Raw genomic sequence first — 57,671 nt, forward strand, 5'->3', positions numbered from 1 at the left:
CGCAGTGCCGCACCGTTCCCGGCCGACAACGCCGCCGCGCAGGCGGCCGACGTGTCGAACCTGACCTGGCTGGCCAAGACCCTCTACACCGAGTTCCTGCTGCCGTTCGAGTTCGCTGCGGTGATCCTGACCGTGGCCGTGGTGGCTGCCGTGATGCTGACCCTGCGCAAGCGCACCGGCATCAAGCACCAGAACGCGGGCGAACAGTCGCGGGTGAAGGCGGGCGATCGTCTGCGCATGGTCAAAATGGCGGTTGAAAAGCCGGTACAGGTTGCGCCGAAGCTCGACGCAGCCGACGGACAGGAGGCGAAGTCTTGATTACCTTGGGCCACCTGCTTGGACTGGGCGCGGTGCTGTTCTGCATCTCCCTGGCCGGCATCTTCCTCAACCGCAAGAACGTCATCGTGTTGCTGATGTCGATCGAGCTAATGCTGCTGTCGGTCAACGTCAACTTCATTGCGTTCTCGCGCGAGCTTGGCGACCCTGCCGGTCAGCTGTTCGTGTTCTTCATCCTGACCGTTGCCGCTGCGGAGGCTGCGATCGGCCTTGCGATCCTGGTGACTCTGTTCCGCACGCGCCGCACGATCAATGTGGCCGAAGTCGATACGTTGAAGGGCTGACCTGTAGATGGAAATCACTCTCTCCAAGAGTCTGTTGATTGCGGTGGTGCTTGCACCGCTGGTCGGCAGCATCATCGCCGGCCTGTTCGGTCGCCAGGTAGGGCGCAAGGGCGCGCAATACGTCACCATCCTGGGCGTGGCGGTCAGCTGCGTGCTGTCGTGCCTGACGCTGTATCAACTGGTGGAGCAGGGCGCCAGCCCGTTCAACCAGAACCTGTACACCTTCTTCGATGTCGGTAACTACTCGGCGCACGTCGGCTTCATGGTCGATCGCCTGACCGCGATGATGATGGTGGTGGTGACCTTCGTGTCGCTGCTGGTGCACATCTACACCATCGGCTACATGGAAGAAGACCCGGGTTACCAGCGCTTCTTCAGCTACATCTCGTTGTTCACCTTCTCCATGCTCACGCTGGTGATGAGCAACAACTTCCTGCAGCTGTTCTTCGGCTGGGAAGCGGTGGGCCTGGTGTCCTATCTGTTGATCGGTTTCTGGTTCAAGCGCCCGACTGCCGTGTTCGCCAACATGAAGGCGTTCCTGGTCAATCGCGTCGGCGACTTCGGCTTCATTCTCGGTATCGCCGGCGTGCTGCTGTGGTTTGGCTCGCTGGATTACTCCACCGTGTTCGCCAACGCGACCACCATGGCCGGCGCCAAGGTGCAGCTGTTCGCAGGCCACGAATGGAGCGTGATGACGCTGATCTGCATCTGCCTGTTCATCGGTGCGATGGGCAAGTCGGCGCAGGTGCCGCTGCACGTGTGGCTGCCGGACTCGATGGAAGGCCCGACGCCGATTTCGGCACTGATCCATGCCGCCACGATGGTCACCGCCGGCATCTTCATGGTCGCGCGCATGTCGCCGCTGTTCGAGCTGTCGGAAACCGCGTTGAACTTCATCCTGTTCATCGGTGCGACCACGGCCTTCTTCACCGGCCTGATCGGCATTGTGCAGAACGACATCAAGCGCGTGGTTGCGTACTCCACGCTGTCGCAGCTGGGCTACATGACGGTGGCGCTGGGCGTGTCGGCCTATTCGGCCGCCGTGTTCCACCTGATGACGCATGCCTTCTTCAAGGCGCTGCTGTTCCTGGCGGCCGGCTCGGTCATCATCGGCATGCACCACGAGCAGGACATGCGCAAGATGGGCGGCCTGCGCAAGTACATGAAGGTGACCTACTGGACCAGCGTGATCGGTACGCTGGCACTGGTCGGTACGCCGTTCTTCTCCGGCTTCTACTCCAAGGACACCATCATCGAGGCAGCCGCACACCATGCCCACGAGTCGCATAGCTGGATCGCGACGTACGGGTACTGGGCAGTGCTCGGTGGCGTACTGGTGACCAGCTTCTACAGCTTCCGCCTGCTGTTCCTGACCTTCCATGGCAAGGAGCGCTTCCGCGATGCCCATGCGCACGACGTCCATGGCCACCACGACAGCGCGCATACCGATGCAGAGGCGCAGGTCCACGCGCACGACAGTCATGCGCACGACGCACATGCACACGATACGCACGGTCACGACGATCACGGTCATGGTCACCATGGTGCCCACGAGCCGCACGAATCCAAGTGGGTGGTGACGTTGCCGTTGATCCTGCTGGCGATCCCGTCGGTGGCGATCGGTTTCTTCACCATCGGCCCGATGCTGTTCGGCACCGATTGGCAGGGCCACCACGCCGCGCATGCGATCAAGGGGCAGGCAGTGTCGTTCTTCACCGGCATCGTCGATTTCTACGATCCGGCACGCGACACCGTCGGCGCACTGGCCGAAGAGTTCCACGGCCCGGTCGCCTTCGCGCTGCATGGCATGATGGCGGCGCCGTTCTTCCTGACGGTCGCCGGTCTGCTGCTGGCTGCGCTGTTCTATCTGTGGAAGCCGGAACTGGCTACCAAGTCGCGCAAGGCGTTCGCGCCGGTGGTGTGGCTGCTGGAAAACAAGTACGGCTTCGACAAGCTCTGGATCAATGGCTTCGCCGGTGGCGGCGTGGTCCTTGGCAAGGCGTCACGTGCCATCGATACCCATGTGGTCGACGGTGTCGTCGTCAATGGTTCTGCCCGACTGATCGACCTGGCTGCAAATCTGCTGCGTCGCACGCAATCCGGTTTCCTCTATCACTACGCCTTCGCAATGATCATCGGTTTGATCGCCTTGTTGGCGGTACTGATGCATTTCTGGCGTTGACCTGTACGGAATAAGAAAACGTGTCGAACTGGCCTTTACTGTCTATCCTGATCTGGCTGCCGATTATCGGTGGCGCCTTGATCCTTGCGTTGCGCAACGCCGAGACCGCCCGCTGGGCATCGTTGGCGGTGGCGGTGGCGACCTTTGTGCTGAGTCTGCCGCTGCTGGGCTACGATACGGCCAATGACGCCATGCAGTTCATCGAACTGCATGCCTGGATTCCGGCCTACAACATCGGCTACAACCTGGGCGTGGACGGTATCGCGGTCGCGTTGATCGTGCTGACCACGCTGGTGACGGTGCTGGCCCTGATCGGCGCCTGGCGCTCGATCGACAAGCGCGTCAATCAGTACGTCGCCGCCTTCCTGATCCTGGAAGGCGTCACGGTCGGCATCTTCGCTGCGACCGATGCGATGCTGTTCTATGTCTTCTTCGAAGCCATGCTGATCCCGATGTTCCTGATTATCGGCGTCTGGGGCGGTCCGCGGCGTATTTACGCGGCGATGAAGTTCTTCCTGTACACCTTCCTCGGCTCGGTGCTGATGCTGGTGGGCCTGGTCTACCTGTATCTGAAGGGTGGCAGCTTCCAGCTGGCCGACCTGTACGCGCTGCAGCTGACCGCCAAGGAGCAGACCTGGATCTTCTTCGCCTTCCTGATCGCATTTGCGGTCAAGGTGCCGATGTTCCCGGTGCACACCTGGCTGCCGGATGCGCACGTCGAAGCGCCGACTGCCGGTTCGGTGATCCTGGCTGCGATCGCGCTGAAGATCGGCGGCTACGGCTTCCTGCGCTTCAACCTGCCGATCGTGCCGGATGCAAGCCATGAGTTCGCCTGGCTGGTGATCGCGCTGTCGCTGATCGCGGTGGTCTACGTCGGCTTGGTGGCCCTGGTGCAGGACGACATGAAGAAGCTGGTGGCGTATTCGTCCATCGCGCACATGGGCTTTGTCACCCTCGGCACCTTTATCGCCTTCACCCTGGTCCGTGAGTACGGCAGCACCGACGCCGCCCGCCTGGGCCTGCAGGGTGCGATGGTGCAGATGATTTCGCACGGCTTCGTGTCCGGTGCGATGTTCTCCTGCATCGGCGTGCTGTACGACCGCATGCATACCCGCCGCATCGCCGATTACGGCGGCGTGGTCAACGTGATGCCGTGGTTCGCGACGTTCTCAATGCTGTTCTTCATGGCCAATGCCGGCCTGCCGGGCACCAGTGGCTTCGTCGGCGAGTTCATGGTGATCCTGGCCAGCTTCCAGAAGCATCCGCTGGTTGCCTTCGCTGCCGCCACCACGCTGGTGATCACCGCCGCTTACACGCTGTGGCTCTACAAGCGCGTGTTCTTCGGCGAAGTGGCCAACGCCCATGTGGCCGAGCTGAAGGACATCAATGGCCGTGAGGCGTTCGTGCTGGGGGTGTTCGCCGTTGGCGTGCTGGCCCTGGGCCTGTATCCGAAGCCGCTGACCGATCTGATGGAACCATCGATCGCCAAGCTGGCTACCCAGATTGCCGCGTCCAAGCTGTAACAGCTTGCCGTACGTTTTGATTTCCAGGATTTGATGATGACCACGCCAACGCTCGCGCCGTTGACCACCGCTGACCTGGCTCCGCTTGTTCCGGAGCTGGTGCTGATCGGCGGCGCCTTTGCACTGCTGATGCTCGACCTGTTCGTGAGCCAGCGGAACAAGGTCTGGACCCACCTGTTCTCCGTCGCCGTGCTCGCGGTGGTGTTCGCGCTATTGGCGACCGGTACGGGCGGGCAGGGCGAGATCTTCCACGGCATGTTCGTGCGCGACACCGCGGCCGACGTGATGAAGACGGTGATCGTGCTGGTCAGTGGCCTGAGCCTGGTCTACGGCTGGACCTACCTGCGCGAACGTAATCTCTATCAGGGCGAGATCCCGGTGCTGGTGTTGTTCGCCACCGCTGGCATGATGCTGCTGACCTCGGCCGGCAGCCTGTTGATGGTGTACCTGGGCCTGGAACTGCTCGCGCTGTGCTCGTACGCATTGGTCGCCTCCAATCGCGACAACGGCCTGGCCACCGAAGCGGCGATGAAGTACTTCGTGCTCGGTTCGCTGGCTTCTGGTTTGCTGCTGTACGGCATGTCGCTGGTCTACGGCGCTACCGGGACGCTGAGCCTGAGCGGCATTCACGACGCGATCGACGGCTCCAACGAGCGCACGCTGCTGCTGACCGGCACCATCTTCATGATCGCCGGCGTGGCATTCAAGCTGGGTGCAGCCCCGTTCCACATGTGGTTGCCCGACGTGTACCAGGGCGCGCCGGCGCCGATCGCCTTGTTCATCAGCTCTGCGCCCAAGCTCGCCGCTTTCGGCATGGCGTATCGCCTGCTCGAGGTCGGCATGGGCCCGCTCTCGCCGCAGTGGCATCTGTTGATCGGTGGCCTGTCGGCAGTATCGCTGGTGATCGGCAACCTGATGGCGATTGCGCAGAGCAATCTCAAGCGCATGCTGGCGTACTCGACCGTGTCGCACATCGGCTTCCTGTTGATGGGCGTGGCCGGCGGCGGAGAGCAGGGCTATGCCGCGGCGATGTTCTACGCGGTGAGCTACACCATCATGTCGACTGCCGCGTTCGGCGCCATCATCGCGCTGTCGCGCAATGGCTTCGAAGCCGAGAACATCGACGACTTCAAGGGACTCAACGCACGCAATCCGTGGATGGCCGGGCTGGTGCTCTGCATCATGGCCTCGCTTGCGGGTATCCCGCCGTTCCTGGGTTTCTGGACCAAGCTGGCGGTGCTCGGCGCCGCGGTGAAGGGCGACATGCTGTGGCTGGCCCTGGTCGGCGTGCTCTGCGCGGTGATTGGCGCGTTCTACTATCTGCGCGTCATCAAGGTCATGTACTTCGATGAGCCGGTGGGCGAGCCGTTGCCGGCCAACAACGATCGTGTGCTGGGTACCGTGCTCGGTGTCAACGCGCTTGCGTTGCTTGCGCTGGGCCTGGCTTGGAGCCCGATCATGGTGTGGTGCCAGCGTGCATTTGCAGGCCTAGCCTGAGTCACGCGTCCTTGCATGACCTCGCGGCGCGTGTGCTACGCGCGCCGTCGAGGGAGGACTGAAATAAAGTCGTGATTGCTGTTTCGTTTTTGTTGCAATGCGGTTATCATTTGCCGCGACGTTGAAGCCCCCCAGGGTTTTCAATCGATGAAAAACTAGGGCTTGCAATTGCCGCTCAAGTTCTTCATAATTCCGCTTCTGCTGCGGGGTGGAGCAGTCTGGCAGCTCGTCGGGCTCATAACCCGAAGGTCGCAGGTTCAAATCCTGCCCCCGCTACCAAGTTTTGAAGTACTGCTTTAACGCAATGCCTTAGGGCAGTACTTCAGCTTCTTGGATCGCAAAGACGCATGTTCCCGTCTTTGCGCCGACCCTGAGAGGTCGGGCTTTTTTCACACAAGGGGCCCATCGGGCCCCTTGTTTTTTCCGGAACCGGAAAGTTTGCTGCCGGTTGCCGGGGTTCTACTGGCAATCATCTGATCAGGGCAGTCTGTGAGCGAAAAAGCGACCGAAATCGCGAATCTGCTGAGTCCAACGGTTGAATCCTTGGGCTTGGAACTGCTGGGTGTGGAATATCTTCCCGCTCCAGGTGGCGCCACATTGCGCCTGTACATCGATGTGCCGCTGGCCGAACAGCCCGAGCGCGTGATCAATGTCGACGACTGCGAGCGCGTGAGCCGCGAAGTCTCGGCCCAGCTCGACGTCGAGGACCCCATCACCGGCAACTACACGCTCGAGGTGTCCTCGCCGGGTGTGGACCGCCCGTTGTTCACGCTGGAGCAGTTCGGCCGTCACGTTGGCGAGTCCGCCAAGATCGTGTTGAAGCTGGCGCAGGATGGCCGGCGCCGCTTCCAGGGCCAGATCGCGCGGATCGACTCCGAGGCCGATACGGTGGTGTTCGCCATCGATGGCAAGGATGTGCTGGTCGGCTTCGACAACATCGACAAGGCGCGCATCCTGCCGGATTGGGTCGCCCTGGGCCTGGCCCCGCAAAAACCGAACAAGCCCGGCCCGAAAAAACCCGGGCACGAGAAGAAGAAACCATCCAACGAGTCGGCGGCTGGCAAGCCGCGCGCGGAGTGACGAAATGAGCAAGGAACTTTTGCTGGTAGTGGATGCGGTGGCCAACGAAAAGGGCGTGCCGCGCGAAGTGATCTTCGATGCGATCGAGGCCGCGCTGGCTTCCGCAGCGAAGAAGCGCTATCCCGACCAGGACGTGCTGACGCGCGTGACCATCGACCACAAGGACGGTAACTACGAAACCTATCGTCGTTGGGAAGTGGTTGCCGACGATGTCGTGATGGAATCCCCGGATCGCCAGGTGCGTCTGATGGATGCCGTCGACGAAGCCGACGGCGTGGATGTGGGCGACTACATCGAAGAACAGATCGAAAACCCGGACTTCGGCCGTATCGCGGCGCAGGCTGCCAAGCAGGTGATCGTGCAGCGTGTGCGCGAAGCCGAGCGTCAGCAGGTGGTCGATGCCTGGAAGGATCGCGTCGGCGAGTTGATCACCGGTGTGGTCAAGCGCGCCGAGCGCGGCAACATCTTTGTCGACCTGGGCGGCAATGCAGAAGCCTTCATTCCCAAGGACAAGGGCATCCCGCGCGACGTGCTGCGCCCGGGCGACCGCGTGCGCGGTTATCTGGCCGAAGTGCGTTCCGAACCCCGTGGCCCGCAGCTGTTCATCAGCCGCGCCGCGCCGGAATTCATGATCGAGCTGTTCAAGCTCGAAGTGCCGGAGGTGGGCCAGGGCCTGGTCGAGATCAAGGCCTGCGCACGCGATCCGGGCGACCGCGCCAAGATCGCAGTGATCGCGCACGACACCCGCACCGATCCGATCGGCGCGTGCATCGGCATGCGTGGGTCGCGCGTGCAGGCGGTGTCCAACGAGCTCAATGGCGAGCGCGTGGATATCGTGCTGTGGAACGAGAACCCGGCCAACTTCGTCATCAATGCGATGGCGCCGGCCGAAGTGCAGTCGATCATCGTCGATGAAGACAAGCACTCGATGGATCTGGCCGTGGCGGAAGACCGCCTGGCCCAGGCGATCGGCAAGGGCGGCCAGAACGTGCGTCTGGCCAGCCGCCTGACCGGTTGGCAGCTCAACGTGATGACCGCCGACCAGGTGGCCGCCAAGTCCGAAGCCGAGCAGACCTCCGCGCGCCAGTTGTTCATGGATCGCCTGGAGGTGGACGAGGAAATCGCAGCGATCCTGGTGACCGAGGGCTTCAACACGGTCGAAGAAATCGCCTACGTGCCGGTCGGCGAGTTGTTGGCGGTGGAAGGCTTCGACGAAGACATCGTCGAAGAGCTGCGCGCCCGTGCCCGCGATGCGTTGCTCAACGCCGCGCTGGCAGAAGAAGAAGGCCTGGAAGGAACTCAGCCCACCGAGGACCTGCTGGCGCTGGAGGGGATGGACGAGGAAACGGCCTTTGCTCTGGCCGAGCACGGCGTGCGCACCAGCGAGGACTTGTCCGACCTGGCAGCGGACGAGATCGTCGACTTCGGCATCGAGGGTCTGACCCAGGAGCGCGCCGCGGCGCTGATCCTGGCGGCCCGCGCCGAGGAGATCGCCCGTTTGGAGCGCGGCGAATGAGCCGGCAATGAACCGCGCCCTGACCCCATCAGGGCTTAGAATCAGCGTTTCCCTTGCTCTGGGCGAGGGGGCGCCAACCAGATCATAGGATCCGAATGTCGCAGCAAACCACCATCCGCAAGCTTGCCGAACTGGTCAATACGCCGGTCGATAAACTGCTGGTTCAACTGGCCGAGGCCGGAATGAAGTTCAGCGGTCCCGACCAGGTCGTGACCAGCACCGAGAAGATGAAACTGCTTGGCTTCCTGCGTCGCACGCATGGCAAGGCCGAGACGCCTGCCGAAGCGGCGAGCGAAGCAGCCAAGAAGATCACGCTCAACCGGCGCAAGCTGCAGGAAGTCACGGTCAGCGCCGGCCGCACCAAGACCACGGTCAACGTGGAAGTGCGGCAGAAGCGCACCTACGTGAAGTCCGAAAACGAAGGCAGCGGCCGTCCTGCGCCGATGACGCCGGACGAAGAGCGCGCCGACATTCTGGCCAAGCTCGCCGCCTCGCGTCAGCGCAATCTCGACGAGCAGCAGGCGCTGGCCGAAAGCGACCGCGTGCGCGACGAAGCGATCCAGCGCAAGCGCGAAGAGGAACAGGCTGCGCGCGACCGCGCCGAAGCCGAGCGCAAGGCTGCCGAGGAAGCCGCTGCGGCTGCCAGTGCGCCGGCGCCGGTGGCTGCCGCAGCCGCACCGTCTGCAGCCTCTGCCGCACGCACGCCGTCGTCGCCGTCTGCGCCGCGTCCGGCCCGTCCGGCTGGCGCACCGCCGGCATCGCGTCCGGCCACGCCGGCGCGTCCGGACGACCGTTCCAATGCGGCCAAGCACAAGACGCGCGGTTCGCACGTCATGGTGGCGGGTGTCGAAGACGACGATGCGACCAAGCGTTTTGCCGGGCAGTTGCATCTGTCCGCGGCCGATCGTGCGCGCCGTTCCAACGTGCGCGGCAAGCCGACCGGTCGTCCGGGTTCGTCGTCCTCGCGTCGTGGCAACGACAACGGCCGTGGCGGCAACCAGGGCAATAGCGGTCCGCACGGGTTCGAGCGTCCGACCGCGCCGGTGGTACGCGAAGTGGCGATCGGCGAAACCATCACCGTGGCCGACCTGGCGCAGAAGCTTGCGCTCAAGGGCGGCGATGTAGTCAAGGCGCTGTTCAAGATGGGCGTCATGGCGACCATCACCCAAAGCATCGACCATGACACCGCCGCGCTGGTGACCGAGGAACTCGGCCACAAGGCCGTGCGTGCCGACAATGCCGACTTCGAGGATGCGCTGCTGGCGCATGCCGAGGATGCGCAGGGCGATGCTACGTCGCGTCCGCCGGTGGTGACCATCATGGGTCACGTCGATCACGGCAAGACCTCGCTGCTGGATTACATCCGTCGCACCAAGATCGCCTCGGGCGAAGCCGGTGGCATCACCCAGCATATCGGTGCGTACCACGTCGAAACCGGCCGTGGCGTCATCAGTTTCCTGGATACGCCCGGCCATGCCGCGTTTACCTCGATGCGTGCCCGTGGCGCCAAGATCACCGACATCGTCGTGCTGGTCGTGGCGGCCGATGACGGTGTGATGCCGCAGACCAAGGAAGCGGTGGCGCACGCCAAGGCGGCAGGCGTGCCGTTGATCGTGGCGGTGAACAAGATCGACAAGGCCGGCGCGGATCCGCTGCGGGTCAAGAACGAATTGCTGGCTGAAAACGTGGTGGCCGAAGAGTTCGGTGGCGATACCCAGTTCATCGAAGTGTCGGCCAAGGTCGGTACCGGTGTGGACACGCTGCTGGACGCGATCTCGCTGCAGGCCGAGGTGCTGGAGCTGAAGGCAGTGGCCGAGGGCCGCGCCAGCGGTACCGTGATCGAATCCTCGCTGGACAAGGGCCGCGGCCCGGTGGCCACGGTGCTGGTGCAGCAGGGCGCGCTGAAGCGTGGCGACTACCTGGTGTGCGGCATCCAGTACGGCCGCGTGCGTGCGCTGTTCGACGAGACCGGCCACCAGCCGGCCTCGGCCGGCCCGTCGATTCCGGTACAGGTGCTCGGGCTGTCCGGCGTGCCGGAAGCCGGCGACGACTTCGTGGTCGTCGACGACGAGCGTCTGGCCAAGGACGTGGCGCAGCAGCGCGAAACCAAGCGTCGCGAGTCGCGTCTGGTGGCCTCGGCCAGCAACCGCATGGAAGACATCCTGGCCCAGATGGGCAAGGGCGAAGGCCAGCAGGTGCTGAACCTGGTGATCAAGGCCGACGTGCAGGGCTCGGTGGAAGCGCTCAAGCAGTCGCTGGTGGCGTTGTCCAACGACGACATTCGCATCAACGTGATCCACTCCGGTGTGGGCGGCATCACCGAATCCGATGCCAATTCGGCAGCGGCCTCCAAGGCCACGGTGATCGGCTTCAACGTGCGTGCCGATGCCTCGGCCCGCAAGATCGTCGAGTCCAACGGCATCGATCTGCGTTACTTCTCGATCATCTATGACGTGATCGACCAGGTGAAGCAGGTGGCGTCGGGTCTGCTCGGCGTGGAAATCCGCGAAGAGATCATCGGTATCGCGCAGGTCCGCGACGTGTTCCGCAGCTCCAAGTTCGGCGCGGTTGCAGGCTGCATGATCATCGAAGGCGTGGTGAAGCGCAGCAAGCCGATCCGCGTGCTCCGCGACAGCGTCGTGGTGTTCGAGGGCGAGCTGGAATCGCTGCGTCGCTTCAAGGAAAACGTCGAGGAAGTGCGCAACGGTACCGAGTGCGGTATCGGCGTGAAGGCCTACAACGACGTCAAGGCCGGCGACCAGATCGAGTGCTTCGAGCGTATCGAAGTCGCCCGTACGCTATAACGGCTGCCGGGGCCTGCGGGCCCCGGACTCCGTCAGGCGGAGTTGCAAGGCAAGTTCTGCAAGGCGAGGGCGGCATGGCCGCCCGCGTCCGTTTTTGGCTTCGGTGCCAACTGGCCCTCCGAATCAACCAGGTCCATGACCATGCCAACCAAATCATTCCATCGCACCGACCGCGTTTCGGCGCAGGTGCGTCGCGACCTCGGCACGATCGTGCACGCGGCCGTGCGCGACCACGGCCTGCCGTCGGTCAGCGTTTCCGACGTCGAAATCAGCCGCGACCTGGCACATGCCAAGGTGTTCGTTACCGCGCTGCAGCAGGAACGTTCGGCCGAAGCCGTCAAGGGGCTCAAGGAAATCGCAGGTCAGTTGCGCACGCAGCTGGCGCGCGCGATGAAGCTGCGCCACGTGCCCGAGCTGCATTTCCATTACGACGATTCGGTCGACCGCGGCGAGCGCATCGACAACCTGCTGCGTGACCTGGACGATGTCGGCCCCGAGGCCGCGTCCAGCGACGAGGACGCCGAGCAGCGCTGAGCGCTGCCGGCCGGCCGCCTGTCGATCAGCGGCCCTGATTTCAACGGGCGCGCACAGTGCCCGATTCGAGCACCGATCTGTTGAAACCCCGTATCGTCTATCGCCCGTTGCACGGCATCCTGTTGCTCGACAAGCCGGCTGGAGTCAGCTCCAACACGGCCTTGCAGTCCGCGCGCCGCTTGTTGCGTGCCGAAAAGGGCGGCCACACCGGCAGCCTGGACCCGCTGGCCACCGGCTTGCTGCCGCTGTGTCTGGGCGAGGCCACCAAGATTGCCGGCCTGCTGCTCGGTGCGGCCAAGGCCTACGACGCCGAGATCGTGCTAGGTGTCACCACCGATACCGACGATGCCGATGGCCAGATGTTGCGCGAGCGTGCGGTGCCGGCACTGGGCGAAGACGCGCTGCGTGCAGCGCTGATGCCCTTCATCGGCCGTATCCGCCAACAAGCGCCGATCTATTCCGCGCTCAAGCAGGGCGGCGAGCCGCTGTATGCCAAGGCGCGCCGGGGCGAAGTGATCGCCGCGCCGGTGCGCGAGGTCGATGTGCATGCGATCGAGGTACTCGGTTATGCAGCGCCGCGGCTGCAGTTGCGCGTGACCTGCGGCTCGGGCACCTACATCCGCAGCCTGGCGCGCGATCTGGGCGAGGTGCTTGGCTGCGGTGCGCATATCGCCTCGCTGCGCCGGCTCTGGGTCGAGCCGTTTCGCGCGCCGCAGATGATCACGCTGGAGGCGTTGTCGGCAGTCCTGGAGGCGGGCACCGACGCGCAGGCGCTGTTGTTGCCGATCGAGGCCGGACTGGCCGATTTTGCGCGGATCGTGCTCGATGCGACACATGCGGCACGTTTTCGCATGGGCCAGCGCCTGCGCGATGCTGCATTTCCGACCGGCCAGGTGGCCGTGTTCGGACCAGACGGAATCCCCTCAGGGCTAGGCCTGGTGGACGCGGAGGGGCGTTTGTCGCCGCAGCGTCTATTCAATGGACTGAACGACGCCGTAGCTTGTTAAGTTTTGGTCAACTTGTTCCCGGGCCCGCACGACGTTACAATTTTGCGGCCCCGATCGGGGCACCTCCAGCGCCAAGCGCGCTCATCCCTAGCAAACGGCGAGTCCGGCGGTGCGTCATGCACGTTCCTGCCGACCACGCATCTATCGAGTAAACATCATGTCCGTCGACACCCAGAAAGTTATTGAAGACAACAAGCGCAGCGCACAGGACACCGGTTCGCCGGAAGTGCAGGTCGCCCTGCTGACCGCGCGCATCGAGCTGCTGACCGGCCACTTCAAGACCCACAAGAAGGATCACCACAGCCGTCGTGGCTTGCTGCAGATGGTCAACCGCCGTCGCAGCCTGCTCGACTACCTGAAGAAGAAGGACAACGAGCGTTACAAGTCCTTGATCGAGAAGCTCGGCCTGCGCCGCTAATCGAGTCACACCGCCGCGGCGCAGCGATGCGCCGCGGCTTTGTTTTGGTCATTCGCATCACGTTATCTGCAGCATGTGGTTCATGGGCCGGAGCCTCCCGGCCGCCCGTTCTCGGCATGGGTCGACGACGGTCCAACGAAGACAGCAACACCTAAGGGAAAAACCTCCGTGGCAAAAATCACCAAAACCTTCCAGTACGGCAAGCACACCGTCACCCTGGAGACGGGCGAAATCGCTCGCCAGGCAGGCGGCGCCGTCATCGTCAAGTTCGACGACACCGTACTGCTGGTCACCGCCGTCGCCGCCAAGAGCGCGCGCGAAGGACAGGACTTCTTTCCTCTGACGGTTGATTACCAGGAGAAGTTCTACGCCGGCGGCCGCATCCCGGGCGGCTTCTTCAAGCGCGAAGGACGTGCGACCGAGAAGGAAACGTTGATCTCGCGCCTGATCGATCGCCCGATCCGTCCGCTGTTCCCCGAGGACTACAAGAACGAAGTGCAGATCATCGCCACCGTGATGTCGATGAACCCGGACATCGACGGCGATATCGCCGCGCTGATCGGCGCATCGGCCGCGCTGTCGCTGGCCGGCACTCCGTTCAACGGCCCGATCGCTGCGGCGAAGGTCGGTTACAAGAATGGCGAATACATCCTCAACCCGACCGTGACCGAGCTGAAGGATTCGCAGCTGGAGCTGGTCGTGGCCGGTACCGCCAATGCGGTGCTGATGGTCGAGTCCGAAGCCGAGCTGCTGTCGGAAGAAGTGATGCTGGGCGCGGTGACGTTCGGCCATCGCGAGATGCAGAAGGTCATCAATATCATCAACGAGCTGACCGTCGAAGCCGGCACCAAGCCGTCCGACTGGGTGGCTCCGGCCAAGAACGACGGCATGATCGCCGCGCTGAAGGAAGCAGTGGGCGAGCAGCTCGCTTCGGCCTTCCAGGTGCGCGACAAGCTGCAGCGCCGCGATGCGATTTCGGCGATCAAGAAGGACGTGCTGGGTGCGCTGGCACCGCGCGCCACGATCGAAGGCTGGGCTGCCGGTGATCTGTCCAAGGAATTCGGCGAACTGGAATACCAGACCATGCGCGGCTCGGTGCTGAGCACCAAGGTGCGCATCGACGGCCGTGCACTGGATACCGTGCGTCCGATCAGCGCAAAGGCCGGCGTGCTGCCGCGTACCCATGGCTCGGCGCTGTTCACCCGCGGCGAGACCCAGGCCATCGTGATCACCACGCTCGGCACCGCACGCGACGGTCAGGTCATCGACGCTGTCTCGGGCGAGTACAAAGAGAACTTCCTGTTCCATTACAACTTCCCTCCGTACTCGGTGGGCGAGTGCGGTCGCTTCGGTGCGCCGAAGCGTCGCGAGATCGGCCATGGCCGTCTGGCCAAGCGCGGCGTGCTGGCGGTGATGCCGAGCCTGGAAGAGTTCCCGTACACCATCCGCGTGGTCTCGGAAATCACCGAGTCCAACGGTTCGTCTTCGATGGCATCGGTCTGCGGCAGCTCGCTGGCGCTGATGGACGCCGGTGTGCCGATCGAGGCGCCGGTCGCCGGTATCGCGATGGGTCTGGTCAAGGAAGGCAACGACTTCGTCGTGCTGTCGGACATCCTGGGCGATGAAGATCACCTGGGCGACATGGACTTCAAGGTGGCCGGTACTGCCGAAGGCGTGTCCGCGCTGCAGATGGACATCAAGATCGAAGGCATCACCGAAGAGATCATGAAGCAGGCATTGCAGCAGGCCAAGGCCGGCCGTCTGCACATCCTCGGCGAGATGGCGCATGCCCTGACCACCCCGCGTCTGGAGCTGAGCGATTACGCGCCGCGTCTGCTGACCATCAAGATCCACCCGGACAAGATCCGCGAAGTGATAGGCAAGGGTGGTTCGACCATCCAGGCCATCACCAAGGAAACCGGTACCCAGATCGACATCCAGGACGACGGCACGATCATCATCGCCTCGGTCAACGCCATTGCTGCGCAAGCTGCGAAGTCGCGCATCGAGCAGATCACCTCGGACGTGGAGCCGGGCCGCATCTACGAAGGCAAGGTCGCCAAGATCATGGACTTCGGTGCGTTCGTCACCATCCTGCCGGGCAAGGACGGCCTGGTGCACGTCTCGCAGATCTCCAGCGAGCGCGTGGAAAAGGTCGGCGACAAGCTGAAGGAAGGCGATCTGGTCCGCGTCAAGGTGCTGGAAGTGGACAAGCAGGGCCGTATCCGTCTGTCGATCAAGGCAGTGGAAGAAGGCGAAGGCCTGCCGGCGTCTGCCGAGTAACTGTCACTGTTTGACGTGTCACGAAAAAGCGGGCTTCGGCCCGCTTTTTCGTTGGCTGTCCGGCAATGGCGCGTGACTTGATCCTTCTCCGGACGTATGAGGGTAAGGGCGAAGCGTCCTACGGTTGAACCAAGGCTGGGGCTTCGCCTTCGTACCCTCACCCCAACCCCTCTCCCGACGTGAGAGGGGCTTTGAGCCCTGCTTACCTGGGCTGTTGTTTCGGCTCGGGCTGTGCTTCCGGACGCGGCGGCACCACGCGTGGGAAACCCGGCGGCATCGTCTGGTGCGTGGGCAAGGTGGTTGGCGAAGGCAACTGCTCGACCGGCGGTGGTGCGGTCAATACCGCATCCGGACGCAGCTTCAACAGGGCCGCCCAGTCGCGTCGATTGAAATCGCAGAGTTCTTCGTGTGCCGGCGTGCACTCGCTGGCGATGCCCAAGCCGTCCTCGCTCTGGTCCTGGCTGCCGTCGGACTGCGGTGTCGGCAACTCCATGCGGCCGGCGCGGTCCAGCGGCATCTTGCGCATCATCACCGTATTGAACACATTGCCGCCGATCAGATACAGGGTGCGATCGCCACCGACGTTGGCAGCCACCACCACATCGCAATGCGATTGCCACGGCATCGGCGCGCTGCCGCCAAGCCCGGCCTTGAGGCCGGCGTAGCCGAGCGCAGCGCTACGCCCGCGCAGCAGGCACAGCAGATCGCCGGGGGCGGGCTTTTCCACCGCCGGGTCGGTGAACTGGTACGGGCCGCTGGCGCCATCGTTGTAGGCGCTGCGGATGTAATCCAGATGGCGTGCAGAGCGATGGAAACCGCTCAGGCCGGCCTGCGTCATCACCCAGGAGATGAAGGCGGCCGACCACGGGTTGTCGACCAGGAACGCACGACAATCGCTGGCGGTGTAGCGCGTGCCATCCAGTGCCGCGCAGCTCGATGCGCCGGGGCGGCCGCCCATCGATGCCAGCGTGCCGCTGTCGCGCCAGTAACCGGCCACGCGTTGCCAGGCGACCACGCCGTGGTCGGCCAGATAGCCCGATTCGGCTTCGGTCACGCCCAGACTAGCCAGACGGCCCTTGGCATCGATAAACGGGTGCTGCCACAGGCGATGCTCGTTGCAGGCGCTGCGCACGATGGCGATTGCCGCAGGGCTGGTGCCGAAGCGCGGGGGCACATCGCAGACTTCCGCGGCGGCCGCGGTGCCGCCCCATGCCGCCAACACCAGATAGAGCCACGGCCAAGGTTTTCCAGTCATCGCAGATCCTGCACAGAACAATCGCAGCAGGCTGACAGAGCCGGCTGCGGGCAAGCGTGAAATCAGCGCGGCGGCGGGCCCAGTTTGAGCGACAGATCGACCGCGTGCACGTGCTTGGTGAGCCCGCCGATGGAGATGCAATCCACGCCATCGGCCGCAATGGCGGCAATGCCGACCAGATCCACGCTGCCGGAGACTTCCAGCGGAATGCGTTGTTCTCGCGGCAGGGTGGCAACGATGCGCACCGCGTCGCGACGCATTGCCGGGTCGAAATCGTCGATCAGGATGCGCGTGCAGCCGACCTGCAAGGCTTCGCGCAACTGCTCCAGCGTTTCCACCTCGACCACCAGCGGCAACTGCGGTTGCTGCGCACGTGCGGCATGCACGGCGGCGCTCAGCGACCCGGCGGTGCGGATATGGTTTTCCTTGAGCATCACCGTGTCGAACAGGCCGATGCGGTGATTGTCGCCACCGCCGCAGCGCACGGCGTACTTCTGCGCGGCGCGCAGGCCCGGCAGCGTCTTGCGCGTATCCAGAATGCGCGTGCCGGTGCCGGCCACGGCAGCGACGTATGCAGCGGTGGCGGTCGCGGTGGCCGACAGCGTCTGCAGGAAGTTGAGCGAGGTGCGCTCGGCGCTGACCAGGCTGCGGCTGCGGCCATGCAGCAGCGCCAACACCGTGCCTGCGGCGACGTGCTGGCCTTCGTGCACCTGCCAGTCGATCCGCACCCGCGGATCGAGCGCGCGGTGCGTGGCGTCGAACCAGGGACGCCCGGCGATCACAGCGTCCTGCTTGCACAGCAGATACGCGCTGTCGGCCCGATCGGGCAACAGCGCTGCGGTCACATCGCCGGTGCCGATGTCCTCGGCCAGCGCGCGCGCCACATCGGCGTCCACCAGTGCGGCCGGTGGTGCCTCCGGCACGGTGGTGCGCAGGGGAGAATTCACTTTTCGGGGAAGTCGGCGATCTGCGCAGTGCCGATGGCTTCTTCGGCCAGCAGCACCGGAATGCCGTCGTCGACGCGGAAGATCTGCTTGCGGTCGCGGGTGATCAGCGCCTCGCGCAGTGGCTGTGCCTGCGCGGTGCCGTCGGCACGCTGCAGGGTTCCGCCGGCGATGGCGGTGTTGAGTGCTTCCAGGCCCTTGCCGTCGAGCAGCGAGAGCGGCTGGCGGGTGTCGGGCGAGCACAGCAGGTCGAGCAGTTTGCGATCCATCGAAGTCTTGTCTTGCGTGGAAGATGGCTAGAATACGTCTTTACCGCAGGGCAGGGCCATGACCTCCAACCACTCCGCGCCGCTGGTCGGCATCGTGATGGGTTCCCGTTCCGATTGGGAAACCATGCAACACGCAGCTCAGAAGCTAGACGCGCTGGGCGTGCCTTACGAAGTCAAGGTGGTCTCGGCGCACCGCACACCGGATGTGTTGTTCAGCTATGCCGAGCAGGCTGGCGAGCGCGGTCTGCGCGCGATCATCGCCGGTGCCGGTGGTGCAGCGCATCTGCCGGGCATGCTGGCGGCCAAGACGGCGGTGCCGGTGCTCGGTGTGCCGGTACAGTCCAAGGCGCTCAGCGGCATGGATTCGCTGCTGTCGATCGTGCAGATGCCGGCCGGCATTCCGGTGGCGACGTTTGCGATCGGCAATGCCGGCGCGGCGAATGCGGCCTTGTTCGCCGCAGCGATGCTGGCACCGGAGCAGGCGCAGATCGGTCAGGCACTGGAGCAGTTCCGCGCCAGGCAGACCGACGATGTCATGGCCAGCGACGACCCGCGCCAATGACCACGGTCGGCATTCTGGGTGGCGGCCAGCTGGCGCGCATGCTGGTATTGGCCGGCGCGCCGTTGGGCCTGCGCTTTGCGGTGTTCGACCCGGCCGCCGATGCCTGCGCAGGGCAGGTGGCGCCGCTGCAGGTCGGCGCCTTCGACGACACTGCCGCGCTTGCCGCATTCGCCGCACAGGTGGATGTGATCACCTTCGATTTCGAGAACGTGCCGGCCGCCGGCGCGCAGCAGTTGGCCGCGCAGGTGCCGGTGTTCCCCAGCGCTGCCGCATTGGCGGTGGCGCAGGACCGGCTCAGCGAAAAAACCCTGTTCCGCGAGCTCGGCATTCCGGTGCCCGAATTCGCCGCCATCGACGACCGTGCAGAACTCGACGCCGCATTGGCCCGTATCGGCACGCCGTGCGTGCTCAAGACGCGTCGCTTCGGCTACGACGGCAAGGGCCAGTTCCGCATCAAGGCGCTTGCCGATGCCGATGCCGCGTGGGACGCGCTCGGCGCGCAGGCGGAGAAGGTCGGGCTGATCGTGGAGGCCTTCGTGCCGTTCGAGCGCGAGGTCAGCGTGGTGGCAGTGCGTGGGCGCGACGGCGAATTGCGCGCCTGGCCGCTGACCGAGAACTGGCATGTGGACGGCGTGCTCTCGGCCAGTCTTGCGCCAGCGCGTGTGGATGCCGGGTTGCAGGCTGCGGCACAGGCGCATGCGCGCGCGATCGCCGAGCGCCTGGACTACGTGGGCGTCTTCGCGCTGGAACTGTTCGTGCGCGATGGCCAGCTGCTCGCCAACGAGATGGCGCCGCGCGTGCACAACTCCGGGCACTGGACCATCGAAGGTGCCGAAACCTCGCAGTTCGAAAATCATGTGCGCGCGGTGCTGGGTTTGCCGCTCGGCAGCACCGCGATGCGCGGGCATGCCTGCATGCTCAACTGGCTGGGCGCGATGCCGGATGCTGCCGCATTTTTGGCGGTGCCCGGTGGGCATTGGCACGACTACGGCAAGCAGGCGCGCGAGGGCCGCAAGGTCGGCCACGCCACGCTGCGCGCCGAGACGCCGCAGGCGCTTGCACAGACATTGAGCGAAGCAGGCACCGCGTTGCAGCGTGATGCGCAGGTGGAACCGGTGCTCGCGCGTTTGAGCGAAGGGTAATTCGCAGAACCATCGGTGGCGCTGCCGTGGCCTGGTTGATGTGCATTCGTGGCGAAGATGGACAGCAGTGCGCGGTGCCTCCAAATGCGCCGTTGCAACGGATCACCTGATCGTTGACCCGTTGCAACGGCGCGGGCCACTAGCCCAACCGGCTGGCCACGAACTCCCAGTTGATCAACTTCCAGAACGCCTCCAGATACTGCGCGCGGTCCTGCCGGTAATCCAGGTAATAGGCGTGCTCCCACAGGTCGCAGGCGAGCAGCGGGGTGTCCGGCCCGGTGAGCGGCGTGGACGCATTCGGCGTGGCGACGACCGCCAGTGCGCCATCCGGACGCTGCACCAGCCACACCCAGCCCGAGCCGAAGGTGCCCACGGCGACGCGGTTGAATTCCTGCTTGAAATGCACGAAGTCGCCGAACGATTTGGCGATGCGGTCGGCCAGCCGGCCCAGTGGCTCGCCGCCGCCGCGTGGGCGCAGGCACTGCCAATAGAAATTGTGGTTCCACACCTGCGCGGCCAGATGGAACAGCGTGCCTTGCGCCTGCGCGATGATGTCTTCCAGCGTCAGCTCGGCGAACTCGCTGCCTTCGATGCGCGCATTGAGCCGATCGACCTCGTTGCGGTGACAGATGCCGTGGTGCGCCTCCAATGTGGCGGCGGAAAGATGCGGCTCCAGGGCAGCGCGGGAGTAGGGCAATGCAAGGTGTTCGATCGGCATGATGGCAAGGGCAGCGAAGGGAGTGCGGCGACAGGTCGCGCTGAAGGCTTACAATGCGCGCCTTTGCGGAAGTCTATCCGACCCGGCGGTCGGGCCTGCCGCTCCCAGTCAGGAGAGTCCAATGCCGGTGATGGAACGGATCCAGGCCGAAGTCGAACAACACCCGATCGTGCTGTTCATGAAAGGTACCCCGCAATTTCCGATGTGCGGGTTTTCCAGCCGCGCGGTGCAGGCGTTGGTCGCTGCCGGCGCCGACCAGCTGCGCACGGTCAACGTGCTCGAAGAGCCTGAAGTGCGCGCCAATCTGCCACGCTATTCCAACTGGCCGACCTTCCCGCAATTGTTCATCCACGGCGAGCTGATCGGCGGTTGCGACATCACGCTGGAACTGTTCGAAGCCGGCGAGCTCAAGCGCATCGTCAGTGAGGCCTATCAGCCGTGAGTCTGGCGCAGGCCCGGCCCGATGCGGCGGCGCTTGCCGGCCGCGTGGTGCTGATCACCGGTGCAGCCGGCGGCCTGGGGAGCGCTGCGGCGCAGGCGTGTGCATGCGCCGGTGCGACCGTGGTATTGCTCGGTCGCAAGCTGCGCCCGCTGGAGCGCATCTATGACGCAGTTGCCAAGCTGGGGCCGGAGCCGTCGCTGTATCCGCTGGATCTGGCCGGCGCCACGCCGGACGACTACGCCGCGCTGGCGCAGCGGCTGCAGGCCGAGCTCGCCGGCCTGCACGGCCTGCTGCACTGCGCTGCCGATTTCGCCGGCTTGACCCCGGCCGAACTCGCGGCGCCTGCCGATTTTGCACGCAACCTCCACATCAACCTCACTGCGCGCGCCTGGTTGACCCAGGCCTGCCTGCCGCTGCTGCGGCGGCAAGTCGATGCGGCGGTGGTCTTCGTCGTCGATGACCCCGCACGCGTTGGCCAGGCGTATTGGGGTGCCTATGGCGCTGCCCAGCATGCGCAGCGTGGCCTGCTCGCCAGCCTGCATCACGAAACCGCCGCCGGCCCGGTCCGCATCAGCGGACTGCAGCCCGGCCCGATGCGCACCGCCTTGCGCGCACGCGCCTTCACCCATCAGGAAGACAGCGACGCGATGGACCCCGCGCGCTATGCGTCCGCCTGCGTCACCTTGTTGTCCACAGCCGGTGGCACGCACCGCGGTGCGATCTGGAGCCCTTCTGCATGACCATTCTGTCGGCGGCGCTGCTGCTGTTCCTGATCCTCGACCCGTTGGGCAACATCCCGGTGTTTCTCAGCGTGCTCAAGCCGCTGCCGCCGAAGCGGCAGCGCTTCGTGCTCGCGCGCGAGCTGTTGATCGCCCTGTTCGTGCTGATGGCGTTCCTGTGGGGCGGCAAGTACGCGCTGGAGCTGATGCATCTGCGCCAGGAGTCAGTGGCGATCGCCGGCGGCATCGTGCTGTTTCTCATCGGTATCCGCATGATCTTCCCGCGCCCGGAAGGCCTGATGGGCGAGATCCCCGACGGTGAGCCCTTCATCGTGCCGCTGGCGATCCCGCTGGTGGCCGGCCCGTCCGGCATGGCCGCAGTGATGCTGATGGGCAGCAACGAACCCACCCGGCTATGGGATTGGAGCCTTGCGCTGATGATCGCCTGGATCGGTGCATCCACCATCCTGGCCTCGGCCCCGCTGTTGTACAAACTGCTCGGTCATCGCGCACTGACCGCGATCGAGCGCCTGATGGGCATGTTGCTGGTGGCCATTTCGGTGCAGATGTTCCTGGATGGCCTGGGGACTTACTTCAAGCTGCCAGTGTCGATCTGAATCCAGTCGGTGATAAGCGGGCAGGGCGCGTGGGGACGATCTGCGAATGCGCCGGGGGGCGTGCTGACCCGCAATGGTGCAAGCGGTTGGCGGCGCCAGGTGGCCGTAGCGGGAGATGGCTTCCGACAGCCATCGCTGTGTTTCAAGCCAGACGCTGCCGGTTGCAGACAAGCTAGTTCGAGAGCGCGACACCTGTCGCAAATGCCACGCAACTTTGCGCAAGCTGGCGTTTAGGCCTTCACATGCGAAGTTCATGTTGCACTGCGCGAACTTTGTCACGTCGCCGTCACAATCAGGCCTTAGCGTGTTAATCTGTTGTTAACCGTTGCGGCAGCAACCAGCCGCGCGGCAAGGGACCCCAGATCATCGGCAGCCCACCCCCGGGAACGGTTGGGCTGACTGCGCCTTTTTGTCACTGCCCAACCTGTATCGAGGCTACCGAAATGACCCACCCCCGCTGTCTCCGCATGTCCAAGTTGACGCTTGGCCTTGTTGCCGCACTCGCCGCCGCCCCCGTGTTCGCTCAGAGCACCTCTGCCGGCGTCGCTGGCGTGGTCACCAGCAGTGCCGGTCAACCGGTACCGAATGCCGAAGTGACGATCACCCACGTCGAGTCGGGCACAGTCAGCCGCGCCACCACCGATGCCAGCGGACGCTACAACGCGCGCGGCCTGCGCGTGGGTGGGCCGTACACGATCACCATTACCGCTTCCGGCGCGGGCAACACCACGCGTGAAGGCGTGTACCTGAACCTGGACAAGGTCAATCAGGTCGATGCAGCCTTGGGCGGCGATCTGGCAACGCTGGGGACCGTGCAGGCGATCGCAGGCAACTACGGCTCGGCGATCTTCAGCGCCAACAAGATGGGCACCGGCACCAACGTGACCCGCGAAGAAATCGAGTCGCTGCCGTCGATCAACCGCAACCTGCAGGACTATGTGCGTCTGGATCCGCGTGTCGCGCAGACCGACAAGGCGCGCAACGAAATCTCCATCGCCGGCCAGAACCCGCGCTACAACGCGATCCGCGTTGACGGCATCAGCACCAACGACGCCTTCGGCCTGGAATCCAACAGCCTGCCGACCCCGCGCCAGCCGTTCTCGATGGACGTCATCGACGAAATTTCGGTGGACGTTGCCAACTACGATGTGGCCATCACCGGTGGCACCGGCGGTGTCATCAATGCCGTGACCAAGTCCGGTACAAACGAATTTCATGGTTCAGTTTATGGAACCTATCGCGAAAACGACTGGTCCGGCAAAAACCAGAATGGTATCCGCCCACAGCTGTTTGACAATGAAGCCACCTATGGCCTGACCCTGGGCGGTCCGGTCGTCAAGGACAAGCTGTTCTTCTTCGCTAACTACGAAAAATACAAGGGCAAAGGCGTATTCACCGGAGCATCCGGATACGGTCCGACCGGCTCGGGCGCCAGTAATATCGTCAGCGTGAGCCAGGCACAGGTTGACGAGATCGTCGATATCTCGCGCAATGTCTACGGTTTCGATCCCGGAACGCTGGCGCTGCCGGCACTTGATTCTGAGTCGGAAGAGAAGGGCATCAAGATCGACTGGAACATCAGCGACAAGCACCGCGCCTCGTTTCGTTACGGCAAGTCCGAGCAGGAAACCGCCAACCTCAATGGCTTCAGCGCGACCGCCTTGTCACTGAATTCGTACCATTACACCCGCAATTTCGAGCTCGAAACCTACACAGCTCAATTGTTCAGTGACTGGACTGAGAAGTTCTCTACCGAAGCAAAGGTTTCCTACCGCGATTATTCCGCGGTGCGTGACGCTGCCTCGCAATTGCCGGCTGTCGGTGTCCGGATCGGCAACAACTTCGTCAACTTCGGTACCGAGCAGAGTACACAGGCCAATGCACTGCGTACTGAGACGTGGAATGCGTTCTTTGCTGCCAATCTATATCTGGATGATCACACCCTGAAGTTTGGTGGCGACTACGAAGACAACGACATCTTCAACTTGTTTGCTCAGCGTGTCTTTGGTTCGTACAACTTCAACTCGATTGCCGACTACCGCAACAATCGGCCGGCCAGCTACCGTTATTCTCAATCCACTAGCGGAAACATCGACGATATCGCCGCGCAGTGGGGCATGAAGAATGTCGGCCTGTTCTTGCAGGATACGTGGGCTGTCAACAGCAACCTGACCTTGACCTTCGGTGTGCGTTACGACGAGCCAATGGTGAAGAACAAGCCGCAATACAACGCAGCCGCCTCGACGACGTTCGGCGTGCGTAATGATGAAACCATCGATGGCAATGGCCTGCTGCAGCCGCGTTTCGGTTTCAATTACACCTTCGATGCAGACCGTCCCACGCAGTTGCGTGGTGGTGTGGGCCTGTTCCAAGGTGCGGCGGCGTCGGTGTGGTTGTCCAATCCCTACTCGAATACCGGTCTGGCTTACACCGATTACAATTTCTCAAGCGTAAATCTGGTCAACAGCAACGGTATCGCGTTTACGCCGGACATCAACAACCAGCCGCGTGGCAACGGGACATTGAACGGTGCCACTCAGTCCGTCGACTTCGTCGATAAGGATCTGGGTCAACCTGCTGTGTGGAAAGCGAACCTCGCGTTCGACACCGAGTTGCCTTGGTACGGGGTAGTGGCCTCGGTCGAGGGCGTCGTTACGAAGGTCAAGGAAGCCATTTACTACCAACAGCTGAATCTGAGCCAGACAGGGCCGACTGCGGTTGGTCAGGACGGTCGTCAGATCTATTGGAATCAGGCTGGCTTGAATCCTGCCAATTGGAACATCAACGGTACTCAGCCTACGGGTATTTCGGTCGATCCGCGTGGCAATCGTTATCGCAGCTACAACGATGCGATCATTGCTCGCTCTACTAGCAAGGGTGGCAGCCAGAGCCTGACCGTTGGATTGAATAAGCCGTTCAACGATAGCGATTGGTCCTGGAGCCTGGCCTATACCTTTGCCAATGCCGACGAAGTGAGCGGCCTGACAAGCTCCACCTCCGGTTCGCAGCTGGGCAATACTGCGGTGTTCCAGGCCAACGAAGAGGTCAATGCGACCTCTGCCTATGAGATCCGCAACAGCTTTCTGGGAACGTTGCAATGGAAGCACAACTTCTTCGGCGACTTTGCCACCAAGGTCGGCTTGATCTACCAGGGCCGTAGTGGTCGTCCATACAGCTATACGTTTGATAATGATGCAAACGGCGACAGCCGCTTGAACGACCTGCTGTACATCCCGACAGGTCCAGGTGATGTTCGCTTTGGTTCGGCGGCGGAAGAGGCTGCGTTTTGGAACTTCGTCAACAACGATGAATATCTGTCGTCGCATAAGGGGCAGGTTGCACAGCGCAATGCAGTGCGCAACTCGTGGGTCAACCAGTTCGACCTGCACATCGAGCAGGAGTTGCCTGGCTTCTTAGAAGGCAACAAAGCGCAGATCTGGCTTGACGTGATGAACGTCGGTAACTTGCTGAATAAGAAGTGGGGCCGTGTGGACGAGTACGCGTTCCCGAGTATGCGTGGCGTGGTCGAGTACGGCGGCATCGATGCGGCTACCGGCAAATACGTTTACCGCTTCAATACGCCCGATCCGTCAACCATCTACGACGACAAGGGCATCTCCCGCTGGGCGCTGCAGCTGGGCTTCCGCTACCAGTTCTAAAGCTGGTCGGCGTGTCGGAGCTTGCAAAAACGGCCGGGGTCTCCCGGCCGTTTTCTTTTGAGCGGGTGAGTACGCTAAAGTTCTGAGATACGACAGGAGCAAGCTATGGAACTCAGCAGTACGGCAGCACGGGCGCTGCCGGTGGTGGATGCGCGGATCTACCCGCGCGGTGGCCTGGATGTGTTGTCCAAGGCAGAAGTTGCGCGTCTGCGCGATGCCTCCAGTGGCGGCATGCACGAGTTGTTGCGCCGCTGCGCGCTGGCCGTGCTGACCAGCGGCAGCGCGTCGGACGACCCGCGCGCCGCGCGCGACCTGTATCCGGATTTCGATATCCAGGTGAACCAGCAGGATCGCGGCATCCGCATCGATCTGAGCAACGCACCGGCAATGGCCTTCGTCGATGGCGAGATCATCCGGGGTGTGGCCGAGCTGCTGTTCGCCGTGGTGCGCGACCTGGCCTACATGGCGATCGAGCTCGAAGCCCAGCGCGGGGATCTGGATACCAGCGAAGGCATCACCAATGCAGTGTTCGGGCAACTGCGCAATGCGCGTATCCTGCAGCCGTCGGACCCGAACCTGGTCGTATGCTGGGGCGGCCATTCCATCTCGCGCGACGAATACCTCTATACCAAGCAGGTGGGCTACGAGCTGGGACTGCGCGGCCTGGACATCTGCACCGGCTGCGGCCCGGGCGCCATGAAGGGCCCGATGAAGGGAGCCACCATTGCACACGCCAAGCAGCGCAAGCATCACACGCGCTACATCGGTGTGACAGAGCCGGGCATCATTGCCGCCGAGTCGCCGAACCCGATCGTCAACCACCTGGTGATCATGCCGGATATCGAAAAGCGCCTGGAGGCCTTCGTCCGTATCGGTCACGGCATCCTTGTGTTTCCGGGCGGCGTCGGCACGGCAGAAGAAATCCTCTACCTGCTCGGCATCCTGCTGCGCGAGGAGAACGCCGACCTGCCGTTCCCGCTGATCCTGACCGGCCCGACCATTGCCGCGCCGTATTTCGAGCAGATCGACCGCTTCATCCGGCTCACCCTAGGCGAAGCTGTCGCTTCCCGCTACGAGATCATCGTCGGCGACCCGGTCGCCGTGGCGCGTCGCATGGCCGAAGGCATCCACGCGGTACGTGCGCACCGCAAGGATCACAAGGACTCGTACTACTTCAACTGGTCCGTGCACATCCCGCTCGAGTACCAGCAGCCGTTCGAACCCAGCCACGAGGCCATGGCCGCCCTGGACCTGCACCACGGCCGCCCAGCTCCCGCGCTGGCCGCCGATCTGCGCCGCGCCTTTTCCGGCATCGTCGCCGGCAACGTCAAGGAAGACGGCATGCGCCGCATCGAGGAATTCGGCCCTTTCGAGATCCACGGCGACCCAGATATCATGCAGGCCCTGGACGAGCTGTTGCGCGGCTTTGTCGAGCAGCGCCGGATGAAGATCTCGGGGGATTACCGGCCCTGTTATCGGGTGGTGACTTAGTCGCCTAGGACGGTACCGGCAAGGGGCGGCATGACGCTTGTCGGTCCAGTCAGTCCGCCTGTCGGTCCAGTGCTTGTCCGGTGGTGCGTCAAGGTTCATGCTCTCCAGCAACAACGCTGGGGAGCGTCTTGATGTCCGTCGTCCGTATGCGCGGATTCACATTGATCGAACTCATGGTGACTGTTGCGGTGCTAGCCATCACCGCAGCGATCGCGTATCCGAGTTTCCAAGGCGTATTACGCTCAAATCGGGTGGCCGCGTCGAATAACGAAATGATGGCATTGCTCACGCTTTCCAGAAGCGAAGCCATCCGGAACGGCCAAGGCAGCGGCATCTGTGGCAGTGCGAACGGAACGGCCTGCAACGGGAGCTGGAGTGCAGGGGTGATGGCCTGGAGCGACGCAAACGGAAACGGGAGTTATGACTCAGGCGAAACCGTGCTCCGTTACTCGCTGGGAAATCCAAGGCTGGTCGTTCAGGGGCCAACGACAGGGACGGTCATCGCGTTCGATGCGCGGGGACGACGCCGTGCTGCTGCCGATCAACAGGTCACGTTGCAACCCGATCAGTGTGGCGGGCAACCGTTGAAGCGCTCTTTAACAGTCAATGCGTCCGGGCAGATCCGCAGCAAAAAAGAGGCGTGCACATGAACCGAGACCGTTCTTTTCATCGCCGTTCTACAGCAGGCTTCACCCTAATCGAAGTGCTGATTGCCATTCTTGTGCTTGCAGTTGGCTTGCTTGGATTCGCGCTGCTGCAGACCATGAATGTGCGATTCGTCCAAAGCGCTAACTATCGCACACAAGCAACCAATCTGGCCTACGACCTCATCGATCAGATGCGATCCAATCGTTATCAGGTCGGCCAATACACCGCCGCCACATTCGCTGCTGGGGCCGTGACGGCGACTGGCGCGTGTGAATATCCGACAGGCGAAACCGTATCGGTAAGCCAGAACATAACAAGATGGCAATGTCAGGTAGCCAAGGCACTCGGAGATAAGGCTGCTGCTACAGTTACCTATGTTAATGGGGTCGCCACTGTGGCGATCAGTTGGGGCGATCAGCGCTGGGACAAGGAAAACCCTGAGGCAGTGACCAGCTTTGCGTTACGCACGGAGATCTAAGGGAATGAAATTGCGTTCGCGAATGTCTGGCCTTTCATTGATCGAGCTAATGATTGCGTTAGTGATCGGGTTAGTTCTTTTATTAGGGGTAATCCAAGTATTTTCAGCTTCACGCACGGCCGCCCAACTATCCGAAGGTGCTTCGCGAGCGCAAGAGAATGGACGTTTTGCGCTTGACTATCTGGCTCGAGACATTCGCATGGCGGGCCACTTTGGGTGCGTCAACGATCAAGCGCAATTCGTCAAGGGGGAAGGAGATCCCAGGGTCAATCTTTCTGCGACAACAGGAAGCGGGAGTCCTCTGGATTTCTCGGTATCAATTCAAGGCTATGAAGCACCGGGAACGGCTCCGAAAGATCAAATAACGATCGGTGGCAGTGCGAATTCGATAGTTGGCCTGCCAGCGTCCATTCAGAACTTAAACCCCGCGCCGAGGCCGGGCAGCGACATCATTGTATTGCGTTATCTTTCTGCCGAAGGCGTACCTGCGACAGGGATCGCTGCAGCTGGGTCCAACAGCACCTTGACGATGAATGCAACACGTTGGGCACGCCTGACCGACGATGGAGTGGCGGCTCCCACCCTGTTTGGAATTGCGGATTGCGCCCACGCGGATGTATTTGCTGGTACCACAACTGCAGGGTCCGTAACTGCCAGTGGTGTCAATCTTTCCGGGCGTTATGTTGTGCAGCCCACCGGTCAGACGATGGTTTATCGCGCCGAGTCCTTGGTGTATTACGTTGCCAACAGTCCCGATACCGGAGAGCCCGCGCTAAGGCGCGCTCGCGCGGGTAGCAACGGTGTATATGTCAGCGAGGAGTTGGTTGAAGGAATAGAAAGCCTACAATTCCTGTATGGATTGGATACGACGCCGGCGATCGCGACCCAAACTCCGCCTGTCGGTAATATTACCGAGCAACGTGTGGCTAGTGGAGTTGCTACCGGAGCCGATTCGGTGGCCGCCAACCAGTGGCGTCGCGTTGGGCAAGTGCAGGTCGGTATCCTTGCTCGCAGTCCGACGGCAGCAGCTGCAGGTACTCAAGTTGAGGCGAATCGACTGGGCGTGCTAGGTGTCACGATCGTTCCGCCGACAAACAACGATGGACGTTATCGTGCCAGTTACGAGTTGTCCATTGCCCTCCGCAATCGCCTTTTCGGTAACTGATAATGCAGATAAAACGTCTCGCTCGAAATCGTGCGATTAACTATTCGGCAATGACTCGTCAGCGCGGTGCAGTCTTATATGTGGCGCTGATCATATTGGTGCTGCTTGCGCTGATCGGCATTGCAGGAATCCAGGTTTCTGGAATGCAAGAGAAAATGGCAGCCAATTATCGCGCTGTAAACCTTGCTTTCGAGGAGGCCGAGGGCATCGTCAGAAATGCCGAGAATTCAGTTGAAAATATTTCCAATCGAACAACTGCGCCAGCCGGTACCACGAGTTCAGTTGCTGCCGGAGATATCAATCGTGTCTGCGACGACGGTTTTGACCCGATACAGTGGGCGCAGGCACAGACCTCGGCTCGCGCGGTCAATGTCCGCCAGATCGATCAATGTATTCAGGGAGAGGCAAACATCGGCATGGGGCAGCCTGTAGATCCCGCATCTCCTGTTTTCCAGATTACCGGCGTCGCTGCTGACGACGTGAGCAACGCCAGCTCCGAAGCAGCCGTAGACACTATCTTCAAGCTTTGAAGAGAAGCATATGAAATCTCATAGAACGAAAGTAATTCTTGCTTCTGCAGCCGCCGGTGCCGTTGGCCTGGGGTGCTTTATCTATGCGTTGATCGCCGCGCAGGGCCAGGGCGTTCTGGCCCAGGCGCCAATGAATAATCAAGTGCAGACGCCGCCCGCGTTCATCATGGCTGTTGACGATTCGGGGTCGATGACCTTTCAAACCCAGTTTCCAGGGCAGGATGGCCAAGGCTGCTGGAGTACTGCGCAATATACGTTTTTCTCAAGCCCTGGGGTACTCAATACGGAAGATACAAGAAGCGTTGGATGTGGTTACAACCACGTGCTTCCTGGTGTCCGTATCGACGAGAATCGACTAGGTGTTCCTCCGTTGGATAGCCTGGGCTTCGCGCGCTCGGCTGCCTACAATCCAACATATTATGATCCGACGGTCAAATACGAGCCATGGATCAATAATGACGGCACATCATTTCCTCAAGCCGATCCGATGAATACCCGTATTAATCCGCTGCAATCCGCAACCATCGCGTTGGCATCGAATTACATGGGTGAGGATTTCAATAGTAGTTTTCGAATTCAGAACAGAATGGTGTTACCCCGAGGTACAAGTTACAGGCAGCGTTTCAGGGATAATAACAATAATCTCTATTTCGGAGCTGAGACAACGGCGACAACTGATGTCACTTGGAATGGTGGTTCGCAGACGCTGCTGATAAGGTTTTGGCCTGCAACCTTTTTCGTTCCTTACACGGGTAATAATGATGCTCGGCCAGTCCTTCCCGGCTCTGCCTCCGCGTATGACTCAGTGCCGCGTGAGCGTGTACGAGATGTATGCGGAACGGGCTGTGATATGTGGAAGTACACGATCGGTACCACTAATACCGTTGCCTTGCAAAACTTCGCAAATTGGTTTTCTTTCTACGGTAATCGCAATAGGGCAATTATCGCGGGTATGACCAGGTCGTTGGCTGACGTCAATAATATGCGGGTAGGATTCTTTCGCATCAATCAGTACGCCAGCTATGACGCCATTACGGACCGGTTGCCGATGCGAAATATGGCAACGGCAAGCGAGAAAACCGCGCTTTACAATTCGATCCTTGCATTGCCTGCAAGCGGCGGTACGCCAAATCGCCAGGCAGTAAATGCTGCGGGAGTCCAATTCCAGCGTACAGACGGCGCCGCTCCGGTCCAGCTGGCTTGCCAGAAGAACGCCGTGATGCTTTTTACGGATGGTTATAGTAATCAGAATGGGCCGCAGGTCAGTAACGCAGCTGGCGATGGCGGAATGGGAGTTCCATTTAGCGACAGCTATGACAACACCATGGGTGACATCGCTGCCAGATATTACAACAACATCGATGGCGGATCTCCCATTCGTCCTGACTTGGCCTCTGGGCTGGTGCCCGTTCCAAGTTCCTGCAACACCGCGAATGCCAACGTAAGATTGGACTGTCAGAAGAATCTGCACGTAAATTTTTACGGTATCACACTGGGTGCGCGGGGGAACTTATTTGACCCGGATGTGGTGCGGGATGCTTATACCACTCCAGCGATTTACCAGAATTGGCCGCCGCGTGAAAATGACGAAAGAAGCACTGTTGATGACATCTGGCACGCTGCAACCAACACTCGCGGTCAGTACATCAACGCAAAAACTCCGGCTGAAATTACGGCTGCGATGCGGAGAGTTCTCTCTTCGGTGACATCCGGTTCGTCTCCTTCGGGGACGCTTGCACAGAGCGGTGCGCGCATCGGCGCTGGCTCGTTCTCAGTAGTGCCCAACTACGAAATCGCCAATGAGGGCACAGATTGGTTTGGCCGTCTTACCGGCTATACCGTTTCTATCAATCCAACGACTCGGGTCGCAGTGACCACCGCAGCATGGGAGGCAAGTTCACGAATGCCGTCTGCCGCGGCGCGCAATGTCTTGGTCAGCAAGGCAGGATCAGTTAGCGCCTTCAATGCGACTAATGTTTCTCTTGCGGATCTTTGCAACAAATCGACGTCGCTGTATCCAGGGATGTCGCTGTGCGCTGAGTCGGACCTTTTCGCGCTGGGGGCGACCGCAGCTACCGCTACCGCGTACTTGCGTGGGGATGCGTCTGGGGAAGTCCGCAGCGGTGGTCGCTTGCGCGAACGAACCACTGTGCTTGGCGATATCGTCAATTCGACGCCTGTCATCAGCTCTCCATTGGACGACTATGGTTATCGTAGTCTGTCGGGAGTGCCGGGAAGCACTTACGGCGCTTACTTGGATTCAAAGAAAGCAAATAGAAATTATATGGTTTATGTTGGAGCCAACGATGGCATGTTGCATGGCTTCGATGGAGGAATGAATGCAAGCGGTGTGATGAATTCCAATGGGGGCACGGAGCGATTTGCTTACATTCCTTCAACGGCGATCGGTCATATGGGTAACTTGCTGCTTCCCTACGATCCACTTGATCAAAGCGATCAGGAATTTAATCATCGTTACTATGTTGATGGTCCGCTGACCGTATCGGATGCTTACTATGGTGGATCCTGGAAGACAGCTCTTGTAGGGACTGCGGGTGCGGGTGGACGCAGCGTTTTTGCAATGGACGTTACGACGCCGACAAGTATTTCGACCAGCAGTCGCCTTTGGGAGATCAGCGATCTCGATAGCACACTCTCTGCGGCAGTTCGTAATAATATAGGCTATGTGCTTGGCAAGCCTGTTATCGTTCCAGTTGCTAACGCATCTGGCGTTGTGACATGGAAAGCGATTTTTGGAAATGGCTATAACAGCGCCAGTGGAAAGGCCGTTCTCTTTGTTGTTGATATCAAGGCAGGCGCACCCGCTATTACTATGATCGAAGCGACGGAGAGCGGTGGGGGGGTCGCCGGAAGCAACGGTCTTGGCAACATCGTTGTTGTTGATCGCTGGGGCGGTGCCAACCAAGCTGATCGGGTTCGTGATGGATACGCGGACACTGTTTACGCAGCCGATCAAAAAGGGGCCGTTTGGAAGTTTGATCTTCGTGGCACGGTGACATCTGTTTCCGTGCCGCTTTTCACAAGCCGCACTTCAACCGAGAACGGCTCTACCTATCGTCAGCCGATTACCGGTGGACTCGTTGCTACTGCTGGTGATAACGGCGGTGTCATGCTTTTCTTTGGAACTGGAAGCTTCTCATTTGTAAATGATCCGTTTGATACTGCTATCCAGTCGTTGTATGGCGTCAATGACGTTTCCTCTGGAGCAATTACGAGTGCGTTGACGCGCACCAACCTGCAGGCTAATACAATCTCCAGTTCTGGCGGCACGCGGAGTCTGGTGTTGGGAGCGAGCCCAGCAGGGGGGCGTGGCTGGTATGTCGACTTGCCGGCCGGGGAGCGTATGGTCGGAAATCCGAGCGTCGCGTCGGGCATTGTTTTCATCCCGACCTATGTCCCCAATCCGAACAGCGTGGGCTGTGCTGCTCAGGGGAGCAATTGGCTGTTTGGGCTGAACACTAAGACTGGTGGAGCCGCACTCGACGTGGCTCGCCGTAGCTCGCCGACAGGGTCGTCGTTCGCGTCGGGGACTGCAGCGACGTCGCTGACAACTCAGGGAACTACGCCGGTGAAGGATGTGGGTGTATCCGCCGTTCCACGACTGACGCCGGCAGAGTCTGGTGGAGCGCTGCCGCCAGGTGGAAGTTCCTGCTGGATGGTGGTAAGCGTTGCCGGTGCCGAACCGATGTATGTTCCCTATCCATGTGGGCGCCAATCCTGGAGGCAGGTGCAATGAGATATTTGGTCAGAGTATCGAGTGCATGCAATGGGTTTGCTCCACGGTTGGCTTCGCGAGGCTTCACCCTGATCGAGCTGATGATTGTTGTTGCTGTCGTGGCGATTTTGGCTGCGATCGCCTATCCCAGCTACTCGGAATACGTGCGCAAGTCTCGCCGTGCACAGGCCAAGGCAGATCTTGTCGAGTATGCGCAGTTGGCTGAGCGGTATCACACGGTGCAGAACACCTATGTAGACTTTACGCTGCCCAAGAATTTTTCGCCGCGGGAGGGTGGGACCAGTGCATATAACCTTTCATCGCAACAGGTGACTCAGTCCACCTTTGTGATCACTGCGACCCCCACCAACATCCAGTCAGCTGACAAGTGCGGCACTCTAAGTATCGACCAGGCCAGTCGCAAGACCAACTCTAGGGGAGCCTTGTCGGACTGTTGGTGAGGGCGTGCTTTTGGGGATGATGATGGCTGTTGCAATGCCCCAAAATCTTGCTACAATGCCGACCCCGCCCGAATAGCTCAGCCGGTTAGAGCACTTGACTGTTAATCAGGGGGTCGTTGGTTCGAGTCCAACTTCGGGCGCCAAGATGTTGAAGAGGCCGCGACTAGTCGCGGCCTCTTCGTTTTGGCCGTAGCTCACCGTGCGGGGCATGTGGTTGGTTGCCTGTAGCGAACAGACCGCGTTCGCCCTGAGTTGTTGACAATGACATCTGCCAGACGCTGCGCACGCGTGCAGAGGCTGATCGTGATGTTGGTGCCGCTGTTGCGGCCGTTCGGAAGAAATCGGACAAGCGATCGGCCGGTCGTTCCAGTGATACTGATGTTGTCGCTCGCAGCGTACTGCTCAACCTGCAGGACCGAGTCCGTATCTGCAGGCTGGCCAGTGCGCAGCGGATCCTTAAAAAGGATCCAACCCTGGCTCCAGTCCCTTCCAGATCGACAATTTGCCCCATCACCAGACGGGCAGATGCTGACCGGCAAGCGATGCGTGACAGCCAGGCTTCTGGCCATCGCCAGATGTGCGGTGAGTAAGTGAACCCTTGCCTGTGCTCGCTGCCACTCGATCAAAGCGTTGAAGCTGGGCAGGCCGATGGCTGCCACGATCCCGATGATCGCCATCACGATCACTAGCTGTAGTGCCGTGTACCCTTTTTCGCACGAACGAGTCACTGCTTTCACCGTCCTGCTCCCTGGCTCGGAACAAGCAGTCTCTACGGCGTCTATGGCTCAGGTAAGGTCGGCTCTCACGTGATGACGGGTCAGACTTTTACCGAAGGTGGCCTCCGCCGTTCGTGCAGTCCTCCCCCGAGACCCGCTCCATGACCGACCGTTTTCAGCTCGTATCCCCGTACTCCCCAGCCGGCGATCAGCCTGCCGCCATCGACAAGCTGGTGGTCAGCTTCGAGGCCGGCCTGGCCAAGCAGACCTTGTTGGGTGTGACCGGCTCCGGCAAGACCTACACTATTGCCAACGTGATTCAGCAGGTGCAGAAGCCAACCCTGGTGATGGCGCCGAACAAGACGCTGGCGGCGCAGCTGTACGGTGAGTTCAAGTCGTTTTTTCCGCACAACGCGGTGGAGTACTTCGTCAGCTACTACGATTACTACCAGCCCGAGGCCTATGTGCCGTCGTCGGACACGTTCATCGAGAAGGACAGTTCGATCAACGAGCACATTGAGCAGATGCGTCTGTCGGCGACCAAGACCTTGCTGTCGCGTCGTGATTCGCTGGTGGTGGCCACGGTGTCGGCGATCTACGGCCTGGGCGCGCCGGAAGACTATCTGTCACTGCGCTTGATCCTGTCGGTGGGCGAGCACATCGACCAGCGGCAGTTGATCCGCCATCTCACCGATCTGCAGTACACCCGCAACGAATTCGAGCTGACCCGTGGCGCGTTCCGCGTGCGTGGCGAAGTGCTGGACGTGTTCCCGGCAGAATCCGACACCGAGGCGTTGCGTATCGAGTTGTTCGATGGCGACATCGAGCAGCTGACCCTGTTCGATCCGTTGACCGGCGAAACGCTGCGCAAGCTGCAGCGCTACACCGTGTATCCCAAGACCCATTACGCGACCACGCGCGAGCGCACGCTGAGTGCGGTGGATACGATCAAGGACGAGTTGAAGGAGCGGTTGGAGCAGCTGTATTCGCAGAACAAGCTGGTCGAAGCACAGCGGCTGGCGCAGCGCACCCAGTTCGATCTGGAAATGATGGCCGAAGTCGGCTTCTGCAACGGTATCGAGAACTACTCGCGGCATCTCACCGGCAAAGCGCCTGGCGAGCCGCCGCCGACGTTGTTCGACTACCTGCCGCCGGACGCGTTGCTGGTCATCGACGAGTCGCACGTGACCATTCCGCAGATCGGCGCGATGTACAAGGGCGACCGCTCGCGCAAGGAGACGCTGGTGGAATTCGGCTTCCGCCTGCCGTCGGCACTGGACAACCGGCCGCTGCGTTTCGAGGAATGGGAGGCGCGTTCGCCACGCAGCATCTATGTCTCGGCCACACCGGGTCCCTACGAGCTGCGCGAGTCCGCGGGCGAGATCACCGAGCTGGTGGTACGCCCGACCGGCCTGATCGATCCGGTGGTCGAGATTCGCCCGGTCGGAACGCAGGTGGACGACCTGATGTCCGAAATCCACGAGCGCATCAAGCTCGGTGATCGCGTGTTGGTGACGACGCTGACCAAGCGCATGTCCGAGAACCTCACCGAGTACCTCGGCGAGCACGGCATTCGCGTGCGCTATCTGCATTCGGACATCGACACAGTGGAGCGCGTGGAGATCATCCGCGACCTGCGCCTGGGCAAGTTCGATGTGCTGGTCGGCATCAATCTGTTGCGCGAAGGCCTGGATATGCCGGAAGTGTCGCTGGTGGCGATCCTGGATGCGGACAAGGAAGGCTTCCTGCGCTCGACCGGCTCGCTGATTCAGACTATCGGTCGCGCCGCGCGCAACCTGCGCGGCAAGGCCATTCTATATGCCGACAAGATGACGCGTTCGATGCAGGCGGCGATCGATGAGACCGACCGCCGCCGCGAGAAGCAGGTCGAGTACAACCTGGAGCATGGCATCACGCCCAAGTCGGTGGCGCGTCCGATCTCCGACATCATGGAAGGTGCGCGCGAGGATGCCGCCGAGAAGAAGGCCGGCAAGGGACGTTCGAAGTCGCGCCAGGTGGCGGAGGAAATGCCCGATTACCGCGCGATGGGGCCTGCCCAGATCGCCGGCAAACTCAAGAGCCTGGAGCAGCAGATGTACCAGCATGCCAAGGACCTGGAGTTCGAGGCGGCTGCGCAGATCCGCGACCAGATCCAGAAACTGAAAGCTGCCAGCCTGGCATAGGGCATAGGGCATAGGGCATAGGGCAGAGCGACAGCGCGAAAGTTCGAGCGCAGGGAGGGCTTGTGGTGATCCAAACCCTGCGCTAGAATGCGCGCCCTGCACAGCGCAATGCTGACGCAGGAAACGGGCGGTTAGCTCAGCGGTAGAGCACTACCTTGACATGGTAGGGGTCACAGGTTCGAACCCTGTACCGCCCACCACTCTAAGTCCAGGCGGCACGGCGACTTGAGTGGCTTCAACATCGGCAGGCACTGCTGCCACGGATCCCTAAGTGACATGCGCACCAGCTCTTGAAGCTTCCGCGCGTTGCTTGTTTGGTTTCGACGATCGATCACTTGCCTCTATGCATCGCCCAGGCGTGCTGGACGAATTGCGTGCAATGGTCCGGCGTCGCTGCGGCGGAGCGGTGTCCTGGCAAGCCGGGCGGCATGGGCGGTCCCTGCGTGCGAGATCCCTGATGTCAAGCCGCGGCGTATGCACGGCGTGCCATTTCGTCGCGGCGCTGGTCGCTGCATCTACGAAGCGGCAGGCAGGCTATTTACTGCCAGGCGCGCGCGTGGCTCTGGAAGCACATCAAGCGCCAACGGAATTGCACCGGCGCTGATCCATCCCGATCCTCGCCTGGCTCGAATGTGCGCGCGGTTGTGCCGGCTTCGCCGAAACCGCTTTCTCCATCACACGTCTTGCTTTAGCATCGCCTCCGCGCTGACGAAAAGGAAGGCTGGCGATGGACGAGTATCAGCACACCGTGCTGACCAGGGGCGGGTACCGTGTCGTGGCAATCACCCGGGAAGACACCTATGCGCCCGACGCCGTGGTGGCCTATGCCGTCGTGACAGATGCCGGAACTCGGATCACGCCGGATCTTTCCCTGGATCAAGCCAGAGTCTGGATTGACTCGCTCGTCGAGAGCGAGAGTGGTGGACGCAAGTCGGATCTGGTCGATCACAAGCCCGTCGTCCGTCGCTAAGTGCCGTTGAGAAGTAAGCCAAGGAGTAGGGGCGCGTGTCCAAAGCCAAAATAATTGCAATCGCCACCGTGGTGACATTGCTCGTTGGATATTTCCTGTCCGGATATCTGACGCTTCTGTTGTTGCGGCTCGATACCGGGCTGTACGCGTGGGACACCTATTATCGCTACGTCAAGGCGCTGGGCCTGCCGGAGGTGGTGCCTTACGCAACCAAGATCAAGATGTCCGGCATTCTCGGCTTTGGCCTGCCCGCGATCGTCTGGGCCATCACGGTCGTGCTTCTGGTCAAGCCAAAGGCGCGGGCGCTGCATGGCGATGCGCGCTTTGCCGGAGCTGCAGACCTTTCCAAGCACGGTTTGTTCAAACCGAGCGGCAACGGCATTGTCGTGGGCAAGTTCAACGGCAAACTCGTGCGGCTGAGCGGGCAGCAGTTCGTGATCCTCGCCGCGCCGACGCGCTCCGGCAAGGGCGTAGGCGTGGTCATTCCCAACCTGCTTGAGTATCAGGAATCGGTAGTGGTTCTGGACATCAAGCAGGAGAACTTCGACCTCACCAGTGGCTGGCGCGCCAGTCAGGGGCATGAGGTGTTCCTTTTCAATCCCTTCGCCGAGGACCGTCGTACGCATCGCTGGAATCCGCTGACCTACGTGTCCAGCGATCCAGCTTTCCGTGTGTCGGATCTGATGAGCATCGCCGCGATGCTGTATCCGGACGGGTCGGACGACCAGAAGTTCTGGGTCAGTCAGGCGCGTAATGCCTTCATGGCGTTCGCCCTGTATCTGTTCGAAAACCAGGACGAAGAGCTGTCGCTCGGCTTTCCGGGCGGGGCAGGGGCTCCCACGCTTGGCGGCATCTACCGCCTGTCGTCCGGGGACGGCACAGACCTCAAGAAGTACCTCAAGTCGCTGTCCGAGCGCAGATTCCTCAGCGGCAATGCGCGCTCGGCATTCGCCAATATGCTGTCCCAGGCCGATGAGACCTTTGCGTCCATCATGGGTACCCTGAAAGAACCACTCAACGCATGGATCAACCCGGTCCTGGATGCGGCAACCAGCGCGGACGATTTCCTGCTCACCGATCTGCGCAAGAAGAAGATGACGATCTACATCGGCATCCAGCCCAACAAGCTGGCCGAAAGTCGGCTCATCATCAACCTGCTCTTCAGCCAGATCATCAACCTCAACACCCGCGAGCTGCCGAAGTCCAATCCGGAGCTGAAGTTCCAATGCCTGCTGTTGATGGACGAATTCACTTCGATCGGCAAAGTCGACATCATCGCCACTGCAGTCGCCTACATGGCGGGCTACAACCTTCGTCTGCTTCCCATCATCCAGAGCATGGCGCAGCTGGATGCGACCTACGGCAAGGATCTGTCGCGCACGATCATCACCAACCATGCGTTACAGATCCTGTACGCGCCGCGCGAGCAACAGGACGCAAACGACTACTCCGAGATGTTGGGCTACACCACCATCAAGAAGAAGAACGTTACCCGCGGCAGGGAAACCACCCGAAGTGTCTCCGAGGAGCGGCGTGCACTGATGCTTCCACAGGAGCTCAAGGCAATGGGCAATGAGAAAGAAGTCTTCCTGTACGAGGGCATCCCGCACCCGGTGCAATGCGACAAGATCCGCTACTACGAAGATCGCTATTTCACCGCGCGTTTGTTGCCCAAGACCGACGTGAAAACGCTGTCTATCAGATTGTGACCGTCGTCTCATAATTGCTGCGAGGGTGCGCCGGTAATTCTTGACTCATGTGTGCGTTAAGGGCAAGGTGACCCAGAACTCGCGCATTGTTGATTTTTTGTTAAGGGGCGGCGCCGGACGGGGTCGTACAGGAGTAAGGCTATGGATGGTTCTTCGGCGTATTCAGTTTTATCGATTGCGTGCATGCGTGGTGGTGACCTGCCTATGTGTGCTGGGTCGGCCAGGCATGCCCGCTCAAGCGAGTCATCAAAGACAGATTCCCTCCGCCGCCCCAGGGTGAGCGGAGCTGTTGTGCTGTCCGTCTTAAGCCCGAAATCTCATGAGTTGGAGAAGTCAGAGTGAATCCGATGTATGTGTCTAAGCTGTCGCTGGTCTTGGTGGTCGCTGCGTTGGTCAGTGCCTGCGCGACCAAGCCCGCTCCCGATTTTGGTGGGCGTTGGAAGCCGGTTAACCGCTTTGCCGAAACTCCCATGGAGTTGCCTTTGCATGCTTCTTACGTTTACCAAGCCACTCCGATGGATGGAACGTTGAAAACCATGCTGGAGCGCTGGGTTAAAGATTCCAATATGACGCTCGCTTACAATATAACCTCTGATTACACTTTGTATTCTGCTGTCTCCAAAATTGATACTGTTAGTATCAAACAAGCAGTCGAGGAACTCAGTGCGGTTTATGCTGCGCAAGGCGTATACGTGTCTGTCGTTGGAAATCAAATTGTCGTTCAACCCGCTACGCCTCAAGCGGCAGGCTAGATTGATATGGGTCTATGAGCTGCGCATTTCCTGTGCAGATTTGACATTGTGAAATCAAGGTATAAGCGGATTAATCATGTTCCGTAAGAAAGACTCTAGCAGTCAAAATGTTGATCAAGTCGTGGCAAAAGCGGTCAACTATGAGCTGACGATTGCGGATCTTGCGCAACGCAGTCAGCGTCGCGCCTGGATGGTGGCTACGGCCTCTTTAATGATGTCACTACTCTTGGCCGGCGGTTATTACTATATGTTGCCTTTGAAGGAGAAGGTTCCTTACCTGGTAATGGCTGATGCCTCCAGCGGAACTGCAACCGTCGCTCGACTTCAAGGTGATTTTTATAATCAGCAAATAACATCTAGTGAAGCCATAAATCGTAGTAATGTTGCACAGTATGTGACTGCTCGTGAATCTTATGACTCGGAAATAATGACGCTGCGGGATTGGAATTTGGTTTTTATTATGTCCACTGCCCCTGTAGGTGCTGGGCACAAGCAATTGTATATGGAAAACAATCCGGACAATCCTTTTCTGAAGTACGGAAAAAGTAAAGCTATCAGGGTTAGGATTCTAAGTATAACCCCACTGGGGCAGCGTCCATCTGGCGGATTTCGTGGCGCTGCTGTCAGAATTCAGCGCACGTTGTATGAAAAAACAACCGGTACGTCATCATTCATTGATAATAAGTTGATTACGTTGGCGTTTGATTATAACGATAACCTGAAATTGGATGAGCAGGATAGGCTGCAGAATCCGTTGGGTTTTCAAGTAACCGAATACCGCGTGGATAATGATTATGACAAAGCTGTCCCTGATGTAGGGGCGCCCGTCGCAAGTAATACGACACAACCCTCGCCGCCGCAGCAACAAGGAACTGCGGCTCCCCAGAGTGTTGATCAAGCGTCCGTGCCCGCGATTGGTGTTGCGGTTCCTGCAGCGACTGAGACTGCTTCTGGGACAGCTGAGGGGATTTCTATTGGAAATGATGGAGCAAAAGGTCAATGATGCTCAGGCATAGATGGAAGGTGTGGTTATTGGCCTTACTTACATCGGTCTACATGATCGGTAATGTAAGTGCTCAGGCTGTTGACTATTATGATTACAAGGCTGACCAAATCTATCAGATTCGTGCCGGGCTGGGCATAACTACCCAGATCGAGTTGAATCCAAATGAAAAAATTCTAGATTATAGTACTGGCTTTAGTAGCGGTTGGGAATTGACGCGTAGAGATAATGTTTTTTATCTAAAGCCCAAAAATATTGATGTGGATACCAATATGATGGTGCGGACAGAAACGCACTCTTATATTTTCGAGCTAAAGGTCGTTGCCACTGACTGGCGCGAGCTCGAGCAGGCGCGCCGTGCCGGAGTTCAATACAAGGTGGTTTTCAACTATCCCAGCGACTCGCAATTTACCGCAGCCCAGGATACTGCCAAGGATGAGAACAAGCCGCTGCTCAATACCGAACTATCCAAAGATAGGCAGTATTATTTTGACTATTCGTATTCAACGAGAAGTCGTCTCGCTTGGCTAGTTCCTGTAAGTGTCTACGATGATGGTCGGTTCACTTATTTAAAACTTACAGACTCAAATGCATTTCAGACGGGCAATTTTCCAGCTGTCTTTGGTCGTGAAAAAGAACACGGTGAAGATTTCGTTGTGAACACTACCGTGGAAGGAAGTATGTTAGTGATCCATGGCACTTATCCTTATTTGATTATCAGGCATGGAAGCAATGTCGTTGGTCTCCGGAGGAACGTGAAAAAATGAGCCAGAATAATCCTCCTGACAATAACGACGGTCGCCTTGATGGCGGAGATAACGATCGGTCTCAGGCGACAAATAACGGGCAAGATGCGAACAACCCGTATTTCGCGCGCACGCAGGCTCAGCCATTGCCAGATCTGGATGCCTCGGCACCTGAACTGCGTTCTGTAGAAGATCAGCGTTTAAACAGGAAGGCTTTGTTTTTCCTGGGTGCAATTGTTCTTGTTTTGCTTGTGCTCGCCTTTTTTCTTTATAAAAGCGCGACTAGCCGCAATGTCGCAGATGCAAAGAAGGAGCCTACGGCTGCTGTCACAGCACCAAGTTTGCCAAAAATGGCAACCACTCCTGCTCCGGTCGACGTCCAACAGGACGTCCCTCCCATTTCACTTGCACCGCCGCCCCTTCCCTCAGCGGAAACGCCGGACTATCCTCAGCCGGTTTATCAAGCAAGCAACCGTCCGGCGGGACCTACCTTGGCTGAGCGTCGCATGGCCTCCGCCGGAGGCGCTAACGCATCCGGCGGCAGTGGTCCGATGAGCGCTGAAGAATATTCCAACTCCATATTGGCTGGACTTAATCCTGCTAGCGAGGAGGGGGGTGCGGGCGCGGAGCGTGGTAGCGAGGCAGATAAGCAAAAAGTCTCGAACGCTCAGTTCATTCGACATCCGGATGCGTTGCTTGTGCGTGGTACTTATTTGCGGTGCATTCTTGAAACTCGGGTAATTACCGATATCCCAGGCTTCACATCATGCCTCATTACTGAGCCTGTTTATTCCATTAACGGACGGACGTTGTTGTTGCCCAAAGGGTCAAAAATTTACGGAAGCTACAGCGGCGGTCCCACAGGCCAGCGTGTTTCTGTGATTTGGGACCGTATTACGACGCCGACAGGTATCGATGTCTCTATGGCAAGTCCAGGCATTGATAGCTTGGGCGGCGCTGGGCATCCTGGTCAGTATGACGCACATTGGGGCCAGCGTTTGTCGTCGGCATTAATGATCAGCTTGCTAGCCGACGCCTTCAAATACGCGGCAGCCGAATACGGCCCTGAACAGACAACGGTCTCACAGACTGGTGTAGAAGTTCAGTCCCCTTATGAGAGTGCCACCGCTAGGACAATGGAACGTCTTGCAAATGACGCAGCAACGGAGAGCATGAGGCGACCGGCAACTGTCACTATTAATCAAGGTTCGCTGGTTAATGTGTATGTTGCAAAGGACGTCGATTTCACTAACGTACTGCCAAGAAGGTAACGAGAGCACACGTGGACGTAGAAGTTTCTCCCGTCTCAAAGGCATCCAGCGAGTTCCTTGAATACCAGTACAGTGTGCTCGGTATTCGGGAATACATGCTTTCGTCCGAAGTGACGGAGATATGCATAAATCGTCCTGGAGAGGTGTATCTAGAAACCCGTAGCGGTTGGGAGAGGGTTGAGGTGCCAGGGCTGACGTTCGAACGTACTCGCCAATTCTGTACAGCGGTCGTCAATGAAAGTAATACGGGTCAGCGCATTACTGACGCTGATCCGGTTGTCTCGCTGACTTTTCCAACAGGTCAACGGGCTCAGTTTGTTATTCCCCCTGCCTGCGATGCTGGTAAAGTCTCGATTACAATCCGTTTGCCTTCTAAGCATACGAAGACGCTTTCTCAATATCAGGAGGATGGATTTTTTGATCAGATCCTGGAGCACAGCGGAGAAGTAAGCGAGCACGACAAAGAACTTCTGATGCTACGCCAGTGTCGGCAATATGCTGAGTTCTTCAGGCAAGCAGTACTGTACAAGAAAAATATCGTTGTTTCTGGAGCGACTGGTAGCGGCAAGACTACGTTCATGAAGTCGTTAGTCAACCACATTCCCGGTAGTGAGCGACTTGTCACGATCGAAGATGCGCGGGAGCTGTTTATCTCTCAGCCTAATGTGGTTCATCTGCTCTATTCTAAGGGTGGGCAGAGCGCCAGCAACGTGACAGCCAAGAGCTGTATGGAGGCTTGCTTACGTATGAAGCCCGATAGAATTATCTTGGCAGAGCTACGCGGAGATGAAGCGTTTTATTTTATACGAAACTGTGCGTCTGGCCATCCTGGCTCCATTACTAGCTGCCATGCAGGCAGCCCGGAGCAGACGTGGGACCAATTGGCTTTGATGGTGAAGGCGTCGGTTGAGGGTTCTGGTCTAGAGTTCAACGTGATTAAACGATTGTTGATGATGACAATCGATATAATTGTTCATATCAAGGCGCACGAAGGCCGGCGGTACATCACAGGTATCGACTTCAACCCAGAAAGGAGCTTTCAGTCATGATAAAAAAGGGCGGAATGCTTTCTTTTTCCTTGAATGAGGACACCTCGGTCATCTGCGCGTACATGCATTCGTTTGGCACCAAGTGTGAGACAGAGAGGAGGGCGTGTCGTGCTCCCTGGAATTGAGATGATGGCATGTGGAGAAATGGCCGCTCCGCTTTCTGTAATGCAGCATGTTGTCCAAGTAGAGTCTTCACACAACCCCTACGCCATCGGCGTTGTAGGTGGACGGCTGGTACGGCAGCCGATGAATTTGAGCGAAGCGCTGTCGACGGTCCAGATGCTTCAGGAAAAGGGTTATAACTTTTCTCTTGGGCTTGCTCAAGTAAATCGTTACAACTTGTCGAAATACGGTCTGCAGTCTTACGAGCAGGCGTTTCAACAATGCCCGAATTTGAAGGCAGGCTCAGCTATTCTCTCTGAGTGCTATCAACGCTCTGGGAAAGATTGGGGCAAGGCGCTTAGTTGCTACTATTCAGGGAATTTTGTGACCGGCTTTCGACATGGATACGTACAAAAGGTGTTCGATTCTATGGCAAGGGCTACCGCTCAAGCGGGCGTCGCTCCTATTCCGCTGGCGAATCAGATTCCAGTCCAGCTGAGGCAACCAGTCAAGCCGGCCAAAGCATTGCTCAAGTCATTGCCGGATCATGTGTTGTCGCGTGTGGTGGACGACCGTTTGCACGCCGCAACCGCTATGCCGCCAGCTGATCCTGCTCAGGTCTTCCCTCAGAATTTGGCTGTCGCGAGCAGCGTGCCCGTGCGTTCAAGCCAGGAAGATCCCTTGGGCTCTTCTTCCTCAGTGCAGCGAGGTCCTGAGGCTTCCGCGCAATCGCTTGGGATCAGGACGATTAGCTCTCCAAAGTCGTCTAGTGCCTCTCAAGCATCTACGGGCCTTTCGAGCGATGGAGAGGTTGCCGTGTTGATGAGTTCACGAGTACCGGTGATACTAGGTTCCCCTTCAAAGCAAGCTGCCGCAAACCGCCCAGTTCCTGCACCCGCCTCTTCACAGCAGCCAGTTGTGAAAACAGGGGACGCGGCATTCGTTTTCTAGCCTCCGGCACGGCCGATCCGGTAGGTGCACCATCATGTTGGGCCTTAACAAGGAGATTCACAATGAAGCATGCCAAATTTGTTTCCCCCGAAACCCAGCAGACAGCCAAGACGGTCGTCAAGTCTGCGATATTTGTGGCGGCGTTGACTGCATCATCCGCTTTTGCGCAGAATTTTGGTGGCACTGATACGAAGACCTGTGAGTTTTTCACCAGTATTACCGGTCTGCTCAATATCGCTTCGATCGCAGTGGTGACCATCGCGGTGATTTTTGCCGGTTATCAAATCGCATTTGCACACAAGCGCATCGGCGATGTGGCTCCTATTTTGATTGGTGGCGTTTTGATCGGTGCTGCTGGCCAGATTGCTCGTATGCTGTTGGGTACTGGAGCTGGTGGCAGCTGCGGAGCAGTTAACGCCTTCGTCACTCACAGCCTTCCCTTCGTGGCGGCTTAACGTGAAGAAAAACGTCGTCTTCCGCGGCTGCACCAGGCCTGCCATGTTCTTGGGCGTGCCCTATGTTCCGTTTTTCATAGGCGCAGGCGGGACGTTAGTTTTTTCTATGTATACGAATTTGTTATATCTTTTTCTTATTCCGGTGATTATTTTCATAATGCGTCAGATGGCTCGACGCGACGAGATGATTTTTCGCTTACTGGGATTGCGTTGGCAGTTCAAGTTAAGAGTTAGAAACGTTCGTTCCAATGCAGGAAAGTGGGTTTTTACACCCAATAATTATCGGAAAAGTCCGCCTCCATGAAATTGGAAGGCTTTTGATAGTTTAGGGGTCGGCGTCGTCAGGCGCCGGCTTCCTTGCGTTTTCAGTGTTACCCACAGGGGCTAGGCCAAGCAGATGTTCAACCCGGACACCTCCATAAGCGAATTTATTCCCTTTTCGTCTCATGTCTCGACCAATGTGGTCAAGACGACAGGGGGCGACTATCTGTTGACTTGGCACTTGGAAGGTTTGCCGTTTGTCGGTCGCGATGAATGGGAGCTGGAGCATCGGCACAACACATTTAACAGATTGCTGCAGACCCTGCGGGCGCCAGATTTCGTGAACGTCGCCTTTTGGGTGCATGACGTGCGACGTAAAAGAAAGCTGACGCAGAAAGGTAGTTACAGCAACCTGTTCAATCAGCAGTTGTCGGAAAAGTATTTCGATATGCTGTCTTCGCAGAAACTCATGCAAAATGAACTTTATCTGACGATGCTGTACCGTCCAATGGTGAGCGGTAAGCGATTCGCGGAAAAATCTACGGACATCAAAAGATTGCAGGCTTCGCAGGAGCAGGCTGTTGCAAAATTGATGGAACTCGCCGGCAATGTCGAAGCGGTTATTCGAGATTATGCTCCTTACCGGCTTGGCATCTATGAGGCCAAAAACGGCATCGTCTTTTCCGAAACATTGGAGTTCTTTGCTTACCTTGTAAATCGAATTGATGAGCCTGTGCCGGTTCTAACTGCACCTGTCAACGAGTATCTGCCTGTCAGCCGGCATATGTTTTCAGCAAAAAGCGGAGACTATGTGATCAATACTCCCAATGGAGTGAATCACTTTGGCGCGCTTCTGAACGTAAAAGAGTATGCTGAAGGCACATATCCGGGTATTTTAAATGGGTTGAAATATCTTGACTTCGAGTATGTGATTACCCATTCCTTCAGTCCTATTGGGCGTCAGGATGCTTTGCGCGTACTGGATCGTACGAAGGGCATGATGATTTCTTCTGGCGACAAGGCGGTCAGCCAGATCATAGAGTTAGATATGGCGATGGACCAGATCGCATCAGGAAATTTTGTGCTTGGCGAATACCACTTTACGATGGCCGTTTATGCGGACAGCCAAGACATACTGACACAGAATATTGCTGCGACCCGCGCCGAGCTGTCGAATGGAGGATTTGTTTCCGCCAAGGAGGATCTTGCGGTTGCATCCTCTTTCTACTCGCAGCTGCCGGGCAACTGGCGCTATCGCACGCGGATTGCCAATGTCAGCTCGCTGAATTTTCTTGGCTTATCACCGCTCCATAATTTTGCCAGTGGTAAGCGTAGCAATAATCCCTGGGGTGATTGCGTCACCACTCTGCAGACCACGAATGGTCAGCCGTACTTCTTCAATTTTCATGCTACTCATCCTAGTGAAAACTCGCTTGGAGAGAAGGCAATTGCCAATACGATGGTGATTGGTAAGTCCGGTACCGGCAAGACCGCGCTCATCAACTTCTTGTTGAGCCAAGTTCAGAAATACGAGCCTTCGCCGACGATCTTTTTCTTTGATAAGGATCGTGGTGCCGAGATCTTTGTGCGTGCATGTGGCGGGAACTATCTGGCACTTGATAACGGTATGCCCACCGGGTTCAACCCGTTTCAATGCGAAAGGAATGAAGGCAATGTCCAATTCCTTGCCGACTTGATAAAGGTGCTGGCTGGCAAGCGCGAGTATAGCTCGCGTGAGGAAGAGGATATCTTCCGAGCAGTAGAAAACATGCTTGACACGCCGATGCATCTGCGCAGCATGACGAATTTCCAAAAGAGTTTGCCCAATATGGGTGATGATGGTCTATTCGCGCGTATGCGCCGCTGGACTTCCGGCAATTCTCTGGGTTGGGTGTTCGACAATCCAGTTGACACCATCGATCTGTCGCGTGCGAACATCATCGGTTTTGATTATACGGACGTCATCGACAATCCTGAAGTCCGTGTGCCGGTCATCAACTATCTGCTTCATAAGTTGGAAACCCTGATCGATGGTCGTCCTCTGATCTACGTGATGGACGAGTTCTGGAAAATCCTTGATGGGGGCGGCGGCTTGAAGGAATTCGCAAAGAACAAACAAAAAACTATTCGTAAACAGAACGGCCTAGGTATTTTTGCAACCCAAAGCCCGGAAGATGCACTGAAAAGTGACATTTCGGCGGCCCTGATCGAGCAGACTGCGACGTTGATCCTTCTGCCCAACCCAAATGCGGATCGCGAAGATTATATCAACGGACTCAAGCTCAGCGAGGCGGAGTACCAAGTTGTGATTGGATTGGATGAGCGTTCTCGCTGTTTCTTGGTTAAGCAGGGACACGCTTCCAGTGTCTGTCAGCTCAACCTGCGCGGAATGGACGATGCATTAGCGGTGATTTCAGCGTCTACCGACAACATCGAGATCATGCATGCTTCGGTCAATGATGCAGCCTCCCGATTGCATGTATCCGCGAACGACGTGCCGCCCGAAGAATGGCTGCCGGCGTTTTATGAAAATAGAAAGGGTTCTGGTAAAGGAAAGGCAGTAGTTTAGAAACGTAATCGGTCGTTTGAAATCCGATTCTTTCGCTGTTGTCGTAAATATGAATGATAGGAGAGTGTCCATGAGTCGTCAGTTGAAAGTTGGATTTCCAAAACTAAAGGCACGGATTTTGGCGATTTCCTTGTATGCCAGTCTTGGCTTGACCTTGGTGCCGATTAATGCTGGAGCTAGTGGCGTTCCTGTTATAGACGCGGCTGCGATTGGAGAGTCCATTAAGAATATGCTTGCCACCGTAAAGCAGTGGGGGGTGGAGTACAGCCAATACACTGCACAATTTGAGCTGCTTCAGAAAAACCTGGTTCAGTTGCAGTCTATGATCAATACGTTCGGACTGCCAAGTGGGGTCAAACTTGAGCCGGTGTCGCCTAATTTTGGATTCGAGCGTTGCGGCGGTGGTATCAGCTTTAGCATGTCGTCTATCACAAGCATGCTGAGTAGTTCCACTGGATTTGCGAATAGTAATCCGCGTGAGCAACAAAAGCAGCTTTGCGTGGCTATTCAGTATATGAAAAATCAACGCTACAACTACGTCGTTGGTTTTCTTGCTGAAACTATGCCGACCATGGATCAAAGCTTGAACAAGCTGATGTCCCTGCGCAATTTCAGCGTGAAGCCAGGTGATCTTAATGCTTCTATGTATTCTCTAAACGATACGAATACGCGTATGACCAAGACTTTTGAGCAAGTGAATAATCAAGTCAAGGGCTACGACACATATATCGCTGCGTTGGAAGATAACCAACGCGCACTTACGCAGGATATGTTGCGTGGGAAACAGAACATATTGGGCACTGTGGTGAAAACTGCCGCTCTTGCTGAAGCGCTTGAAGATTAGTGAGCGGAGTTTTCAGGATGTTCATCGTTGCCCGAACCGTTGATTGAGGTGTTGTAATGGCAAATGGAATTTCAAATTTTGGGCAATGGATGAATAATCTGAGCGTGCAGGTACTCAGTCCTTATCCGGGTGTCTCGTCGGTTGGCGACTTCGTCTTCTATCGCCAGATCATGAGTTATCTGACGAATAGAATTTCCGACTTTGAAGCGGGTCTTCTGGGGCGTTTTACGCTTTGGGTTTCGGGCATTGCAATGATCGTGTTGACGATCTGGGTGATGATCCAGGGCTTCAATATGATCACAGGCCGTAGTCGGGAGTCGATGGCCGCATTCATCGTGACGATGTGTAAGAGCGCATTGATTGTCACGATTGCGGCTTCGATCGGGATGTCGAGTCCTTTCATCCAGAAGTTCGTCAACGACGATGTCAAGAAGGAGATCGCCTACGCGATCACGGGCGAGAACAAGACGCCGGAAGATCAGGTAGACGAGAGCCTGGGATGGATGCAGGTCGCTCTATCCAGCATCGACGTCCTCGACGTTGTACAAGATCCTACACTGGATTCGCAGAAATCCCGTGCGATGTGGATGGTTGGCATTGGGACTGGCGGCCCTGCCGTTGTGGCTGGTTCCATGATGCTCCTCTACCGCATCGCGATGGCGCTGTTCGTTGGCTTTGGGCCATTGTTCATTCTTTGTCTGCTATTTGAACAAACGAAATCATTATTCCAACGGTGGCTCTTCTATGGAATTGGAACCTTCTTCTCCATGTCCGTGCTGGCAGTCATGACATCCATTGCTTTGGACATGGTCACGAAAGTGTCCCTGGCCTTCTGGGGATCTTCGCTGCTGGGCTCCGTGTTGGGTCAGGATTTTACATCAGGTATCAGTAGCCAAGCGCTGCAGCAAGGCGGAATGGGCTTGATTTTGACGACACTAATCCTGACTGCACCTCCAATGGCTGCGATGTTCTTCCAGGGCACGCTTGGTGCATTTACACCATATGCGGCAATGGGGGCGGCGACTGGGGCCTCTGGAGCTGCGAGCCGTCCAGGTCCGCAGGGTCAGCCGCCTGGATCTTATGGCTACTCTCCACCTACACCAGTTGATGCGGGTAGAGAGAATGTTGGTGATTCCCGAGTTAATCTTCCAAGGTTTAGTGGTACTCCCTCCGGCGAGCTGCTCGCAGGGGCAAAGGGCGCGCACAAAGATCAAGGGATTGCATAAAATCGGCAGCTGTATAGCTGGGTACGTTTAACTGGAAATAATTATGAAAAATTTAGTTGTTTCAATTCTAATTATTTTTTTTGGTAATGTCGTTTTTCTTGATGTTTCTGCACAAACTGCCTGTCCAATTGGTACAGCTGCAGGCTCAGCTATGTGTGGTCCATCGCCAAGCTCGACTGGGGTTCCCGCTGAGGAACTTCCACGGCCGCGCGCTGTCCCGAACGGCGAATGGGAGTCACGATGGGGGTCGATATCAATCGACGGCAACACAGGTAGCGTCGGTACTTCTAGTGACTTGGCTAGTAAGTCAGAAGCGGTGTCGCGTGCCAAAAATGATTGTGAGTCTGATGGTTCTAACGACTGCAAGGTGATTACTACTTATAGCAATCAGTGTGTTGCGTTGGCGTGGCCGTCGGAGAGGAATAAGAAATTCGCTACCGGCCTGAGTAACGAGAAAAATGTCGCTATAGAAAGGTCAGTGACGAATTGCGAAAAATATGGTGGGGAGTGCAGGGGGGTTTATTCGTCATGCAGCCTTCCGGTTTTTCATAGATACTAGGCGTACGGTGTTGTCTATTTGGGGAGCACTTAACCTTTTGGATGGAAAAATCTATTCCAACGTTGACTCTTCTATGGAATTGGAACCTTCTTTTCCATGTCCGTGCTGGCAGTCATAACATCCATTGCTTTTGACGTCCCGGGCCGCAAGGACAGCCGCCAGGATCTTATGCACCACAGGCCTATTCACCTCCCCAAATTGCCAGAGATGCTAACTCTGATGTTGTCGTAGGAATTGCCTCACCCACGAGTGTGACACGTGGATAGTTGATGCCCCTCAGCAGTCGGAAGGGAAATTTGCTAATGCTCCTTTACCTGAGCGACCTGGAGGCAGGAATGCATAACTCAATTTCCGCGAGACCTGCACTTTCTTGCGCTGCGCTACTACTAATTTTGCCGATCACTGCAGCATTCGGCCAAACTGCCTGTCCGATTGGCACTGCGGCTGGTAGTGCGATGTGTGGTCCTGGGCCTTCAGATAGTCAGGGCTCTGGCTCTGACAGCTATATAACGACGCCTGCACCTAGGCCTAATGGTGAATGGCTAAAAACTTGGGGCGCGGTTGCACAGACTCCTAATGGAGATGCCGGTCTAAGTGCTGGCTTTCTTTCCAAAGTAGATGCCTCTACAGATGCACTATCTAAATGCGCTACTTGGGGTGCAGCTGAGTGTCGTGTAATAGTAACGTATAGAAATCAATGTGTTGCTTCTGTTAACCCAGTTGATGGTGGTGCAGGAGGTGCTATCGCTAATGCTTCCTCTGTGGATAATGCAATAAAGATCGCCGGTAAAAGTTGCGAAAAGTCTGGTAGGCTTTGTAAAGTAACATTCTCAGAGTGCTCGCAGCCTAAATTTAGGAGTTTTTAATCTGAGAAAGTAATGGGCTTTTAGATTGTGTGGGTGTAGCAGGTTCAGGCGCTATATGTCAAATGACGTATCCTGCCTGTTCTAATTCTTTCGTAGAAGAATGCTAATCGTCCGCGTTAATTTTTTTGGAATTTCGTGTCATATCTATCAAAGGGGTTTGAAAATGAGCGCTTTGAAGTCTTTGGTTTGGGTGCTTTTGGTTGTCGCTTCACCAGTCTACGCGGGGGACTCCTGCACTACATTGATGTGCATGTCTGGGAAACTAGCGGGCGTAAACACAGGTAAAAGTTGCGCCGAGCCTATGGCGGACTATTTTAAAATCCTCCGTTTTGATCGTCATGGCTACAGTGAAAGAAAAACAAAGAGTGCTCGTCAATCGTATCTAGACTCTTGCAGCTCCGAGACTAGCGGTGAAGGTAAACGGATCAACGAAAAATTTGGTACTATGCGCTTAGGTTTTTAAAAAGCTTTTATTTGGGCTTGGTTTCAAAAATTGGAAGCTTGCCGCGCAATAGTGTGTAAGAGTATACCGATTGTTACGATTTCGGCTTCGATCGGAATGTCGGGTCCCTATCCGACCACGGCCGAAAACAATACGCCGGAAGATCAGATAGACGAGAGCGTAGGATGGATGCAGGTTGCTCTATCCAGCATCGACGTCCTCGACGTTGTACAAGATCCTACACTGGATTCGCAGAAATCCCGTACGATGTGGATGGTTGGCATTGGGACTGGCGGCCCGGCCGCCGTAGCTGATTCCATGATGCTCCTCTAGTGCATCGCGATGGCGCTGTTCGTTGGCTTTGGGCCATTGTTCATTCTTTGTCTGCTATTTGAACAAACGAAATCATTATTTCAACGGTGGCTCTTCTATGGAATTGGAACCTTCTTCTCCATGTCCGTGCTGGCAGTCATGACATCCATTGCTTTGGACATGGTCACGTAAGTGTCCCTGGCCTTTTGGGAATCTCCGCTGCTGGGTTACGTGTTGGGTCAGGATTTTACATCGGGTATCACTAGCCAAGCGCTGCAGCAAGGCGGAATGGGCTTGATTTTGACGACACTAATCCTGACTGCACCTCCAATGGCTGCGATGTTCTTCCAGGGCACGCTTGGTGCATTTGCACTATATGCGGCAATGGGGGCGGCGACTGGGGCCTCTGGAGCTGCGAGCCGTCCGGGTCCGCAGGGGTAGCCGCCAGGTTCATATGGATACATACCGCCTCAGAACGAGGTAGAGAAGTCAGCAAACCAGTCAACACTCCTCAATTCTACTAACAGTAAGAACGGGAGTTCCTTAAAGTTCTCCGACAGTACTAGCAGGTACCAGAGGCCAAGCCTCTGCGGCTAGTATCTAAAGAATCCTACTTGCTTGATGGCGGCTCTGATGAGATTTTCTTTGGCTAAAAGAGGTGGTTTCGCTTTTATCTTTTTGGTGTGTAATTACATCTTTGATGGTGTTGCTGAAGCTCGGACTGCATGTCCAATACGAACAGCCGCGGGTAGTGCAACATGTGGGCCAGCACCTTCGGTTTCTACTGGCTATGCTTCGAGCCAAGAAATTTCCTGCTCCTCGTGCTGTTCCCCTAGTTGGTAGGGGTCAATACTGGTAAAAGTTACGCTAAGCCGATGGCGGATTACTTTAAAGTAGTTCGTTTTGATCGTCACTGTTACATCGCGGGCAAAACCAAAGAGTGCTTGTCAACCGTATCCAGACTCTGCAGCTCCGAGACCAGTAGGGAAGGTAAGAGAATTAACAAAAATTGGGGCGATGCGTGTGGGTTTCTGATCTGGAGTTTTTTAGCAAGCTGCCCGCCGATGAATACGTATGCGCGAGCGCCCTCATTCCGTGTTGCGCAGTTACGCTAATGCCTTTAGCAGGGCGCTTATTCTGGCGCCCGCAATGGCCCGGGAGGGGCGTACATGTCGCAGACACCATGGTGGCGCGGGGCCGTCATCTATCAGATTTATCCGCGTAGTTTTCTGGATTCCAATGGCGACGGGGTGGGCGATCTGCCCGGCATCATCGCCAAGCTTGACTACATCGCCGGGTTGGGTGTGGATGCGATCTGGATCTCGCCGTTCTTCAAGTCGCCGATGGCCGATTTCGGCTACGACATCGCGGACTACCGTGCGGTGGATCCGCTGTTCGGGACGTTGGACGACTTCGATCGTCTGCTCGACAAGGCGCATGGCCTCGGCTTGAAGGTGATGATCGACCAAGTGTTGAGCCACACCTCGATCGCGCATGCATGGTTCCAGGAGAGCCGGCAGGACCGGACCAACGCAAAGGCGGATTGGTACGTGTGGGCCGATCCGCGCGAGGACGGGGCGCCGCCCAACAACTGGTTGTCGCTGTTCGGTGGGGTGGCATGGCAGTGGGAGCCGCGGCGCGAGCAGTATTACCTGCACAATTTCCTGGTGGATCAGCCGGACCTCAATTTCCACAACGCCGAGGTGCAACAGGCGACGCTAGATAACGTGCGCTTCTGGCTGGATCGCGGAGTGGATGGGTTCCGCCTGGATGCGATCAACTTTTGCTTCCACGATGCGCAGCTGCGCGACAATCCGGCCAAGTCGGCTGACAAGCGGGTGGGGCGCGGGTTCAGTGCCGACAATCCGTACGCGTATCAGTACCACTACTTCAACAATACGCAGCCGGAAAATCTGCCGTTTCTGGAGCGCTTGCGCGGGCTGCTGGATCTGTACCCGAATGCCGTGAGTCTTGGCGAGATCTCGTCGGAAGACTCATTGGCGACCACTGCCGAGTACACCGCTCATGGCCGCCTGCATATGAGCTACAGCTTCGAGCTGCTGGTGCAGGACTACAGCGCGGCTTACATTCGCGAGACGGTGAGCCGGCTCGAAGCCACGATGCTGGAAGGTTGGCCGTGCTGGGCTATTTCCAACCACGATGTGGTGCGTGCAGTGACGCGCTGGGGCGGGGCCGATGCGTCGCCGGCGTTTGCGCGGATGGTGGTGGCGATGCTCTGCTCGCTGCGCGGGTCGATCTGCCTGTACCAGGGCGAGGAGCTGGGTCTGGGCGAGGCGGATGTGGCGTTCGAGGATCTGCGCGATCCGTATGGCATCACCTTCTGGCCGACCTTCAAGGGCCGCGATGGCTGCCGGACGCCGATGCCTTGGACGGATGCGTCGTCGGCAGGCTTCAGCAGCGGCAAGCCGTGGTTGCCTCTGGTTGAGGAGCATCGTGCGGCTGCGGTGAGCGTGCAGCAGGACGATCCGTTGTCCGTGCTCAGTGCGGTGCGGCAGTTCCTGGCTTGGCGCAAGGGCGAGCCTGCGTTGCGCGAGGGGGCGATCACGTTCTACGACACCGCCGAACCTGTGCTGATGTTCCGGCGCGAGCATGCCGGTCAGGTGATGTTGCTGGCATTCAATCTGTCGGCCGACACAGCCGAGCTCGGACTGCCGGCTGGCGCGTGGAAGCCGGTCGATGTGCCCGGCGTGGAGCGCGGAGCTATCGAACATGGCCATCTGCGCCTGTCCGGGCATGCGGTGGTTTGTGCGATCGAGGGTGGTTGACGGTGTGTCGCGCCAGCTAACTGTCGGTGCGTGATTGTCTGGAACGCAGCGAGGCATTCCTTGGGGGAAGTGCCTCGCTTTTTTTGTAGTTGACGGCTGCTTGGTTCGCCAAGCATTTACAGCGTTACGCCAGCTTTGCGGTTGTTCCCCGTCGATGAAGTCCTTGCTCTCTGGATGAGGCAGGGTGTGCTGTTTTCCATGCCAGTCGGGGTGTTTTGACCGGAAGGCCGCACATGGATTGCGCTTGACTGCGAGGACGTCAGCGTTACCGGCGGCCTTGTAGCAGCGGCTTGGATTCGTGTTGATGCAGGAAGGCGCTGATGGTGCCGCGATTGGAGACGTTCCGGTGCTACAAGCGAATGCTTTGCGCAGGGGAGTGCCGATGCGCAAGGGTTGCGTGATTGGCGCTTGATCCTGTGCGCTTTTGCAGAGGGCTATGCTAGCTCGGATTCTGAAAATTTTTGGATCAAAAGAAAACCCGCCGGTATCACGTCGGCGGGTTTTCTTTTGATCGACTTTGTCGCTTTGATCAGGAGAGTATTCGGTTCTTCTAGTTAGAAGCCGCATCTTGAGTGATCTCTCATGGAGCCGATAGAGCAGAGCTGGCTGCTTACTGATGCGCGTTGCGCTTGTGCCGTACCCTCACCCCAACCCCTCTCCCGGCGGGAGGGGGCTTTGGTGTCCCGGTGGAGAGGGCTGGCGCCAGGGCCGGCCAGCCTGGTGATGCGCCGGTTGTCACGTAGGAAACGTAACCACCGTTAGCGATGTGGCCACGGGTAACGATGTAGCCACAGATAACGATGTAGCCATCAGCGCATTGTTTGCAGTTCACAGCTCATCAGAACTTGTAGTTGACGCCCAGGACGAAGGTGCGGCCCCATTCGATGTATTCCAGCGGGCGGTCCTTGGTTTCGGCGTAGGTGCGGTAGGGTGAATTGCTGAGATTGCTGGCCTGCAGCAGCAGGGTCAGGCCGGCAAGATCGCTGCGGTCGTTGAAACTGTAGCTGATCTGCGCGTCGGTGATGTTTTCGCCGACCACGTAGCGCAGCGTGCGGTTGCCGTTGAAGTTGCCGATCTCGCCGATGAAGTCCGATCGACGGCGCTGGCTGACGCGTGCCTCGAAGCCCTTGTGCTCGTAGTAGGCGGTGAGGTTGTAGACGCGTTCGGACAGGCCGGGCAGGCTAATCTCGCCATCACCGACGCTGGAGGCGCTTTCCGGGTCGCGGATCTTGACGTCGCTGTCGTTGAAGGTGGCGCTGGCCTGGACGCCGAAACCCTGCAACGGGGCGAACAGCAAATCCAGCGGCAGCGAGGCGGTGAGTTCGACACCGCGCAGGGTGCCGCCCTTGCCGTTGAACGGGGCACTGAAGGTGCCGGTGGTCAGTACTGGCGCCGAGCCCGGCGGCGGCACATAGCCGGCCACCAGCGCGGAGAAGTCGTAGTTGTCGCGGCTCTGGGTGTAGATGTAGCTCTTCAGGTCCTTGTAGAAGAATGCGGCGGCCACGTAGGCGCGCTCGGCGAAATACTTTTCGTAGGAAAGGTCGATGGCGTTCGCGCGCCAGGGGTCGAGCATCGGGTTACCGCCGCTGGCACCGGGGC

At 58.6% G+C, this 57,671-nt stretch carries 49 protein-coding genes and 3 tRNA genes (2 of these 52 cut by a window edge); 46 read left to right on the forward strand and 6 right to left on the reverse strand.

Translation table 11 applies throughout. The features are described from left to right. From XarjCFBP7645_RS07150 to pnp, 13 genes are all read left to right on the forward strand, one after another. Nucleotides 1-318, forward strand: the final stretch of a protein-coding gene (locus tag XarjCFBP7645_RS07150) for an NADH-quinone oxidoreductase subunit J (protein WP_181109131.1). 345 nt of this gene lie to the left of the window's left edge; the window shows 318 of its 663 coding nt (coding positions 346-663); its start codon lies beyond the left edge, outside the window; the stop codon is at nucleotides 316-318. Beyond that, nucleotides 315-620: an NADH-quinone oxidoreductase subunit NuoK gene (nuoK, locus tag XarjCFBP7645_RS07155; RefSeq protein WP_006450557.1), complete on the forward strand. Its 306-nt coding sequence runs from the start codon at nucleotides 315-317 to the stop codon at nucleotides 618-620. The genes XarjCFBP7645_RS07150 and nuoK overlap by 4 nt, the downstream gene beginning before the upstream one ends. Nucleotides 621-627: 7 nt before the next feature. Beyond that, on the forward strand, nucleotides 628-2,802 hold the full coding sequence (gene nuoL, locus XarjCFBP7645_RS07160) for an NADH-quinone oxidoreductase subunit L (protein WP_104536849.1): 2,175 nt from the start codon (nucleotides 628-630) through the stop codon (nucleotides 2,800-2,802). A 20-nt stretch (nucleotides 2,803-2,822) separates the two neighbouring features. Next, nucleotides 2,823-4,325 carry an NADH-quinone oxidoreductase subunit M gene (locus XarjCFBP7645_RS07165; protein ID WP_104536851.1) on the forward strand — a complete coding sequence of 501 codons (1,503 nt, stop codon included), beginning with the start codon at nucleotides 2,823-2,825 and terminating at the stop codon, nucleotides 4,323-4,325. A gap of 36 nt (nucleotides 4,326-4,361) precedes the next feature. Continuing rightward, nucleotides 4,362-5,822 (forward strand): NADH-quinone oxidoreductase subunit NuoN, encoded by a 1,461-nt coding sequence (gene nuoN / locus XarjCFBP7645_RS07170; protein WP_104537848.1) that lies wholly within the window; start codon nucleotides 4,362-4,364, stop codon nucleotides 5,820-5,822. A gap of 202 nt (nucleotides 5,823-6,024) precedes the next feature. Then, nucleotides 6,025-6,101 (forward strand) — tRNA-Met (locus XarjCFBP7645_RS07175). Nucleotides 6,102-6,311: 210 nt separating this feature from the next. Continuing rightward, a complete protein-coding gene (gene rimP, locus XarjCFBP7645_RS07180; protein ID WP_104536853.1) occupies nucleotides 6,312-6,902 on the forward strand; it encodes a ribosome maturation factor RimP in 591 nt (196 codons plus the stop codon). Nucleotides 6,903-6,906: 4 nt separating this feature from the next. After that, nucleotides 6,907-8,418, forward strand: coding sequence for a transcription termination factor NusA (gene nusA, locus XarjCFBP7645_RS07185; RefSeq protein WP_016903006.1), 1,512 nt, complete (start codon nucleotides 6,907-6,909; stop codon nucleotides 8,416-8,418). A 95-nt stretch (nucleotides 8,419-8,513) separates the two neighbouring features. Next, nucleotides 8,514-11,222 (forward strand): translation initiation factor IF-2, encoded by a 2,709-nt coding sequence (infB, locus tag XarjCFBP7645_RS07190; protein WP_181126239.1) that lies wholly within the window; start codon nucleotides 8,514-8,516, stop codon nucleotides 11,220-11,222. Nucleotides 11,223-11,363: 141 nt separating this feature from the next. After that, nucleotides 11,364-11,756: a 30S ribosome-binding factor RbfA gene (rbfA, locus tag XarjCFBP7645_RS07195; RefSeq protein ID WP_024937968.1), complete on the forward strand. Its 393-nt coding sequence runs from the start codon at nucleotides 11,364-11,366 to the stop codon at nucleotides 11,754-11,756. Nucleotides 11,757-11,836: 80 nt separating this feature from the next. Next, nucleotides 11,837-12,763: a tRNA pseudouridine(55) synthase TruB gene (truB, locus tag XarjCFBP7645_RS07200; protein WP_104537849.1), complete on the forward strand. Its 927-nt coding sequence runs from the start codon at nucleotides 11,837-11,839 to the stop codon at nucleotides 12,761-12,763. 157 nt (nucleotides 12,764-12,920) lie between these two features. After that, complete coding sequence (gene rpsO / locus XarjCFBP7645_RS07205; RefSeq protein ID WP_003485583.1) at nucleotides 12,921-13,181, forward strand: 30S ribosomal protein S15; 261 nt, start codon at nucleotides 12,921-12,923, stop codon at nucleotides 13,179-13,181. Between the two features lie 168 nt (nucleotides 13,182-13,349). Continuing rightward, entirely contained in the window at nucleotides 13,350-15,464 is a 2,115-nt protein-coding gene (pnp, locus tag XarjCFBP7645_RS07210; RefSeq protein WP_104536857.1) for a polyribonucleotide nucleotidyltransferase, read from the forward strand. Nucleotides 15,465-15,666: 202 nt separating this feature from the next. Here the strand turns inward: pnp and XarjCFBP7645_RS07215 are convergent, their stop codons facing one another. The 3 genes from XarjCFBP7645_RS07215 to XarjCFBP7645_RS07225 form a co-directional block, all read right to left on the reverse strand. Further along, nucleotides 15,667-16,719 carry a DUF2272 domain-containing protein gene (locus tag XarjCFBP7645_RS07215; RefSeq protein ID WP_104536859.1) on the reverse strand — a complete coding sequence of 351 codons (1,053 nt, stop codon included), beginning with the start codon at nucleotides 16,717-16,719 and terminating at the stop codon, nucleotides 15,667-15,669. Nucleotides 16,720-16,781: 62 nt separating this feature from the next. Next, nucleotides 16,782-17,666 carry a carboxylating nicotinate-nucleotide diphosphorylase gene (gene nadC, locus XarjCFBP7645_RS07220; protein WP_104536861.1) on the reverse strand — a complete coding sequence of 295 codons (885 nt, stop codon included), beginning with the start codon at nucleotides 17,664-17,666 and terminating at the stop codon, nucleotides 16,782-16,784. Further along, nucleotides 17,663-17,932: a Trm112 family protein gene (locus XarjCFBP7645_RS07225; protein ID WP_016901089.1), complete on the reverse strand. Its 270-nt coding sequence runs from the start codon at nucleotides 17,930-17,932 to the stop codon at nucleotides 17,663-17,665. The genes nadC and XarjCFBP7645_RS07225 overlap by 4 nt, the downstream gene beginning before the upstream one ends. 58 nt (nucleotides 17,933-17,990) lie before the next feature. Between XarjCFBP7645_RS07225 and purE the strand changes: the two genes are divergently transcribed. Continuing rightward, complete coding sequence (gene purE / locus XarjCFBP7645_RS07230) at nucleotides 17,991-18,494, forward strand: 5-(carboxyamino)imidazole ribonucleotide mutase (protein WP_104536863.1); 504 nt, start codon at nucleotides 17,991-17,993, stop codon at nucleotides 18,492-18,494. Next, nucleotides 18,491-19,636 carry a 5-(carboxyamino)imidazole ribonucleotide synthase gene (locus XarjCFBP7645_RS07235; RefSeq protein ID WP_104536865.1) on the forward strand — a complete coding sequence of 382 codons (1,146 nt, stop codon included), beginning with the start codon at nucleotides 18,491-18,493 and terminating at the stop codon, nucleotides 19,634-19,636. The genes purE and XarjCFBP7645_RS07235 overlap by 4 nt, the downstream gene beginning before the upstream one ends. A 139-nt stretch (nucleotides 19,637-19,775) precedes the next feature. Here XarjCFBP7645_RS07235 and XarjCFBP7645_RS07240 read toward each other — a convergent pair whose 3' ends face one another. Continuing rightward, nucleotides 19,776-20,354, reverse strand: a complete 579-nt coding sequence (locus XarjCFBP7645_RS07240) for a superoxide dismutase (RefSeq protein WP_104536867.1) — start codon at nucleotides 20,352-20,354, stop codon at nucleotides 19,776-19,778. 121 nt (nucleotides 20,355-20,475) lie between these two features. Here XarjCFBP7645_RS07240 and grxD point away from each other — a divergent pair, with 121 nt between their 5' ends. The 12 genes from grxD (at nucleotide 20,476) to XarjCFBP7645_RS07300 (ending at nucleotide 34,443) form a co-directional block, all read left to right on the forward strand. Continuing rightward, entirely contained in the window at nucleotides 20,476-20,796 is a 321-nt protein-coding gene (grxD, locus tag XarjCFBP7645_RS07245) for a Grx4 family monothiol glutaredoxin (RefSeq protein WP_006450539.1), read from the forward strand. Next, nucleotides 20,793-21,536, forward strand: coding sequence for an SDR family NAD(P)-dependent oxidoreductase (locus XarjCFBP7645_RS07250; protein WP_104536869.1), 744 nt, complete (start codon nucleotides 20,793-20,795; stop codon nucleotides 21,534-21,536). The genes grxD and XarjCFBP7645_RS07250 overlap by 4 nt, the downstream gene beginning before the upstream one ends. After that, nucleotides 21,533-22,132: a YhgN family NAAT transporter gene (locus tag XarjCFBP7645_RS07255; RefSeq protein WP_006450537.1), complete on the forward strand. Its 600-nt coding sequence runs from the start codon at nucleotides 21,533-21,535 to the stop codon at nucleotides 22,130-22,132. The genes XarjCFBP7645_RS07250 and XarjCFBP7645_RS07255 overlap by 4 nt, the downstream gene beginning before the upstream one ends. A gap of 443 nt (nucleotides 22,133-22,575) precedes the next feature. After that, on the forward strand, nucleotides 22,576-25,791 hold the full coding sequence (locus XarjCFBP7645_RS07260; protein ID WP_104536871.1) for a TonB-dependent receptor: 3,216 nt from the start codon (nucleotides 22,576-22,578) through the stop codon (nucleotides 25,789-25,791). Nucleotides 25,792-25,896: 105 nt separating this feature from the next. Then, nucleotides 25,897-27,282 carry a nucleotide 5'-monophosphate nucleosidase PpnN gene (gene ppnN, locus XarjCFBP7645_RS07265; RefSeq protein WP_104536873.1) on the forward strand — a complete coding sequence of 462 codons (1,386 nt, stop codon included), beginning with the start codon at nucleotides 25,897-25,899 and terminating at the stop codon, nucleotides 27,280-27,282. A 131-nt stretch (nucleotides 27,283-27,413) separates the two neighbouring features. Further along, nucleotides 27,414-27,932, forward strand: coding sequence for a GspH/FimT family pseudopilin (locus XarjCFBP7645_RS07270; protein WP_046343312.1), 519 nt, complete (start codon nucleotides 27,414-27,416; stop codon nucleotides 27,930-27,932). Further along, nucleotides 27,929-28,408 (forward strand): type IV pilus modification protein PilV, encoded by a 480-nt coding sequence (gene pilV, locus XarjCFBP7645_RS07275; RefSeq protein WP_046343309.1) that lies wholly within the window; start codon nucleotides 27,929-27,931, stop codon nucleotides 28,406-28,408. Before XarjCFBP7645_RS07270 ends, pilV begins: the two co-directional genes overlap by 4 nt. Before the next feature lie 4 nt (nucleotides 28,409-28,412). Continuing rightward, entirely contained in the window at nucleotides 28,413-29,573 is a 1,161-nt protein-coding gene (locus tag XarjCFBP7645_RS07280) for a PilW family protein (protein ID WP_046343307.1), read from the forward strand. Between the two features lie 50 nt (nucleotides 29,574-29,623). After that, nucleotides 29,624-30,103 (forward strand): pilus assembly PilX family protein, encoded by a 480-nt coding sequence (locus tag XarjCFBP7645_RS07285; protein WP_258079520.1) that lies wholly within the window; start codon nucleotides 29,624-29,626, stop codon nucleotides 30,101-30,103. Between the two features lie 10 nt (nucleotides 30,104-30,113). Beyond that, on the forward strand, nucleotides 30,114-33,860 hold the full coding sequence (locus XarjCFBP7645_RS07290) for a pilus assembly protein (RefSeq protein WP_104536876.1): 3,747 nt from the start codon (nucleotides 30,114-30,116) through the stop codon (nucleotides 33,858-33,860). Then, nucleotides 33,857-34,300 carry a type IV pilin protein gene (locus tag XarjCFBP7645_RS07295; RefSeq protein ID WP_104536878.1) on the forward strand — a complete coding sequence of 148 codons (444 nt, stop codon included), beginning with the start codon at nucleotides 33,857-33,859 and terminating at the stop codon, nucleotides 34,298-34,300. Before XarjCFBP7645_RS07290 ends, XarjCFBP7645_RS07295 begins: the two co-directional genes overlap by 4 nt. A 66-nt stretch (nucleotides 34,301-34,366) precedes the next feature. Further along, nucleotides 34,367-34,443, forward strand: a tRNA-Asn gene (locus tag XarjCFBP7645_RS07300). Between the two features lie 51 nt (nucleotides 34,444-34,494). Here XarjCFBP7645_RS07300 and XarjCFBP7645_RS07305 read toward each other — a convergent pair. Beyond that, nucleotides 34,495-35,037, reverse strand: coding sequence for a GspH/FimT family pseudopilin (locus XarjCFBP7645_RS07305; RefSeq protein ID WP_026064032.1), 543 nt, complete (start codon nucleotides 35,035-35,037; stop codon nucleotides 34,495-34,497). Between the two features lie 140 nt (nucleotides 35,038-35,177). On the opposite strand from XarjCFBP7645_RS07305, the gene uvrB reads away from it, so the two are divergent. From uvrB to XarjCFBP7645_RS07400, 19 genes are all read left to right on the forward strand, one after another. Next, the gene (uvrB, locus tag XarjCFBP7645_RS07310; RefSeq protein ID WP_104536880.1) at nucleotides 35,178-37,199 is read left to right on the forward strand and encodes an excinuclease ABC subunit UvrB; all 2,022 of its coding nucleotides are present in this window, start codon (nucleotides 35,178-35,180) and stop codon (nucleotides 37,197-37,199) included. A gap of 125 nt (nucleotides 37,200-37,324) precedes the next feature. Further along, nucleotides 37,325-37,399: transfer RNA gene (locus tag XarjCFBP7645_RS07315), tRNA-Val, on the forward strand. A 527-nt stretch (nucleotides 37,400-37,926) separates the two neighbouring features. Further along, the gene (locus tag XarjCFBP7645_RS07320; RefSeq protein WP_016901079.1) at nucleotides 37,927-38,169 is read left to right on the forward strand and encodes a hypothetical protein; all 243 of its coding nucleotides are present in this window, start codon (nucleotides 37,927-37,929) and stop codon (nucleotides 38,167-38,169) included. Nucleotides 38,170-38,204: 35 nt separating this feature from the next. Beyond that, nucleotides 38,205-39,878 carry a type IV secretory system conjugative DNA transfer family protein gene (locus XarjCFBP7645_RS07325; protein WP_104536882.1) on the forward strand — a complete coding sequence of 558 codons (1,674 nt, stop codon included), beginning with the start codon at nucleotides 38,205-38,207 and terminating at the stop codon, nucleotides 39,876-39,878. Between the two features lie 347 nt (nucleotides 39,879-40,225). Next, nucleotides 40,226-40,630 (forward strand): hypothetical protein, encoded by a 405-nt coding sequence (locus XarjCFBP7645_RS07330; protein ID WP_104536884.1) that lies wholly within the window; start codon nucleotides 40,226-40,228, stop codon nucleotides 40,628-40,630. 76 nt (nucleotides 40,631-40,706) lie between these two features. Continuing rightward, the gene (locus tag XarjCFBP7645_RS07335) at nucleotides 40,707-41,633 is read left to right on the forward strand and encodes a virB8 family protein (RefSeq protein ID WP_104536885.1); all 927 of its coding nucleotides are present in this window, start codon (nucleotides 40,707-40,709) and stop codon (nucleotides 41,631-41,633) included. Continuing rightward, nucleotides 41,630-42,400 (forward strand): TrbG/VirB9 family P-type conjugative transfer protein, encoded by a 771-nt coding sequence (locus tag XarjCFBP7645_RS07340; RefSeq protein ID WP_181126242.1) that lies wholly within the window; start codon nucleotides 41,630-41,632, stop codon nucleotides 42,398-42,400. Before XarjCFBP7645_RS07335 ends, XarjCFBP7645_RS07340 begins: the two co-directional genes overlap by 4 nt. Beyond that, nucleotides 42,397-43,650, forward strand: a complete 1,254-nt coding sequence (locus XarjCFBP7645_RS07345; RefSeq protein ID WP_104536887.1) for a TrbI/VirB10 family protein — start codon at nucleotides 42,397-42,399, stop codon at nucleotides 43,648-43,650. The genes XarjCFBP7645_RS07340 and XarjCFBP7645_RS07345 overlap by 4 nt, the downstream gene beginning before the upstream one ends. Nucleotides 43,651-43,661: 11 nt before the next feature. Beyond that, nucleotides 43,662-44,699 carry a P-type DNA transfer ATPase VirB11 gene (gene virB11, locus XarjCFBP7645_RS07350; RefSeq protein WP_104536889.1) on the forward strand — a complete coding sequence of 346 codons (1,038 nt, stop codon included), beginning with the start codon at nucleotides 43,662-43,664 and terminating at the stop codon, nucleotides 44,697-44,699. A gap of 108 nt (nucleotides 44,700-44,807) precedes the next feature. Next, nucleotides 44,808-45,752 carry a lytic transglycosylase domain-containing protein gene (locus tag XarjCFBP7645_RS07355; protein ID WP_104536891.1) on the forward strand — a complete coding sequence of 315 codons (945 nt, stop codon included), beginning with the start codon at nucleotides 44,808-44,810 and terminating at the stop codon, nucleotides 45,750-45,752. A 62-nt stretch (nucleotides 45,753-45,814) separates the two neighbouring features. Next, nucleotides 45,815-46,207, forward strand: coding sequence for a TrbC/VirB2 family protein (locus XarjCFBP7645_RS07360; RefSeq protein ID WP_104536893.1), 393 nt, complete (start codon nucleotides 45,815-45,817; stop codon nucleotides 46,205-46,207). Between the two features lies 1 nt (nucleotide 46,208). Beyond that, entirely contained in the window at nucleotides 46,209-46,511 is a 303-nt protein-coding gene (locus XarjCFBP7645_RS07365; protein WP_104536895.1) for a type IV secretion system protein VirB3, read from the forward strand. A gap of 93 nt (nucleotides 46,512-46,604) precedes the next feature. After that, entirely contained in the window at nucleotides 46,605-49,037 is a 2,433-nt protein-coding gene (locus XarjCFBP7645_RS07370; RefSeq protein WP_104536896.1) for a VirB4 family type IV secretion/conjugal transfer ATPase, read from the forward strand. A 70-nt stretch (nucleotides 49,038-49,107) separates the two neighbouring features. Continuing rightward, the gene (locus XarjCFBP7645_RS07375; protein WP_146096298.1) at nucleotides 49,108-49,881 is read left to right on the forward strand and encodes a hypothetical protein; all 774 of its coding nucleotides are present in this window, start codon (nucleotides 49,108-49,110) and stop codon (nucleotides 49,879-49,881) included. Nucleotides 49,882-49,937: 56 nt separating this feature from the next. Further along, nucleotides 49,938-51,107: a type IV secretion system protein gene (locus XarjCFBP7645_RS07380; RefSeq protein ID WP_258079521.1), complete on the forward strand. Its 1,170-nt coding sequence runs from the start codon at nucleotides 49,938-49,940 to the stop codon at nucleotides 51,105-51,107. 151 nt (nucleotides 51,108-51,258) lie between these two features. Continuing rightward, complete coding sequence (locus tag XarjCFBP7645_RS22190) at nucleotides 51,259-51,666, forward strand: DUF4189 domain-containing protein (protein WP_429001464.1); 408 nt, start codon at nucleotides 51,259-51,261, stop codon at nucleotides 51,664-51,666. A 455-nt stretch (nucleotides 51,667-52,121) separates the two neighbouring features. Next, nucleotides 52,122-52,532: a DUF4189 domain-containing protein gene (locus XarjCFBP7645_RS22195; protein WP_429001465.1), complete on the forward strand. Its 411-nt coding sequence runs from the start codon at nucleotides 52,122-52,124 to the stop codon at nucleotides 52,530-52,532. 784 nt (nucleotides 52,533-53,316) lie between these two features. Beyond that, the gene (locus XarjCFBP7645_RS22090; protein ID WP_308686221.1) at nucleotides 53,317-53,478 is read left to right on the forward strand and encodes a type IV secretion system protein; all 162 of its coding nucleotides are present in this window, start codon (nucleotides 53,317-53,319) and stop codon (nucleotides 53,476-53,478) included. A gap of 977 nt (nucleotides 53,479-54,455) precedes the next feature. Continuing rightward, nucleotides 54,456-56,072: an alpha-glucosidase gene (locus tag XarjCFBP7645_RS07400; RefSeq protein ID WP_104536902.1), complete on the forward strand. Its 1,617-nt coding sequence runs from the start codon at nucleotides 54,456-54,458 to the stop codon at nucleotides 56,070-56,072. 838 nt (nucleotides 56,073-56,910) lie between these two features. Here the strand turns inward: XarjCFBP7645_RS07400 and XarjCFBP7645_RS07405 are convergent. Beyond that, nucleotides 56,911-57,671: the 3' end of a TonB-dependent receptor gene (locus XarjCFBP7645_RS07405; protein ID WP_181126244.1), read on the reverse strand. The gene runs 1,999 nt beyond the window's last position; only the last 761 of its 2,760 coding nucleotides appear in the window; the start codon falls outside the window, past its right edge; its stop codon occupies nucleotides 56,911-56,913.

Source organism: Xanthomonas arboricola, assembly GCF_002940665.1.
In the GTDB taxonomy this organism is placed as follows: domain Bacteria; phylum Pseudomonadota; class Gammaproteobacteria; order Xanthomonadales; family Xanthomonadaceae; genus Xanthomonas; species Xanthomonas arboricola_B.

What these genes read in the sequence shown, in the direction of transcription:
- nuoL (WP_104536849.1), top strand. Translation starts at nt 628, where the DNA reads ATGGAAATCACTCTCTCCAAGAGTCTGTTGATTGCGGTGGTGCTTGCA.
- nuoN (WP_104537848.1), top strand. Translation starts at nt 4,362, where the DNA reads ATGACCACGCCAACGCTCGCGCCGTTGACCACCGCTGACCTGGCTCCG.
- nusA (WP_016903006.1), top strand. Translation starts at nt 6,907, where the DNA reads ATGAGCAAGGAACTTTTGCTGGTAGTGGATGCGGTGGCCAACGAAAAG.
- infB (WP_181126239.1), top strand. Translation starts at nt 8,514, where the DNA reads ATGTCGCAGCAAACCACCATCCGCAAGCTTGCCGAACTGGTCAATACG.
- rbfA (WP_024937968.1), top strand. Translation starts at nt 11,364, where the DNA reads ATGCCAACCAAATCATTCCATCGCACCGACCGCGTTTCGGCGCAGGTG.
- rpsO (WP_003485583.1), top strand. Translation starts at nt 12,921, where the DNA reads ATGTCCGTCGACACCCAGAAAGTTATTGAAGACAACAAGCGCAGCGCA.
- XarjCFBP7645_RS07215 (WP_104536859.1), bottom strand. Translation starts at nt 16,719, where the DNA reads ATGACTGGAAAACCTTGGCCGTGGCTCTATCTGGTGTTGGCGGCATGG.
- XarjCFBP7645_RS07225 (WP_016901089.1), bottom strand. Translation starts at nt 17,932, where the DNA reads ATGGATCGCAAACTGCTCGACCTGCTGTGCTCGCCCGACACCCGCCAG.
- purE (WP_104536863.1), top strand. Translation starts at nt 17,991, where the DNA reads ATGACCTCCAACCACTCCGCGCCGCTGGTCGGCATCGTGATGGGTTCC.
- XarjCFBP7645_RS07235 (WP_104536865.1), top strand. Translation starts at nt 18,491, where the DNA reads ATGACCACGGTCGGCATTCTGGGTGGCGGCCAGCTGGCGCGCATGCTG.
- XarjCFBP7645_RS07240 (WP_104536867.1), bottom strand. Translation starts at nt 20,354, where the DNA reads ATGCCGATCGAACACCTTGCATTGCCCTACTCCCGCGCTGCCCTGGAG.
- grxD (WP_006450539.1), top strand. Translation starts at nt 20,476, where the DNA reads ATGCCGGTGATGGAACGGATCCAGGCCGAAGTCGAACAACACCCGATC.
- XarjCFBP7645_RS07255 (WP_006450537.1), top strand. Translation starts at nt 21,533, where the DNA reads ATGACCATTCTGTCGGCGGCGCTGCTGCTGTTCCTGATCCTCGACCCG.
- XarjCFBP7645_RS07260 (WP_104536871.1), top strand. Translation starts at nt 22,576, where the DNA reads ATGACCCACCCCCGCTGTCTCCGCATGTCCAAGTTGACGCTTGGCCTT.
- ppnN (WP_104536873.1), top strand. Translation starts at nt 25,897, where the DNA reads ATGGAACTCAGCAGTACGGCAGCACGGGCGCTGCCGGTGGTGGATGCG.
- XarjCFBP7645_RS07270 (WP_046343312.1), top strand. Translation starts at nt 27,414, where the DNA reads ATGTCCGTCGTCCGTATGCGCGGATTCACATTGATCGAACTCATGGTG.
- pilV (WP_046343309.1), top strand. Translation starts at nt 27,929, where the DNA reads ATGAACCGAGACCGTTCTTTTCATCGCCGTTCTACAGCAGGCTTCACC.
- XarjCFBP7645_RS07280 (WP_046343307.1), top strand. Translation starts at nt 28,413, where the DNA reads ATGAAATTGCGTTCGCGAATGTCTGGCCTTTCATTGATCGAGCTAATG.
- XarjCFBP7645_RS07285 (WP_258079520.1), top strand. Translation starts at nt 29,624, where the DNA reads ATGACTCGTCAGCGCGGTGCAGTCTTATATGTGGCGCTGATCATATTG.
- XarjCFBP7645_RS07290 (WP_104536876.1), top strand. Translation starts at nt 30,114, where the DNA reads ATGAAATCTCATAGAACGAAAGTAATTCTTGCTTCTGCAGCCGCCGGT.
- XarjCFBP7645_RS07295 (WP_104536878.1), top strand. Translation starts at nt 33,857, where the DNA reads ATGAGATATTTGGTCAGAGTATCGAGTGCATGCAATGGGTTTGCTCCA.
- uvrB (WP_104536880.1), top strand. Translation starts at nt 35,178, where the DNA reads ATGACCGACCGTTTTCAGCTCGTATCCCCGTACTCCCCAGCCGGCGAT.
- XarjCFBP7645_RS07320 (WP_016901079.1), top strand. Translation starts at nt 37,927, where the DNA reads ATGGACGAGTATCAGCACACCGTGCTGACCAGGGGCGGGTACCGTGTC.
- XarjCFBP7645_RS07330 (WP_104536884.1), top strand. Translation starts at nt 40,226, where the DNA reads ATGTATGTGTCTAAGCTGTCGCTGGTCTTGGTGGTCGCTGCGTTGGTC.
- XarjCFBP7645_RS07335 (WP_104536885.1), top strand. Translation starts at nt 40,707, where the DNA reads ATGTTCCGTAAGAAAGACTCTAGCAGTCAAAATGTTGATCAAGTCGTG.
- XarjCFBP7645_RS07340 (WP_181126242.1), top strand. Translation starts at nt 41,630, where the DNA reads ATGATGCTCAGGCATAGATGGAAGGTGTGGTTATTGGCCTTACTTACA.
- XarjCFBP7645_RS07345 (WP_104536887.1), top strand. Translation starts at nt 42,397, where the DNA reads ATGAGCCAGAATAATCCTCCTGACAATAACGACGGTCGCCTTGATGGC.
- XarjCFBP7645_RS07360 (WP_104536893.1), top strand. Translation starts at nt 45,815, where the DNA reads ATGAAGCATGCCAAATTTGTTTCCCCCGAAACCCAGCAGACAGCCAAG.
- XarjCFBP7645_RS07370 (WP_104536896.1), top strand. Translation starts at nt 46,605, where the DNA reads ATGTTCAACCCGGACACCTCCATAAGCGAATTTATTCCCTTTTCGTCT.
- XarjCFBP7645_RS07375 (WP_146096298.1), top strand. Translation starts at nt 49,108, where the DNA reads ATGAGTCGTCAGTTGAAAGTTGGATTTCCAAAACTAAAGGCACGGATT.
- XarjCFBP7645_RS07380 (WP_258079521.1), top strand. Translation starts at nt 49,938, where the DNA reads ATGGCAAATGGAATTTCAAATTTTGGGCAATGGATGAATAATCTGAGC.
- XarjCFBP7645_RS22190 (WP_429001464.1), top strand. Translation starts at nt 51,259, where the DNA reads ATGTGTGGTCCATCGCCAAGCTCGACTGGGGTTCCCGCTGAGGAACTT.
- XarjCFBP7645_RS22195 (WP_429001465.1), top strand. Translation starts at nt 52,122, where the DNA reads ATGTGTGGTCCTGGGCCTTCAGATAGTCAGGGCTCTGGCTCTGACAGC.
- XarjCFBP7645_RS22090 (WP_308686221.1), top strand. Translation starts at nt 53,317, where the DNA reads ATGGCGCTGTTCGTTGGCTTTGGGCCATTGTTCATTCTTTGTCTGCTA.
- XarjCFBP7645_RS07400 (WP_104536902.1), top strand. Translation starts at nt 54,456, where the DNA reads ATGTCGCAGACACCATGGTGGCGCGGGGCCGTCATCTATCAGATTTAT.